The following is a 57,671-nucleotide window of genomic DNA, read 5'->3' as shown; positions in this document are numbered from 1 at the left end:
ATCAATCCATCTTTACCTAAGCCGGCGGATGCGTTGACCATCAATATCCACCAATTTCATTTATTCCAGACTTCTGTCTAAAATTTATGGTGCAAAATAAAAAAATCGCCCTTTTTATCCCCTGCTATGTGGATCAATTCTATCCTCAGGTAGCCATTTCGACTTTGGAACTATTGGAAAAACTGGGTTGCAACGTGACCTATCCCATGGGACAAACCTGTTGTGGGCAACCCATGGCCAATGCTGGTTTTGAAAGAGACACTTTGGGCACCACAGCCCATTTTATCCGCACGTTCAAAGATTATGATTATGTCGTGGCCCCTTCCGGCAGCTGCGTACTGCATGTCAAAGAACATTCTCCCCAGGTTCCTGGTTTGGAAAAGGAACAAAAGGAACTGCATGACAAGATTTTTGAGATAACCCAATTTATCGTGGACATACTAAAAATATCCAAAATAGAAGGGAAATATCCCCACAAGGTCGGCTACCATTCCAGTTGTCATGGACAAAGAGGACTGAGACTTTCCTCCTCCTCAGAACTCCACGAAGCTCCATTTGGAAAGGCAAAACAGCTGTTGACGCAACTTGAAGGCATCGAATGGGTGGAGCTGACCCGACCGGACGAGTGCTGTGGATTCGGCGGGACTTTTGCCGTCACCGAAGAGGCCTTGTCCATCCAAATGGGGAAGGACCGCATCGCCGATCACCTTGGGCATCGCGTCGAAATCATGGCTGGAGCGGACATGTCCTGCCTGATGCATTTGGAAGGAATTGCGAAAAGAAACAAACAAGATCTCCAATTCAAACACGTTTGTGAAATCCTAAACGAAGCCTTATCATGAGCCATCCCGTCGAAGCAGAAGCATTTCTCAAGGACAAAGCCACCTCCAAGTGGCATGACGAGACCCTTTGGTTTGTGAGAGACAAGCGCGACAAAGTCTCCAAAACCGTCCCTGAATGGGAGGAGCTGCGAGAATTGGCTTCCCAGATAAAAGACAATGTCCTTTCCCAACTGGAAGTATATTTGGAGGCATTTGAGAAAAATGCGGTGGCAAACGGCATCCAAGTACATTGGGCGAAGGATGCACAAGAGCATAACGAGATTGTCTTGGAAATCCTGAAGAATAAAAAATGCGAAGCAATCGTCAAGAGCAAATCGATTTTGACCGAAGAATGTCATTTGAATCCATTTTTGGAGAAAAACGGTATCGAGGTGGTGGACACCGATTTGGGAGAGCGGATCGTTCAGTTCCTCAACCAGCCGCCCAGCCATATTGTGCTGCCCGCCATTCACCTCAAAAAAGGCCAGATTTCGGACATTTTCCATGAAAAACTCCAAACGGAAAAAGGAAACGACGATCCGACTTACTTGACCCAAGCGGCGAGAGTCCATCTTCGGGGAAAATTTTTAGGCGCCAAAGTGGCGGTCACCGGGGTGAATTTCGGTGTCGCCGAGACAGGTGAATTCGTCGTCTGCACCAACGAAGGCAATGCAGATATGGGCGTACATCTGGCAGATGTCCATATCGCCTGCATGGGTATTGAGAAAATCATTCCGAAAAGGGAACATCTCGGCGTATTCCTGCGCTTATTGGCCAGATCGGCCACAGGACAGAGCATCACCAATTACAATTCCCATTTCAGAAGTCCTGCAGTGGGAAAGGAAATCCACCTCATCTTGGTGGACAATGGCCGGACGGCACAACTCGGCCGGGAAAAATTCAGGAATTCCCTGAAATGTATCCGCTGTGGCGCCTGTATGAATACCTGCCCCATTTACCGCCGAAGTGGCGGTTTCAGTTACAAAAGCACGGTTCCCGGACCGATAGGATCCATACTTTCCCCGGGCATCGACCTGCAAAAACACAGCTCACTGCCTTTTGCCTCGACACTTTGCGGCAGCTGTACCGATGTATGCCCCGTCAAGATCAACATCCACGAGCAACTCTATGAGTGGCGCCAGGAAATCACCAAATCCCAGTCTGCCTTAAATGGAAAGAGCATCGCGATGAAGATCGCCAACGGTATTTTTTCCGTCCCATTTGCTTATCACATTTCGGGGGCAATGATGCGGGGCGCCTTAAAGATCCTGCCCGAAAGCGTGACTTACAGTGGCCTGAACACTTGGGGAAAAGGAAGGGATTTACCCGAATTGCCAAAGGAATCCTTTAGGAATTGGTACGAAAAAAACAGAAAATGAACAGCTCCAAAGACAATATCCTTTCGAAAATCAGGGCCGTCAAAAGGACTGAAATCCCCTTGCCCACCATTGGTAAATTCGCACATCCGGCAGATTTGAAGAAAACTTTTTGCGAGGCCATCCTTTCCAACAAAGGTGAAATCCTGACGGAGGAAGGTTTTATGGAAATCATGGCATCGGCTGATTTCCCAAAAAGATATTCCCCGATCGAGGCTTACCGAAAATTCAACACCTTTGAGCTTCCACAAGATCCGCATGCGCTGAATGATTTGGACCTTGCGATAGTCCAGGGACAATTTGGCGTTGCCGAAAACGGAGCGATTTGGTTTGAGGAAGAGGATCTTATCCATCGGGTTTTGCCCTTTATCACCGATCACCTGATCGTGGTCTTGTCCCTAGACAACCTGCTGGGCAACATGCACGCCGCCTATGAACGGATGTATAACAACCACTCGGGATTTGGCGTCTTTATCGCAGGCCCTTCCAAAACGGCGGATATTGAGCAATCCCTGGTCATCGGTGCGCAGGGAGCGAGAAGCTTAAAGGTGGTATTGGTGTAAATCCTTTGAATCAAATTTTTGCTTATCTTGTACTTCGATCAAACCAACAAAGCCATGAGAGAGGTGACCTTGAGAATCCCTGATGACAAATATGATTTCTTTATGGAGTTTTTAACAGTTGAGATTGGAAAAATCAAATGATTTCGAAATCCCTGAGGCGCATAAAGAAATTGTAAGGGAGAGAATTAGAAATTCCAAACCTGAAAATCTTATCCCTTGGAAGGAGGCTAAAAAAATGTTGAAATACAACAACAAATAAAATGGCTTTTGAACTGGTCATTGAACCCCCTGTTTATCAATTTTTTTCAAAATCCGGACGTTTGGAAAAACAGATAACAGAAAATTCAGAAAAGAAAACCTTGATTGATACGGGGATTTCGCCCAGATTTATACATTTCAATTTGCCAGTAATACATACCCAAGCCCAAAACCCATGCATGCCTTCCCAAAATACTTCTTTATTTTTTGGACCCTGATATTCCTGCTCTTTGCCTACTTCCAACTCAATGATCCGGACCCCGAAATCTGGGTGAGCATTTATGTGGCGGCCATGGTATTTACAGGACTTGCTGTCCGTGGAAAGCATCCCCTCATTCCCCTTTCCATCGCTATCCTAGTCTGTATTATTGGTGCGCTTTACTATTTCCCGGAATCTGTTTCAGGATGGATCGGCCAGGAATTGGAACAGAAAGACCTGACCATGAAAACACCCCAAATGGAGGAAGCCCGGGAAACCTTCGGTCTTTTGATCATTGCGGTGGTACTTGGGTATTCCGCCTTTTTGGGATGGCGGGAAAAACGACATTTCTAATTAAACCATCTACTCAAACTAACCCCTATTAAATGAAAAAGCTTTCCCTATTGTTCCTATTTTGCCTTTTGGCCTTTGCCTTCACCGCAGAAGCCCAGCAATCGCGCTACTATGAAATGCGGACCTATCATTCCCCCGAGGGCAAAAGGCCGGACTTGATCAAACGCTTTCAGGACCACACCTTAAAGTTGTTCGAAAAAAACGGAATTGAAAATGTCGGTTATTTTATTCCTACGGACCAAAACAACTACACGCTAACCTTTATCCTGGCCTATCCCAACCAGGAATCCAGAGACGTTTTGTGGAACAAGTTTGCCAATGATCCCGAATGGCAAAAAGCCTACAAAGCCTCAGAAGCCAATGGTCCTTTGGTGACAAAAGTGGATCAAGTATTCATGTCGGATGCTTCGGAACTCTCCACTGAAATCAGCAAACTCTCCCCTCAGGCACCAAAAATATTTGAACTGAGAACCTACCATTGCTTGCCGGGAAAGTTGGACGCGATCAATGCCAGATTCAGGGACCATACCCGAGAGCTGTTCGAAAAACACGGGATGCTCAATGTGATCTACTGGTACACCGTGGAGAAGGATGGTACACAAGCCAAACTGGTCTATCTGCTTGCCCATAAAGATGAGGCTGCTGCCAAAGCATCCTTTACCGCCTTTGGTAGCGATCCGGAATGGATCAGGGTCAGGGATGCCTCTGAGGAAAACGGAAAGATCATCGAAAAAGTGGAATCGGTTTACCTGAAAGCACTTCCTTTCTCACCCCTTCGCTAGGAATTCTGCCGGTAAAACCGAGCTTAAAACCCAATTGTTTTCAGCTCGAAAAGTGCCAATCCTTTGGGCGTAAAGATTAGATCGGGCTTTCAAAATAGTCGCCACCTTCAGAGGCCAGCAGATTTTCAAATCCCCCGATCACCATTTCGGGAGTTACAACGATGAGAACCAAACACTCCAAAGCAGAAAAGCCCCACCGACATATAGGTGGGGCTTTTCTTATATACAATCTATTGATAAATTCCTGATAAATACTTCATTTGGAGGCATTTACCGGGGGAATCTTACTTTGCTTTCAGTTCCACTGACATCAGCGCTGCAGTTCCGGTTTCCTGCGCATTGGCAGGTCGGGTCACCACGAAAAGTTCATGCTTTTTCCCATCTGTTATCGGCTCAATGGCAATGGATGCCATTCCGCCAAAAAAGCCGCCAGCTCCTGGGCCACCAACTTTGAATAGAGATTCCCCGATTTTTTTGCCATCAGGCGTATCCAGTCTCAATTCGACCACAAAACCATGCTCGGTCGGCTTCTGACCTCCACAAATGATGTCTATTGAGGAAACCGAAGTCAAATCCATGGCAGGTAGGCCAAAATGCGCCTCTTGTGCCGGAACCAGCAACAAAGTCTGTCCATTGTAGGACATTGCGGAATATCCTTCCATCTTGCTGGCTTGGTCCATTCCCATCTTGCTGTTTCTCAGACCCAGGGAACTGTTTCCAGTCAGTGGCTTGATGTTTTCCCCACCTCGATCGGTAAAGCTGGCAGAAAGGATCAACACGCCATTGTCGCTTGGCGCTTTGTCCAGGGTTGGTTTTACGGTTCCTTTGGCTGGCAAAGATGGGAGAGTTTCTCCCCTTCTGCCCAAGGAAAGGATGTAAGCAGCGATCTTACGGCCGTCATCATTTTTCAATTCCGGGTTGGCTGGCATGACAGTTTCTCCCCAGATCCCTCCGCCTCCTTTTTGGATTTTATTGACGAGATAATCCACCGCATTTGGGTTTCTTCTGTATTTTCTGGCCACTTCTGTGAAGGAGGGCCCTATGGAAGCCTCGTCGTCTTTGTGGCAAGTCTTGCAGGTCAGTGCACCCATCAGACTTTTGCCTGTCATCGCTTCGGTCATGATGAGATGGCCTTGGGAAGCTTCTGCCATGTCCACTCCCGAGATGTAATCCGCAGATACAAACAAGGAGGAAAGATCTTTCCCAACCTCTGCATCATCAGGATCCGTGACCGTGATGGTGTAAGAAACTGGTTTGTTGGCGAAATAAAAGGTTTGGTTGCCTTCAACCTGGATATTGACAATTGGAGCAATGTTGCCCGCATAGACTGAAACCAGATTGCTCTTTGCAGATAGCTTTCCTGGATCGCTTACCTGCACCTGTACATCGTAATCCCCAAGTGCATTGAAGGTATGTTTCAATTCGGGTTCGGAAGTCGTGACCGTTTCGCCATTGCCCAAGTCCCAGACAAAAGTCAGGGGATCATTCTCAGGATCGCTGGCGTCCACCTTGAAGACCGCCGTAAAAGGCAAGGCACCTGAGGTTTTGTCCACGGTTATTTTCTGTACCACCGGAGTTCTGTTTCCATCGTTGAAATCAATTCTGGAGAGCCCGGAATCCGCATTTTTGGTAAACCAACCATTGCCATATTCCAAGACGTAGATTTTTCCGTCCGAGCCAACTTCCATGTCCATCAATGCATTGAATTTGGTGGTGGACATAAAGGGATCCATCTTGTCGAAATCGCCATTTGGCTGCATGGTGACTACTTTGATCCAACCCCTTATCCAATCATACATAAAGAATTTTCCATTGTAGTAGTCCGGATATCGGGTTTCTTTGGGAAACATATCGGTGTAATACACCGGACCTGCCATGGCGTTTCTTCCGCCTGTGCCCAGTTGTGGGAATTCTTCTGAAGCACCATAAGGATACCAGATAAATGCAGGTTCTGCCTTTGGCAAATCTTTGATACCGGTATTGTTCAGTGAGGTGTTGACAGGTTTTGCAGGATCGAAAGCCTTGGTGGATGTTCCGGTTTCATAATCGTAATCAAAATAACCGTAATTGTCTCCCACAAAGTACGGCCAGCCAAAATTCCCGGCTTTTCTTGCCTGGTTGACTTCATCGTAGCCACGTGGGCCCCTGTTGTCCAAACTGTCCATATTGGCATCCGGCCCAACTTCTCCCCAATAAAGGAATCCGTTTTTCTGATCTATACTAATCCTGTAAGGATTTCTGTTTCCTTGGACGTAGATTTCCGGTCGGGTGCCCTCCGTTCCTTTTGGATACAGATTGCCTTCGGGAATTTCATAAGTACCGTCCTCTTTGACTTTGAGCCGAAGGATTTTACCCCTCAGGTCATTGGAATTTCCTGAACTCCTTCTGGCATCAAATTGCTCATGACCTGGTCTGCCATCCACGGGCGCGTATCCTTTGGTTTGGAATTTTTGACCTGCCTCATCAAAAGGCGTCGAGTTATCTCCTGTAGACACATACAACAACCCATCCTTGTCAAAGGCAATGGAGCCGCCTGTATGGCAACAGATATTTCTTTGTGAATAGAATTCCAATACGATTTTTTCGGAAGCCATGTCCCAAGTGTCGTTTTTAAAGGTAAACCTGGACAACCTGTTGACTTCCTTGTCAATAGGGCTATAAAAAACGAAAACATGGCCGTTTTTGGCATAATTCGGGTCTTTTTGGATACCCATCAGGCCTTCCTCGGCATTCACGCCAGGGGTTTCTGTTTTCCAGTACACATCCAACTTGGCGATTTCATTTGCTGTGGAATCCCCGCTTTTATAAAACATCACTTCTCCTCTTCGCTGTGCGATCAAGATGTCAAGATTGGGAAGAACAGTCATTTCCGTAGGTTCGGTAAAGACGCCTTTCACCAGATCTGTTTTTTCAAAACGATTTTCCTCAGGAATCCTTTGGGTTTTGGCTTTGGAATAGTCCAGCTTCTTGTTGTCTCCAATGGCATATTGGATGCCTGCGAGTAGGTGCTGGAGGAAAAGATCTTCGGTATAGGATTCATTGGTATGGCCACCTGCGGTGTAAAAAGCCCTTCCCCCATCGTATTCATGGTACCAGGCGACAGGATGCTCTCCCATTTTGACACCACCTTGGTAGCTGCTTTCATCCAGATTCATGAGGACATTTACCTCAGGATTCAATTTTTTGAAACTGTACCATTCGTCTTTTCTGTTCCAGATTTCGGGAAGTAACTTGGTGGTGGAATGGCTGCGGTCGGTGACATTGATTGTTCCATCCTGCACATTTGGATGTGGATCATTGATCCCTGGGTGATCTAGGAAATAAGCGCCTACAAGTCGGTTGTACCAACCCCAGTGGTATTCCGTGTCGGTAGCGGCATGGACACCGACAAATCCTCCACCCGCTTGGATGTAGCGTTCAAAGTCGGCTTCCTGATAATGATTCAGTACTTCTCCTGTGGTGCTCAACCAAATGACCGTTGAATATTGGCTGAGATTTTCTTCGTTGAAATTATCCGAATTGGTGGTGGTGTCCACGGCAAAACCATTCTCGGCGCCCAATTTCTGGATGGCGGCAATGCCACTGGCGATGGATTCATGGTGAAATCCTGCCGTTTTGCTGAAGACAAGGACTTTGGGATCGCCCGATCGCTTGTTGCAGGAGGAAAAAAGGATAAGCGTACAAGCCAATAGCAATAGGCTTTTTTTCAAATAGGTTTGGGTTATCATAGGGTATTGTTTTGCAGGAAATATAAATATTTTTTACAGATCAACTCAAAGTTGATTTTTGAATGGGGAATAATGGGTTGAAGTGGAGAAAACGAAATGATAAATACATTTTGAATTGACAAAGCGTGAAATTTACAAATAATATTTAGATAAAAAACGCTTCAATGTGTACTTTTTACATGCTGGGCAAATCACGGTTTCCCAAGGCCATTGAACCAGAATTCTAAGACAGCGGAAAGGTAACGGAAAGCAGATAACTTGAGGTTAGTTAGATGGAAATATGCATTAGACTTCTTAAGGGTATCGAAATTGCAAGAAAATCAGATCATTGGGAGACTAATTTCTGATACCAATAGGGTGAAGTCAAAAATAGCCAACAGCTATTTGATCATCAGTGAATTACAATTCCGGATTGCAATTGTCATGCATCACAGGGGTTGAATTGAAAACCATAGGGCTAAAAAAGGATCCGGATCGGATTTTGGGCAACTACTTTTTTTCTGAATCTGGAAAAAACAATGCTTAATGGATCAAAAAACAACAAAACCCTTTGGGGAAGCAAATCCAAACGTACGGCTATTCAACTTTCTTTTTGTAAACACGGTTCACGCAAACCACACTGTCGATTTCACTTTGTTCGTTCTTGATGTCTAGCGACCACAACTTGCCTTCCTCATCCCGATAGGTGAAAACGCCTGTTTCTTTGCTTCTTCTGATATCCTCGATAATTTCAAAGGAGGTGCCGTCCTTGAGATAGACCATGCAGGGATCTTTGATTTCCTGAATATCCATACAAGCCAAGAGCCCCAACAATAAAAAACAGGAAGCCAAACCCTTTTTCATACTTCTAACAATTTCATACCCATTACCGACCAAAAGTAAAGTTTAAAACTTTACCAACCTTATATCCGGAAAGATATTGTTTTCAATGATATCTCCCTCATGGGAAAAAAGATACATCGGTAGCTAAGCGAGGGAATATACACCATTATCGGAAAAACACATAAGGTTAAACATCTTTAAAGCAAAAAAGACCGATTGGATCGGTCTTTTTTAAATTCAAATGCATCCAGTAAAAATGCTTTTTATTTTGGCTGCAAGGCCTCAACACCAGGAAGCACTCTGCCTTCCATGTGCTCTAGCAAAGCACCACCACCGGTGGACACGTAGGAAACCTTATCTCCGTAACCAAACTTATTCACCGCAGCTGCGGAATCTCCGCCACCGATCAGGGAGAATGCTCCGCTTTTGGTCGCCTCCACCACAGCATCTGCCACGGCTTTGGTTCCTTTGTCGAAACTGTCCATCTCAAATACGCCCATTGGACCATTCCAAAGAATGGTTTTGGAGGCTTTGATCACTTCTGCAAATATCTCCCGGCTCTTTGGTCCAATGTCCAATCCCATCCAGCCATCAGGGATTTCGCCCTTATTGGCCACGCCTTGCTCCGCATCATTTGCGAAAGCCTTGGACGTAATGGAATCTTCCGGAAGGATGATTTTCACACCTTTGGCCCTTGCCTTTTCCAGCAATTCCAATACAAAATCCAATTTATCTTCCTCGCAAAGTGAGTCCCCGATGGTGCCTCCTTGAGCCTTTGCGAAAGTATATGACATTCCGCCACCGATGATCAAGTTGTCCACTTTGTCCAACAAGCGCTCGATGATCATGATTTTATCCGAAATCTTGGCACCGCCCATGATGGCAGTATAAGGCCTTTCCGGATTTTCAAGGACTTTGTCTGCATTCTCCAACTCGGATTGCATCAAATACCCACTTACTTTGGTATCAAAAAACTTGGCAATCACAGCCGTGGAAGCATGTGCTCGATGAGCGGTTCCAAAGGCATCATTGACATAGACATCTCCAAGAGAAGCCAGTTTTTTCGCAAATTCCTCGTCTCCTTTTTCTTCTTCTTTGTAAAACCTTAGATTTTCCAATAAAAGGATCTCTCCTGGCTGCAGCCCCGCGGCCAACTGCTTCGCTTCTGAACCAATACAATCCGGAGCGAACTTCACGGAACGTCCTACCAATTTTTGAAGGTGGTTGATCACGTGTTTTAATGAATATTTATCCGTGGGGCCATCTTTAGGCCTTCCCAGATGCGACATCAAAATTACAGAACCCCCATCTTCGAGGATTTTCTCAATGGTTGGAATGGCCGCGCTGATCCTAGAATCGTCGGTAACATTCAAATGGTCATCCAAAGGGACATTGAAATCTACCCTGACCAAGGCTTTTTTACCTTTAAAGTCAAGGTTATCCATATTTTTAACTCTGTTTTTCATGTTTATTGTTGGTTAATGGTTGAAAGTCGGAAATCCGAAGCTTATTTAATTATTTTTTTACAGAACCGGAAAAAGACAAGATTTTAAATCCTCCCTCTTTTCAGCTAGAATGATGCAATCCCTGTATATTATCGGCCGCGGCTCTCCTGAGCCTGTCGTTGATTGCCCTGCCCAAACCTTCTTCGGGCAAAAGTTCTGCTAAAATTACAGAAACATCCATGCTATCCAAAGCCCTCATCGCGGCAAAAAGATTTTTTGCTGCCTCGTCCAAATCTCCCGTGGGACTTAAATCCAGTTGTAATGTCTCTGGGATTTCGGCAAAGTGCTTTTTGAAAGACAATACCGCGAAAGTTTTTTTCTCGCTTATACATGAATTGACCAACTCTTTTAGATTGCCTAAAACAAATGGTTTTTTCGGTGCGTAATGGCTTTTGAGCATTCCCGGAGATTTTGGATTGCTGCTGGAATGGGTCTTTACAACAACCCGGCCAACAACCGACTCGATGGCATCGACATCCAATCCACCCAAACGGTAGACAGTCACTTGGCCATTCTCCATGCCCACTATGGTACTTTCCAATCCTACTTTACAATCCCCACCATCCAAAATATAGGGTATTTTGTCACCCAGCTGGGCATTTACATGGCTCGCTTGGGTAGGACTGATGTATCCAAAAGGATTTGCACTCGGGGCAGCCAAGGGAAAATCCAAAGATGCCAGCAGAGAAAGTGTCAAAGGATGCTGGGGAACCCTCACCGCCACGGTGTCCAAACCACTCGTGACCAAGTCAGAAATATTGGGTTTTCTCTCCAATAAAAGCGTCAATGGTCCAGGCCAATATTTTTTTGCCAATAGAAAAAGTGAATCTGGAATATGGGTCGTGAAATCTGAAACTTGGTGCAAGGATGCAGTATGAATGATCAGTGGGTCAAAACTTGGCCTGTCTTTGACTGCGAAGATTTTGGCTACGGCATCGGGATCAAAGGCATTTCCCGCCAAACCATAGACGGTTTCCGTTGGAATCCCAACCAACTCGCCGGATTCCAGCAAACCCTTGGCTGTGGCAATATCCTTCCCTATCGCAGCCATTACTCTTGGCAAAAATCGTTGATCCAAGTTTTGGCTTCGGTATAACCCAAACTCAAGGACATCTTCAAGTTGGCGCAGCCCTCTTCTTTCATCCCCAAAGCACTCATTTGGGTCACTCCCAAAAGATAAAAAGCGGCTCCGTTTCGGTTATCGACCTCCACAGTGGCGGCCAAAGTCTCCAAGGCTCCAAGAGGATCATTGTTTCCCAATTGGGCTTTTGCTTTGTTGAACAAGGCCAAAGGTTGGTTTGGATTTGCCTGAAGCGCCATGTCAAAATCCAACAGGGCATCTTCGTAAGCTTCCATGCCCAGCAGCGCCAAACCTCTGTTGTAATAGACATCAACTTGCTGGAGGTCCAAACCATTGGCATAATTGTAATCAATCAAGGCTTCTTTGTAGGATTTTTTCTCCAAATGGGCATTGCCCCGGTTGAAGAATGACTTATAGGAAGTGGAATCCAATCGGATCGCCGCAGTAAAGGAGGCGATTGCACTGTCGTATGCTTCCTGTTGGAAGTAGGCGACTCCTTTCGCATTGTGCGCAGCGATAAATTCTGTATTTTTTTCAATTGCCCGGTCAAAAAACCCGATTGATTTATCCAATTGTCCGGACTCCATCAATTTGATTCCTTCGTCAAACAGCTCTTGTTCTGAGGGTGAGCACGAGAACATGAGAAATAGGGCACTCAGCAAAATAATTGATCTTTTCACGTGGTTGAATTTTGGGCAAAGATAGGGATTTATGCCTTGCCAAAAGTACCGACCAGCATTTTTGATACGTATTCGGAAGGAACCGGTGTTGGCCTCATGGATTTCATATCCACGGATACCATGGTGGTCATGGCTGAAGCAAAGACTTTTTCTTCCCCATTCGCCGTCAAACCCATCAGCACCTGTTCCAAAACAAAAGAAGATTTACCGACTTCCAGGCAGCGCACATAGGCAATGGGGAGATCCAGAACGTGCATGGGTCTGAAAAAATCAAGATTGATATTGGCGACAACGGTACCTATTTCCAAAATATCCCAATCACAGACCCGGAAAAGATATTGGGCACGGGCATGTTCAAAATAATTGAAATAGATCCCATTGTTCACATGCATGTACCCATCTATATCGGAGTACCTGATTTGGATGGGGATTGAAAAAACAAAGGAGGATTTTACCTCCTCTACGGTATATTTTTTTACCATCAGATCAATATTTCCGATTTGTTCGTCTTTTCCAACATTCTCACAATGGAGGGATTGAAACCAATCATGTCTTCTATAGAATCAAAATTGATCCATGCCAGGTCATTGCTTTCTTTGCTGATGATCAATGGCTCATCCAATTCCGCTTCGATCAGGTACCTGACATCAAAGTGAAAATGCTCCGGCACATCGCCCCTTTGGGGAATGATATGCTTGTCTATATCAAAAATCCGCCTGTCCACCAATCTCAGGGAGGTTAGGCCGCTTTCTTCGCGCGCTTCCGTCATGGCAACTTCCAATAGATTTTCATTGCCATCGGCATGTCCGCCCAACTGTAGCCAGCGGTTCAATTTGCCATGCAAAGTCAGAAGGGAATGTGTCCTCCTTTTGTTTACGATCCAGGCAGATGCGGTAAAGTGACCCTCGAGTCTTTCCCTTTTGAAGGCCAGGTCATCAAATGTCAATTCTAGAAATTCGGAAGTAAAATCTGCTTCCTCTTCATAAGGTGTGCGGTAATTTTGAAGGTTTTCTCTTAGGGAAATTCTATTCATAATATTTTAAATTTGAAACAAATCATCAATAAACAGGTCAAATGGACGTGCCTTTTGATATAGGTGATCCGAATATACGGTAACTAGTATTTTAAGAAAACTTGCTTTATCGTTGATGCTCGTTTTTTCTACGCTGATATTTCCATAGAGCTGATCGATTTTCTGCTCTATCAGATCCGCACTGCTTAGGGGCGGTTTGAAATATTGTTTCTCGATTGTGCGGACATCGTCATTGATTTCTTCGATTTTTCTATCCAGACTAACTTGATTATAACCCAAATCTAACATTCGCCTTCCAAATGCAAAGAAAAGCATCGAAAAAGTTTTCTCATCGAAGGGATGTTCATAACTGATCGCAAAACCATTCGCATAGGGGGATTTGAGAATGTGGATTTCCGGGGAATCGTTGATGCCTGCTGTTTTGTAATGGTAGTTTTTATGGACCAATGCCAAGATTTTCTTGCCTTCATCGGACCCAAACCATTTCTCAGTATCGGCTTTGGACGTTTCCGACTGCACAAAATTTTCTTTGATTGAAATCGGTGTCTTTTTTTGGGGAAATAATTTTCCAATTATTTCGTCGATAAATGAGGGCATCAGGCTTTGATTTTATAGTTTCCATTGGCTTCGGAGTGAATCAATCCCTCCTCTTCCATTTCTCTGAGCACACCAAGTGTCAAATTGTCATTTTTCAGGCCTGGTGTTTCTTGTAGCGTATGAATAGAAAACGCTTTTCCATCGGATAAAGTTTGAAGGATCTTTTGCCGAAGGTCTATATTTACCTTATCCAGCATCCCTGCCTTTTTATTGGCGATGCAGGTATCACAGATTCCGCAAAAGAAATCCCCCTCTTCCCCAAAGTATTGGGAAATCTGATTGGCCCGACAAAGTGTCTGGTTATGGATATAGGCTATCATCGAGGCCGCCTTTACCTTGGTGTTTTCCCTCCTTTCGTCAATCCTTCTGGCGTTCAGCGGGAGTTTTCCCGCATCATACCTGGGAGAGAGAAAAGTCACCTGAGGTTTGTCTTTCCTTTTGTTGTATGCCAATATCCCGAACTTGTCCAATTGTTCAAGTTGGTTGATCAATTCGGATTCGGGCAAATTGATGGATTTGGCGAGTTTGGATTCTTGGATTTTCAGATATTCGACAAAAAGCTCCCCTCCAAATGTCCGCAAAAGGGCTTTGACCAGGGGATCGAGTTTTGCATTGGAAATCTGGAATTCATAGAGCTTTCCTGGATCTACCAGCAAATGGATGGAAGAAGGGACAAAAAAACTCTCATTCAAATCCACCAAATCCTCTTCCTGAAGAACCTTAAGCGCATTGTAGGTGGAAAGTACATCCAGCCTATAGGTCTTTGCAAAATCCGCCAGGTCAAAATCATAACTCACAAACAAGCTGCTTCCCACCGCAATCCGGTACTGATTGGCCAGACTTTGGTACACTTTCTTGAGAAATTCAGTCGGAGGATAGGCAATTGCGGCCCTCTCCGTCAGCGCAATCATGTCCTGCGCATTGGTCAGCAAAATGCCAAATGCCTTGATTTCATCCCTTCCTGCCCGACCGGCTTCCTGATAATAGTTTTCCAGGTTTTCGGGCAAGTCCAAATGGATCACCGTCCTCACATCAGGCTTATCGATTCCCATCCCAAAAGCATTGGTGGCCACCATCACCCTGATTTTATTAGATTTCCAATCCTGCTGCCGGGATTCCCTGGATGCCCCATCCACACCTGCATGGTAGAATGTGGCGGAAATCCCCATTTGGTTGAGGACGTTGGCGATGTGCTTGGTCCCTTTTCGGTTTCGAATATACACAATGGAGGATCCCGGCACCCGCTTGAGGATGTCTATGGCTTTTTCCAGCTTGTTTTCCACTATTCTCACCGAATAACTGAGGTTTTTTCGGCTGAAAGAGCGCACAAATACCTCGGGCTTCTTCAACTCCAGCTTCTCGATGATGTCCTTTTTGACGACCAAAGTGGCCGAAGCCGTGAGCGCCATAAAAGGCACTTTCGGATGGAATTCCCGGATATTCGCGATTTCCAAGTAGGAAGGCCTGAAATCATATCCCCATTGGGAAATACAATGTGCCTCATCGACCGCGATCAGGTTGACTTTCATCTGCTTGAACCGCTCGATGAAAATCTCCGTTTTCAAGCGCTCGGGTGAAACGTAGAGGAATTTATAATTGCCATAAATACAATTGTCCAAAACCGTATCGATCTCCCGGAAGTGCATTCCGGAGTGAATCGCAGCTGCCAAAACCCCTTTTTTCCTGAGATTGTCCACCTGGTCTTTCATCAGGGCTATCAGTGGGCTCACGACCAGACAGATCCCTTCCTGCGCCAAAGCCGGCACTTGAAAACAGATGGATTTCCCTCCTCCCGTCGGCAGCAATGCCAAACAATCCTTCCCTTCCATCGCAGAAAGCACGATTTCCAACTGGATGGGACGAAAGTCTTCGAATCCAAAAATTGTCTGGAGAATATGTAGGGCCTGGGTTTTCAAATTACCAGGTAATGGGTTTTTTGTTCAAAAATGCATCAATCCCTTTTTTGCAATCACTGGTACCGCGGGCTTTGGCATTCATGGCCGCGGCATATTCCAACCCTTCCTCGAGTGTCCGTTCTTGGATTCTCGCAATCATTTCTTTGGTCAGGGCCATGGCACTACCTGAGTTTTGTTTGATCAATTTCTGGGCATAATCATAGACGATTTCGTCAAGTTGATCGGCATTCACCACCCAATTGATGAGTCCGATGTTTTTGGCTTCCTCCGCAGAAATCGGATCGGCATCCAAAAGCAATTGGCGGGCTTTTCCTTCCCCGATTTTGCGCAGCAGAAAAACCTTTACGATTGCCGGTATGAACCCAATCTTGACCTCCGTGTAGCCAAATTTGGCTTCGGGAACGGCAAAAGAAAAATCACAAACCGATGCCAGCCCACAACCTCCTGCCAATGCATGCCCCTGAACCTGGGAAATAATCACTTTGGGAGAAGTGTAAATCAGATGGAAAAGTGTTTTTAGATTTCTGCTGTCGGCAAGATTTTCTTCAAAGGTATTGGTTTGAAGGGATTGGAGGTATTCCAAATCCGCCCCGGAGCAAAACACCTTTCCGGCAGCCTTGATGACGATGATTTTCACATCAGGATTTATCCCCAAATCCGTCAAGGCCTCCTTCAGCGCCTCGACCATTTCGGCATTCAGCGCATTCCGCTTTTCGGGTCGGTTCAATTCCAAATATCCAATCCGGTCTTTTATGTTTACACTGAGATAATCGCTCATATTTTTTTAATTTTTTTGATCCCACCTTGATTCTGTGGGGAAAGGACTACAAAGGGAAATATAACCACAAGTTGCTCCCTTCCAAAATTCAAAACTAGTTTAGGTTGATCTTTATCGCATTTGTGCCTACCGGAATCGTGTCCTTGAAATCCAGCGGCATCCACTGCTCATTTTTCCAGTGGTGGACGGCTTTCACTGTTGCCTCAGGCGAAACTACCAAATGGGCACCCGTAAAGGTAACCGTTCCATTTCCTTTGGGAAGCCAAACCTTCAGATTGTTTTCCAAACCGAAGGCTGGAAGTTTCAAGGTTTCCCCGGAACTCCCCCTGTTGGGAAGTACTTTATAGGAGAGATCAGCTTCTTCCACACTCTCCTCCCAATAAAACACCGCTCCATTTTGTCGGTAATCCATCGCAAAACCATTCCCTGAGGCATAGAGGAGCAATTCCTTGTCATCGGAAGGAAAGACAAATTTGGAAAAATGAAAGGCTCCAAAAACCAAAAGCGCAAGCATTCCCGTGTATAACTGCCATTTCATGGGCATCACCCAAAGGAGGAGCAACATCGCCAAGACAAACCAATACATCCAAATGGAAACAGGATCGATATGGAGATTGGAGATTTTGGCCATGGGCAAACCCTGGACAGCAAAAATCAATTGGTTCAGCAGCAGAATCAATTTCTCCACCACCCAGCCCAGCCCTTCCGAAACATAGGGGACCTTGGCCAATACCATGAATGGCACCCCAACGGACATGATCAAAAAAGCGCCGGGAATCGCGATGAGATTGGACAGGATAAAATAAGTGGGGAACATGTGGAAATAATAAACTGAGATGGGGAAAGTGGCCAATTGGGCGGCAATACCCACCGAAGAAATCTGCCATGCATATTCCAAGAATCTATTTTTCGGCAACCAAATCCCCACGATCAAGGGTTGGAAAAGCAAGATCCCCAAAAGCGCCATGTAAGAAAGCTGAAACCCTACCGCATAGATCAGAAAGGGGTCAAAAGCCAACAGAATGAGTGCAGAAAGCGCTATGGCGTTGAAAATGGAGGGGCTTCTGGATTTCATTTGGGCGAGGGCCATCAAGGAAAACATCGTCGCCGCCCGCATCACCGATGGCGACATTCCCGTCAACAAGGCATAGCCCCAAATAATCAGGATAAGAAAGGAAAGGTATAGGATTCTTTTGCCTAGGGAAAGGCGAAAGGGTTTGACAAAAAGAAAGAAGAATCCATAAACGATCCCCACATGAAGCCCCGACACTGCCAAAATATGCATGGCACCCGTACTCGCATAGGCTTCGCTGAGGTCTTTCTGCATGTTTTTCTTTTGGCCAAGGAGCAGTGCTTTCGCGACCTGATTGGCTTGGTAATCGATGATTTTCAGATCCATTTCCCGAAGGATTCCCGATCGGATTTTCAGGAACAAATCTTCCACAGGTTGCTCATTGACAGTTCCCAACTTACGGAACCGATTGCCGATGAAGTGCTGATGTGAGATTTGTTGCCGCTGCAAAAACTTCCGATAGTTGAATTCCTTTGGGTTATCCGGTGGGGAAATCTCCTGCGGCATTCCCTTCACCCATAACAAATCGCCTGGCTGCAGTCCCGCATCTCCGCGATGGTAAATGAGGATTTCCCCCTGAAGGGGAAAATGATCCTTCCCCTCAAAGCCGGATTTAAGCAAAAGTCTGTTGGCAATCGAGTTGGGCTTTTGTTCATCATTGCCAAGGACCACAGCAACATATCCTGTCAGTGGTTTTTCCCGATGGAGTATATGCTGAGGATGGTTTTGGCTGTCTGTCAGATGGCTGAAAAAAGCGCCGGCGAAGAGCAATTGGGCATAGGCCAGAACCGACAGCCAAGGCCTGACCAAAAATCGATTCCATTTTTCCTGCACAACCAAAAGCAGCACATAGGCAAGAAACAAGGAAACCAAAAACCCCAAATAGAATTGTGGAGAAAAAGAATCCAGAAGGGGGTACAACAGAATCCCCAACACGAAAAAAAGAATATATCTTAAAAATGGAAACTCACTGAATCTCATCGGCAAGGAATTTTCCATTAATCTAGGCATTAAAACAAAAAAAGGAACCCCTTTGGGCTCCTTTCACTATAAATTAAACGACTAATTTCAAAATCGATATCCTACCGAAAATCCGGCTTTGAATTCCACTGCAGAAAAACGGTCATTGACCTCGGAACTGAATCCGCGGGCGATGTTGGCATAAGGCCCAAAGGCAAACTTGTCATTGAAAACCCATTTGTAACCTGCCCCAAGGCCAAGGTAACCAGAGTTCATATTGGTCACCGTGGTGATTCCGTCAATTGCTTCCGTAAAATCCCCAAATCTGTATTTGAAGAAAGGAAAGAGATAAAGTTTTGCATCCTGATTCCCATCGAAATAGAAATTATAGGAAACGAGCACCGAGCTGGCATCGAAATTCCTATTCCCCTCTTGAGAATTGTAACCAAATCGATCATTGAGGTGGAGCTCTACCCCGATGGATTGTTCACGGGAAAGAAACTGTTCATAGCCCAACTCAATGGATCCCAAAATAATGGTGTTGAGAAAATTCAGTTTTATCTCGCCGGTACTGTGGTCCTTTTCCATTTTGACAGCAGGCTGCATGTCAGTCTGTGCGTAGATGGAAAAACTGATCAGGAATATGGCCAAGAAGCCAAAAATGGATTTTTTCATTTTTATAAAATTAAATTATCAACAAAGTTAGGGAAAAACCCTTCTACAAATACAGTTCCATTTTGAAATGCTGGATATTACATTCCTCGAACATGGGGCCGGTTTTTTTGAAACCGAATTTTTCGTACAAAGGAATGGCGGTAAGTTGGGCGTGCATGTACAACAGTTTCCCTTTTGCCGATTCATGGGAAGCAATGTCTTCCACGACGGCCTTTACCAAAGCCTGTCCAACGGCCTTCCCCCGCATGGGTTTCAATACGGCAAATCTTTCCAATTTGACTCCGTTTTGGGTGAACCTCCAGCGGGCGGTTCCCGCAGGCTCCCCTTCTATTTTCGCCAGAAAATGCGTAGAAGTATTCTCGAATTCGTCGTATTCCTCAGCCGGATCCACTTCCTGCTCCACAACGAAAACATCCTCCCTGATTTTGAAAATGGTATTAAGCTGCTCCTCCGTCTGGACTTTTTCTACTGATATATTCATCTCTTTTTTGTTCTTTTTTGGCATCGTCTTTTTCATAAGCTTCAATGATGGATTTCACCAATCGGTGTCGAATCACATCCTTTCCGCTGAGTGTCACCACGCCGATTCCCTTGATGTCCTTGAGTACAGCCAATGCTTCGCGAAGCCCTGATTTTTGTTTGGTCGGGAGATCCACTTGGGTCTGATCTCCGGTGATGATCACCTTGGAGTTGGGGCCCATTCTTGTGAGAAACATTTTGATCTGTTCGTTGGTGGTGTTTTGTGCTTCGTCCAACAATACAAAAGCATCGTGCAAAGTTCTTCCCCTCATGTAAGCCAAAGGAGCAATCTCGATCACCCTGGTTTCCTGATAGAATTTGAGTTTTTCGGAAGGAACCATATCGCTCAGAGCATCATAAATGGGTCTCAGATAGGGATCGAGTTTCTCCTGCAAATCCCCTGGCAAAAACCCGAGGTTTTCTCCTGCCTCGACTGCGGGGCGGGTAATGATGATGCGTTTGACCTCCCGATTCTTCAATGCTCTGACAGCCAAAGCCACGGCGATGTAAGTTTTGCCCGTTCCAGCTGGACCCAGTGCAAAGACCAAGTCATTTTTGGAGGCGGATTCTACCAATTTGCGTTGATTTTCGGATTTGGGTTTGACCACGACGCCTTTGTTTCCGTAAAGGATGACATCGTTTTTGATGTTTTCTTCAAACGGAACCCCCTCCAGAGAGATATACTCCTTGACATTCTCGGCGGTGATCCGTCCGAATCTTTCGAAGTGCTGAAGGAGCATGTTGAGGACATCGTTGATTCTTAAAATCTCGGGTGCACGGCCCTGGATCCGAATTTCATTGCCTCGGGAAACAATTTTGCTTTCCGGAAATGCGGCGGCAATCTGACGGATATTCTCGTTTTCTGAGCCCAAAAAGTCCAGTAACGGAATGTTTTCTAAGGTAATTACTTTTTCTACCAATCGATTTGTTTTGATTTAAAGGATTCTGGTAAAGGTTAAAGAATAAAATTTCTACTTTTGTTTGACCTATCACAAAAATACAAAATTTTAATAGACTTGCTCATATGGCACTGATAACATTCACATCAGATTTTGGAGACGGGGATTATTATGTCCCGGCGGTTAAGGCGAAGATGTTATCGATCAATCCCCAATTGAACATTATTGATATTTCACACAGTGTAGACACCTACGACATTGCCCATGCGGCCTTCATTCTGCGGGCGGTTTACAAGGATTTCCCCAAAGGAACCATCCACTTGATGGCCCTGAATGGCACCAGCAACATGACCGATGGTTTTATTGGTATTAAACTGGAAGACCATATTTTTGTTGGCCCCAACAATGGAGTTTTGAGCTTATTGTCGGACCATGACCCCGGCATCATCGTACAGTTTGCGGATATCCACCTGAAGGACAGCACTTTTCCTGCCAAGGACATTTTGGCACCCATCGCCGCAAAAGTTGCCTCCGGCGCAGCCATCCATGATTTTGGAGGCCCTTTGATGCAGATGAAAAAAATGATCCCCAGGCAGTTCAAGGCCACCCGGAAACAAATCATCGGCCATGTCGTGCGGGTGGACAATTATGGCAATCTGCTGACCAACATCAGCAAGGAAATCTTCGACAAGCTCAATCCAGGGAAATTCACCATCGAATTTAGCCGGGAATCCCTGACCAAACTCAACAAGACCTACGACCATGTCGAGCCGGGCGATTGCTTTGCGATCTTCAACAGTTTGGAGCTATTGGAAATTGGCATCAACCATGGGCATGGTGCGGATTTGCTCGGCCTGAGGCTGGACAGTCCTGTTTTCATTAATTTTTTCCCCGAGGAGGCTTGATATGCTGATACGAGTAGTCAGGATGACCTTTAGGGAAAATGCGGTGGAAGAATTTCTTTCCAATTTCGACGCCATCAAGGAAAAAATCCGGGGATTCCGAGGTTGTCACCATCTGGAACTCTGGCAGGACGAAAACCAGAAAAATATTTTCATGACTTTTAGCCATTGGGAAAATGAGGAAGCCTTGGATCAATATCGTGATTCCGAGCTCTTTAAATCCGTCTGGGGTGCTACGAAGCCCCTTTTTTCGGAAAAGCCAATCGCTTTCAGCTCAAAAAAAATCCTGGAACTGCCCTAAAGGACTTGCATGGAATAAAATCTTTATTCATCTTTGCATCCCGATCAGAAAGGAACGGGTCAAGTTTCTTACCAAAATTTGAAATTGCATGCCCAGGTGGCGGAATTGGTAGACGCGTTGGTCTCAAACACCAATGAGGTTACACTCGTGCCGGTTCGACTCCGGCTCTGGGTACAAAAATGAACAAAAAAGGGCTTCTAGACATCTAGAAGGCCTTTTTTTGTGTCTAATTGTTCAGAACATTAAATACCTTTCAGAGGCGTAGAAGCGGTTTTTTTCTTGATAAGGTTTAAAAAATCCACTTTTGTTCAGAAGAAAATGAAGCGTATTAAGAAGATAAATAATTGTTAAATATTTTTTTTGGGATTTTACACTGTCGCGAAGAAACGTCTTATATGATTCACCAAGGGGAAATTTTGGAAAAAGTGCTTCGGCGTAAAAAAATAAATTTTGTCCAGTTGGCTAAGATGATTGGAGTGACCAAGCCTACGATATACAATTGGTTTGATACCGTCACACACCCAACCGACCGACTTGAAAAAATAGGAAAGTCAATCAATTATGATTTTTCGGCAGACATTCCTTCGATGAATAACCCATACCGTGAACCAAGCACAAGAATAAATCCCCAAAAAGTGGAGCCGGATATCTACCAAACAAATGAGGTCACGATCACGATCAAACTGACCGGTGATGAATCCCGACTTAACGCCATCATCCGTCAACTCAAAAAACTAAACGAAGCAATGAAATCAGAGTAAGTTTTCAGAGGTCAATCGCTAAGCAGTTGATTTGGAGGGAATTTACGAATCCGGCTCTGGGTACACAAAACCCCTTTAGAAGCGATTCTGAAGGGGTTTTTGATTTTTTATCTTCCCCCTTTTTATTATAGAATTGGCTTTCCTCCTGATTTAGATTTCATCTTTTCACTTTTCGCCAAAGCCGATTTACCTTGTTTCCTTTTATTTGGAATGCGCCAAAGCCAAAAACCCCCAATCTATCCGGAGCAAGCCTGTAGAACTGTCTCCTGCTTTAACCGGAAATATGCAATAGGTTTCCAAATGGGGTTGAAACTACAAGAAAATCAGACTATTGGGAGAATAATTCCCGACACCAATAGGGTGAAGTCAAGTATATTCAACACCTAATTTATTATCAGTAAATTACATTATTGCATTGAGTTCGTAATGCATAAAACGGGTTTAACTGATGTTACCTAATGATTTAGGAGGTGTTTTGATCTGTATCCAAAACCCTAAAAAACCATCCTCTACCCCTTATTTTCCCGCCTCTATCCTTTTTCTCCTTTCGAGGATTTCTTGCGCTTTCTCTTTGGAAACCCCAAAAACTTTCCCGTTCAAGGCGTCTTCCATAAATTCATCGATGTAGCGCTGACTGATCTGGGAATTGTCTTTGTACTTGTCCCTCATGGCGTCCAAACGGGAATGCAAATCGGCGGTGATGGCGGCATAGGCAGGGTTTTGGTATTCGTTTTTGAGCTCCATTGGGTCATTTTTGAGGTCGATCAACTCCCATTGGTCTTCCACAAAATAGTAATGGATCAACTTGTACTCCTTAGTCACAATGGCATAATGTCGGTTCACCATGTGCTCAGCGGGATATTCATAATAATGGTAATAAACGGCGTCCCTGGTCCATTTTTCTCCCTGATCGGTCAGCAGCGGAATCAGGCTTTCCCCTTGCATATCCTCAGGAGCTTCAATTCCGGCAGCTTCCAAAAATGTCTGGGCAAAATCCAGATTTTGGACCAGTTCCTCCGAACGTGTTCCCGCCTTCACTTTGTCGGGCCAAGAGATCAACAAAGGTGTCTTGAAAGACTCATCATAAATAAAACGCTTGTCGTACCAACCATGCTCGCCCAAATAAAAGCCCTGATCTGATGTATAGACAATGATGGTGTTGTCCATCAGGTCATTTGCTTCCAGATAATCGAGCAGCCTGCCCACATTTTCGTCCACTGCCTGAATGGTACCCAAATAATCCTGCATGTAGCGCTGGTATTTCCATTTCATCTTGTCCCCATCGGTCATTGTCGGGTAGCCTTTCTTAAATTCTCCGTTGACTTTTGAATATGCATCCATGAACTTTTCTTTCTGGGATGCATTTAACCGACTATATTCAAAAGCATAGCGCTGCTTGTCAAATCCAATCTCGGGAATCCCCAATTCATCCATGATCTCAGGAAAAACTTTATGGTCTCCGGCCCAGGACATGTGGTCCAGGATGTTCATTTCCGCCTCTCCCGCCGGAGTCGCCCTTCCGGAATAATCGTCGAATAGGGTGGCCGGCTCGGCGAAAGTCCTGTTGGTAAATTCATCCAAATGCCTTTCGGCCATCAACCATGACCTGTGAGGCGCTTTATGCAAATACATCAGCATAAAAGGTTGCTCTTCCTTCCGCTCATTTTGAAGCCAGTCCAATGTCATGTCCGTCACGATATCCGTCACATATCCCTCCACGGTGATGTTCCCATCATATTTGGTGATAAAATCCGGATTGTAATACGCTCCCTGCCCGGGAAGGATTTTGAACTGGTCAAAACCTTTTGGGCTGTTGCCAAAATGGAGCTTTCCGAACATGGCCGTCTGATATCCTGCTTCCTGGATGATCTGGGGAAATGTGATATTCGTAGTGTCAAAATGAAAATGGTTGTCCACTTTCCCGTTGAGATGCGAGTGCTTTCCGGTCAAAATAGTGGCCCGGCTCGGTGCGCAGATGGAATTGGTCACGCTGGCATTGGTAAACAACATGCCCATTTTGGCAATCCTGTCAATATTGGGGGTTTCAATCAATTTGTTGTCATAGGCAGAAATGGCCTGATAGGCATGGTCATCCGACATGATAAAAATGATGTTGGGCCGCTCCTTTGTGGCAGGATTGGCTCCGTCCTGTGCATAAACCGCGATCCCCATCAACAGGAGAAACGCGGTGGAAAATGTGGTTTTCAGGTTCATGGTGGATCTAGGTTTGGTTATATGGGTTTTTGCTCAAAAATACCCTCCCTTGGTTTTCATAAATCAGGAAAGAGTTGCTTCATGCATCCTCCTGCTCTTTGGAAACCTTAATGGAGCAATAAATGCCCCATCTGCTTCCCCGGGGAGTGATGAATGCTCAATAAATCACTTTAGATTGTATTATCCAACGATTTTTTTACCAACACAAAAATTCATTACAAATGGAGTTCGGAATCCAATCCATTGAAAATCTTCTTGTTGTTATCGATTGGATTTGACCTCCACTTGGAAAAAGTGGTTTGGCTGTATCAATCTCATGTAATCCCGAAATGGGCAACGGCTTGCTTTATGGTCTAAAAACTGCTGAAAAATCAGACTATCTGGAGAATGAGTCCTAATACCGATAGGATGAATTCAAAAATAGCAAACAACCGCCTGACGATTAAGTGTTTTGGAATGTGTTGAAATTAGTAAAGCCTAACACGGATTAAAAAAATGCTTGGGTTATAAAAAAAAATTGATCTGAGTGACTCCAGAACGAACAGGAAAAACAAATTCAAATATATGGACCTGTTTTCCGCTGACACAAAGGCTGCTGTTACGGACGCTAAAAAGCGGGCGTGGAATCGAAAAGAAAAGGAAAAACATCTACCTTATCATTTCGTTTTTCATAACCGTTATTAGGCTTTTCTGTTTGCCTTGTCTTCCCTCTTCTTCTTTTTTTTGACCCTATCCTCTTTCTGGAATTTTTTCCCTTCTCCATCAAAATAAACTCCATTCGATTCCATGTCGGACATCGTGCTTTGTAGGGTATTTTTAAACTTCACCCTATGTTTTTTAGGGATTTTATCGTCCTCAAAAAGGGCCCCCAACACCTTGAACAAAGCTGCCCTACTGTAACCGGATTCTTTTTCAGTTTGGTAGGGTTCATGCTTCATTTGGCTCAATTCTTTGACCGTAGAAATAATAAATATCACGAAAGCCACCACGACCACCAAGGTCAATATGAATATATCCAGATTCTCCATATTATTTCTTCATGTTGAATAAAATCAAAAAACCCAAAATGGTCGGGCACCATAGACCTATAAAAATCGCCTTAAGGGGTTCCTTTGCGATTACAAAATAATATTCTGATATCCCGATCAACACGACCACCAATATCATGATAACGATTTCGGATTTTTTAAATTTCTTCATGAATTTTGTTGTGAGGAGACATTGGTGTTTTCCAATGGATACTTGTAAAGGAATTACCCAATCTTCTAAACTTCCCTAAAGCTTGTTGATCAGGACTTGTATTTTGATAAACCCATACAACCCCATAAAGTTTTTTTCGGGGAAATAATATGCTGCTTGAGGGCTGTTTTTGCAATCGGTACAGGGGATTATTTTGAAAACCCGGTGACCAAACAAAAAAAATTTCAATTCTTTTTCAACCCGAATTCTAAGACATCGAAAAAGTGACGTAAAGCATCTGACTTGATTAAGTTAGATGGAAATGCGCATTGGATTTCCTAAAGGATATTGAAACGACAAGAAAATCAGGCTATTGGGAGAAAAAGACCCAGCGCCGATTTGACAAAGTCAAAAGAGCAAACAACTGACTGATGATCAACAAACTTCAATATGGAATACAAATGGCGATACACAACAAGGGTTCAATATTTATCGACTTTTGGTTTTGGGAGAATAAAGGGATGACATGGGTTGGAAATGGATGTATTGCCCGATCATTCCCCACTTGCTGAACGGGATTGAACGCTTTCTTTGCGCTTCCTTTTGCCTCAAAACAAAGGAAATATCAGCCAACGGCTAACCTTACCCCTTCAAAATGGCATTCCAAAACCCCCGGAATTTCAAGGCGATAACGCAAATTTTCGTATTTTCACGAATTGAAAATTAACGCACAATGAATACTTTTCCACATGACTCACAATGACTCCCGACAAACCGCAATAAGGCTCTATAGAAAACTCCGCTTGGGGTGGATTTTCAACACTTCCACTTTCACGGGCAACTTTCTCCTGGCATTGTTGATTGGCTACTTTTTCCGGAAATTGGGCTATGCGGACGATGTCAATTATGTGTTTTTCCTGAGTGTCTTGGCCATTGGGCTTTGGGTGACGGAAGCCATTCCTCCCTTTGCCGTAGGCATCTTCGTCATCGCGGGATTACTTTTTGGTTTTGGGACAGATTTTATTCTGGAAGGTCAAAAAACTCCCGTGGAAATGTACCTAGGCACTTGGACCAGCAATGTCATCTGGTTGCTCTTGGGAGGGTTCTTTCTGGCCGAAGCCATGGGCAAAGTCTCCTTGGACAAATCGCTTTTTCGCTTTACGGTCAAGCGATTTGGTGACAGTCCCGAAAAATTATTGTTGGGACTGATGTTCACCACCGCCGTGGCCAGCATGGTGATGTCCAATACCGCCACCACGGCCATGATGATTTCCTCGATCCTCCCACTGACCAAAATGTTGGGAAAACACTCTCCATTCACTAAGGCTTTGCTTGTGGGCATTCCCGCTGCCGCCACCTTGGGAGGTATGGGCACCATCATCGGAAGCACCCCAAATGCAATCGCGGTGGGTGCTCTTCATGAAAAGGGATTGAACATCACCTTCTTGGAATGGATGGCCTTTGGCTTGCCTACGGGCATGCTTGCCGTGTATCTTTTTTGGTTGTTTCTTACCAAAAAATCTGATCTCAACAAGATTGTGTTGGATATATCGGATCTGGTTTCCTATCCCAAGGACAGAAAACCATTTGAGCGAAACGCTGTGATTTTCACGCTCATCATCACCGTGGGCATGTGGCTCACAGAACCCTTGCATGGCATCCCCATCGCGGCTACCTCCGCGATCCCGATTGTGCTGCTTACGCTATTTCAAATCATCAAATCCGAAGATGTCCGGCGATTGCCTTGGGACACTTTGATGCTGGTAGCGGGCGGTCTTGCACTGGGAATCGCAATGGTGGACGTGGGATTGACAGATATCATCATGGAAAAAATCAGCGCTTTGCCCATACCGCTTGTGGGGGTGGCCATTGTCTTCAGCATCATCGCGGTATTGATCTCAAATGTCATGAGCAATACAGCGGCGGCGGCCATCTTGGTACCACTGGGATTGGCCTTGCCTGATCTCTATGGTTTTGCAGTTCCTTTGATAGTGGCCTTAAGTTGCTCCAGTGCCCTTTTGCTTCCCGTGTCCACACCTTCCAATGCCATCGCTTTTTCCACGGGAATGATTGAACAAAAGACCTTTAGGAGCGGGGGCATTCTTATGATTTTTCTCGGACCAGCCTTGGCATTTGCCTCTGTGATGATCTGGGCACTGCTATTTGTCAGGTAGGGGATTATCCTCTCTTTGGAAAGACCCGAATGGATCCTTGCCTATCGACCAATGCACGAAACATAAGCCAAAAAGGCAAAGCTTCAGACCGAATCCACCGCTGCTTTCATTTTTGCCAATCCTGTCTTGGCCACCTGCAAAGGATCCTCTTTCCAATAATTCGGGTTAAACAGTTCCAAAGAAAGGACTTTGTTTCCGCCCATATTTTTGAGCGTTGTAAGAATTTCCTGCATGGGCGCAGCCCCGTCTCCGGGATAGACACGGTCCTTGTCCTGCTGCTCCTCCCTTGGAATATCCGCGACAAAATCATTCATGTGAAAAACCTCGATCAGGTTTCCATCCAACATTTTCAATCCTTCAAAACCTGAATTGCCCCTAAAAAGATGGTAAACATCGGGCAATATCCTGGCATCCGGATCATTGGCCACCGCGGCAACCATCAGCACTTGTCCCAGATGGTGAAAAAATGGGAATGCTCCCCAAAACTCCAACTGCGGCATCACGCCCGTGCTTCTGCCCAAGTCCAAAAGGGCTTTGTATCTTTTCCCCGCCGCAAACAAATCCAGATTGGCTTTGACACCGGCTGCAGGGGCCGCCACCCGCTTGCAACCCAAAGCAGCCAGCATTTCCATTTCCTCCCGCATCTGTAAAAAACCTGCATTTCGCTGAGTTTCATCATCTACCATCCAGGGAGCAAAACCGATGGCATTTTCAAATTTCAACCCACTGTCTTGGATATACTTCTTCAATCCGGAAACCGTATTGCCAGCCTCCAAATACTCTTGAATGTCCCTTATCCAAAGCTCCACCCCATCATATCCTGCCTTGGCTGCGATATCCAAATAGGCTTTCAATCCTGGTTTCTGCCCACTGATGGTACTGGTATTCAAGCAGAAACTGAATTGACTCGCCTTTGGAGGGGTTTGTCCCTGAAGTTGGGTGGTCATCAGCGTTCCTGCGCCCAATCCCATGGTCTTGATCATATTTCGTCTGCTCAGCATATCGTTCTTTGTTTAAAATCCCCAAAAGCCCAAACTCCCATCTATTTCCCAAAGAAAACGGGAAGATTTATCCGCTCCTTTGGATTTATTTCATGTCCTTTAAAACACAAACATACAATGAGAATCAATGCATAATCCGCCATTGGTATAAAATCACCCCTTCTTTACTACCCCATCGACAATTAATTAATATATTGTTTTCCGAAATTGCTTTTCCCCAAAACAAACCCATGAAAGCTGTATTTTTTCTAATTTCATTCCACCTGACTTTTTGTTTTGCAGCCTTGAGCCAGACCAACTTGACTTTCCAGGACCTTTATCAAAAAAATATCCCCCTGTTTCAGGACATTATCAGTGGTGGTTATTATTTGGATCCCCCGAAGGAAATTGAAGGGCATCCCTATTTCATAAGCAGAAACCTTGAAACAAGCTCGCTCACCATCAATGGCCTCCGCTACCAGAAAGTCCCACTTTCTTACAACATCTTCACGGATGAGTTGATCACTTTTCAACCCATTCACAAACAAAAAATACTGATTCGCCCCGATAAAATCAATGCCTTTGAAATAGAAATCACGGGCAAGCACACCTTCGTCATCGTCCCCGAAAATCCTGGCTACCTGCATCACCGAAAAGGCATCTACGAAATCCTGGATGTCGGCAAAGTCAACTTGCTCCAAAAACACTACAAGCTGACCAAGCCAAAAAGGGAATTGAGTACCTACACCTCGGTTTTTTATGAAAAATCGGATTATTTCCTCCAAAAAAACAAAGAAATAAAACGCATCAGCAAACCCAAACAAGCTTTTGATTTTTTGGAACTTGACAAGAAGATCATCCGAAAACAACTTCGTGAAAAACAATTGATTTTTAGGGAAAACCCCGCAGCCTATCTTTCTTTTTTGACGCAACTGTACAACAAACAAGACCTCCTTCCATGATAAAAAAAATACTGCTGGTTTTGTTGGGATGGACACTGCTCATGGGACCTGCTTTTGCTCAGGTTAAATCTGCTGAAGAAGAGAAATTTTCAGGATTCTTTCCAGGGATTAATTTCGCCCGTTTTGCCAACCAAATCGAGTCCTCTACGGACTACCGCTTTTATTTTGATCTCTCCGAGGTCGAAAACATACAGGTGAACATCAATGCCAAAGACAATACGCTTTCCCAAATCCTTGAAGTGGTTTTTGAAAACAGCAATTTGAAATTTGTAATCGATGGCAAAAAAAGGGTTTTTATCACAAAGGGCTCAAAATTGGATTTCGCCTTGGCCAAGGATTTTTTTCAGATTGGTGAAAAAGGAGAACAAACTGACAGCCTTCAAGGCAATGATGAATTGAAAAGGGCTTTTACCCGAAACAAACTCTATGTCATCGGCAGCCCGGAAAAGAGCAATTCCGCGACTACCGCAACCCTGACAGGGAAAATCACGGGTCTGGAAACGGGAAACCCGGTGTTCGGCGCAGTAATCTTTGAAAAAGTGAATTATTCCCGGGCCATTGCCAACGAACAAGGGATATACAGTTTCACCCTTCCCAAAGGCCGGCATACCCTTTTTGTCCAGAACCTGGGTGGATTCGTGGAGCAGCGTCAAATCAATCTCCAAGGAGATGGGAGTTTGGATATGGCCATCGAGGAAAACATCATCTCACTTTCCGAAGTGGTCGTCAGTTCCGAGAAATTGACAAATGTTTCCAGACCGGAAATGGGTGTGCAATCCCTAAGCATGAATACCATGCGGAAACTCCCGGCAGTATTGGGTGAAGTGGACATTCTGAAGGGATTGCTCACGCTGCCCGGCGTCAACACGGTCGGAGAAGCCAGCGTGGGATTCAATGTCCGCGGTGGAGCAGCCGACCAAAATCTGATCTTGTACAACAACACGACGATTTATAACCCCGCCCACCTCTTTGGGCTTTTCTCGGCTTTCAATCCCGACATGATCGAAAGTGTGGACCTTTACAAAGCGGGTGTACCCGTCAAATATGGGGGAAGACTTTCCTCCGTGCTCAATGTAAATGCCAAATACGGAAGCAAAGAAAAACTGAAAGCAAGCGGAGGCATTGGCCTGATGACTGGCAGACTGACGCTTGAGGGGCCTATCGGGGACAAGACGACCTTCATCATCGGGGGAAGGTCCACGTATTCCAACTGGCTTTTTGATCTTTTGGAGGAGAAAACGGATTTCCGGGAAGGAAGGGCTTCCTTTTACGACTTGAATTTCAACATGGAGCACCGACTCAATGACAAAAACATCATCCGGTTGAACAGCTACATGAGCAAGGACAATTTCCGTTTTGACCAGGACACTTTATTCGGCTATCAAAACCAAAATATCAACCTTAGCTGGACGCATTATTTCAGTGAGAGACTAGAAGGTGAGTTTGTCATCGGACAGGACCGGTACAAATTCGGAATAGAAGGGAGAGACAATCCACTGAACGCCTATGATTTTGGATTTGACATCCAGCAGGATCATCTAAGGGCCGATTTTGTATTCGAAAAAGACCTCAAGCATACCCTGAATTTTGGATTCAGCAGCATTCGCTATGGCCTAAGACCTGGTTATATCGATCCTTTCGGTTCAGCATCCATCGTCAACCAGGAGAAGGTGAGCCCAGAGCAAGCTTTGGAAACTGCCCTTTATTTCGGCGATGACTTCGAGATCAACGACCGCATCTCCGTCAACTATGGTTTGCGCTACGTCATCTACAATTCCCTTGGACCAAATACGCTTAAAACCTACCAACCTGGACAAGCCATTTCTGAGTCCACCGTCATCGGAGAAAAATCCTACGACAAAGGTGAAATCATGAACACCTATCACGGGCCTGAATTTAGGATTTCGGGAAGGTACAATTTGGATAAATTCTCCTCGATCAAAGCCGGATACAACACCATGAGGCAGCATATCCATTTGCTGACCAATTCCTCTTCCATTTCCCCAACCGATACTTGGAAACTCAGTGACCCCAACATCAGGCCGCAATGGGGAGATCAGATTTCATTGGGCTACTACCGGAATTTGAAAGCCAACACTTATGAGTTTTCGCTCGAAGTCTATCATCGGTCGATGAAAAACCTGATCGACTACCGCTCGGGGGCTTCCTTGGTCCTGAACAATGACATCGAACAGGACATCCTGAGAACCGACGGAAGGGCTTATGGTGCGGAGATGATGCTCAAGAAAAACAGCGGTAAACTCAATGGCTGGATCAGCTATACCTATTCACGATCTCTTCTGCGAACAGCGGAGGATGAAACGGCCGAGAAAATCAACGGAGGAGAATATTATCCCAGCAATTTTGACCAGCCCCATAATATCGTCCTTGTCGGCAATTATGAATTGAGCAAAAGAGTCGGTGCCGCTGTCAATGCCAACTATTCGACCGGGAGACCCGTCACGCTTCCCGTGGCCAAATTCGTCTACGGCGGCTCAGAAAGAGTCTTCTTCTCGGATAGAAATGCCTATAGGATTCCCGATTATTTCCGGGTAGACCTTTCCATGAACCTAGAGGGCAACCATAAAGTCCGAAAACTGGCCCACTCCTCTTGGTCACTTGGCGTTTACAATGTTTTGGGCCGAAAAAATCCCTATTCGGTTTTCTTCACACCCGTCAACGGGGTATTGAAAGGCTACCAACTGTCGATATTTGCCCAACCGATTCCATTTGTGACCTATAATTTCCGCTTCTGATGCCGAACCATAACTGTCAAATCTCATTTTTCCTTTTGCTCATGGTCCTTTTTTTTGGCGGATGCAAAGACCCTTTTGAGCCTGAATTTGCGGAAACGGATATTTCTCAATTGGTCGTAGAGGGATTCGTGGAAACGAATGGGGCCGAATCAAAAATCCTCCTCAGCCGGACTACGCCCATCAGCAATCCCACAGACCAACTTATGGAATCCGGAGCACAAGTATCGCTTGAATCGGATTCGGGAACCCAATGGGATTTTAATGAAACGGCATTGGGTGTGTACACGCATACAGGTTTTTTTGATACCCAAAAAAAATATAGGCTGAAGATTGTCCTGAAAAACAACCAACAATATACTTCCGAGGAGCTCACGCCAATCGTCAGTCCGGAGATTGAAGAGGTAAACTTCAGGAAGAATGAGGAAGGAGTTGAAATCCTCCTCAGCACGAGAGGGACGTTAACCTCCGAATATTTTTTGTGGGAATATGCCGAACATTGGATTTTCAGGCCACGCATCCAAACCATCTACATCTACAATCCGGAAACAAAAGAAGTGGACTTCCGAAAACCCGAACAGTCCATCAGCCTTTGCTGGACCGACAATCTATTCCCCAAGATCGTCTTGGAGAATGCGGGAAGGTATTCAGGCAATTTCATCTTTCAGAAACCGATTGTCAAGATCCCCAACCTCTCCGAAAAATTGATGCAGCGCTACAGCATCAATGTCCGCCAAAGGGCCATCTCGAAAGAAGCTTTTGATTTTTGGGAAATTCAAAGGAAAAACTCCGACGATATCGGAGGCATCTTTAGTCCATTGCCATCACTAATAGGAGGCAATTTCAAGAATATATCCAATGCAGCAGAAAATGTCATCGGTTTTGTCAGCATGGGACAATCCAGCGAAAAAAGGTTGTACATCAATGTCGCGGATGTATTTCCCTGGCCGGTTTTCATTCCGGAATACGAATTCTGTCAGGTAGAAACAACACCTACCTTTATGGCAAATTACGAATTTAAATTTGGTTCTGGTGTGTTTATTCCAGCCGTTCCGGAAATTGCAGGCACCACCACCATAGGTTACAAGGCTGCATCCACAGCATGTACCGATTGCACATTGAGAGGCTACAATGTCAAACCTGTCTTTTGGGAAGATTGAATGCCGATTTTATTGAAAAAAACGATTTAAGACCAAATCCAAAATGATTTCTTCACTACTGAAACACATTTCTTTTTTCATTCTGCTAATCCAGGCTTTCCCACTTTTTGCCCAGGAGATCCAAGAAGAAAAGGTGTATGTGCACCTGAACAAAACCATCGCCATCACGGGAGAATCGATTTGGTTTGACCTTCGGGTGGCAACTTCCTCCGGGGAATGCCATTCCAGAATCGTCTATGGAGAATTGGTCAATCGGGAAGGAAAGGGCGTTCAACAATCTATTTTTACCTTGGAAAATGGAAAAGCAGAAGGAAGTTTAGAAATCCCGGGCAACCTTGTTTCCGACCATTATATCTTGCGATTTTATACCCGCATCAGCCCAATGATGGGAAATGAAGGAATTGACAATCAGTTTATCACCGTCATCAACCCCAAGAACCCACCAAAAACCGGCACAAATAAGACCAGTGGATTGCTCCATTATTCACCAAAAAAAGCAAGCCTCCAAGAAAACCTGATCTCCGAAAGTAATGCCAAAAAACGATCCATGTTGACACCTGATCTCGGGGGAATGGAAGGGAAAAACATGACGATTTCCGTCTCAATAAAGAATCCTTTTCTGCTGGATCGTTTTCAGGGGAGGTTTGATAACAAGATTTACCAGGCGCAACAAGGGGATAAAAAATGGATCCCGGAACCTTTCGGCCATGTGGTCTTCGGCAAAAACCTCGTTCCCGAAATAGACACCACGGAGACATTTTTTCTCTCTTCCCATGGCAGCCAATCCGTTTTGAACACCGCCAAACCCAAGCCCAACGGTGATCTTTTCTTTGATTTGGGAGCGTTGAAGCAATATGATTACTTTATCATCCAATCCTCCAAATGGGAGCAACAGTTGAATTTCTCCATACAATCCCCTTTTTGCACTTTGAAATTCAAAGAGGACTTTGTTTTCCCAGAACTCATCTTGGAAGAAAAAGACAGGCCTTTTTTACTGGATCTGATCGCTGCGGGGAAAGTCTCCCCCTATTTCTATCAGCCAAAATCAACTGATTTTCAGTCAATTGTCACGGGATTCGTAGCGGATAAAACGTATTTGCTGGATGATTATACCAGATTTGACAAGTTGGAAACCGTGTTGCGGGAATATGTGCCGGAGGTGGCCGTAAGAAGCCAGTCCAAAAAAACAGTCTTCAAATTACTGAACTCACCCATCAGTGGCATTTTTGAGCAAAACCCATTGATGCTGATCGATGCCATGCCGGTGTTTGACAGCGATGTGATGGCCACATTCAACCCGGAAAAAATCCAAAAACTAGAAGTGCTTTCAAGGGAGTTTTTTCTAAATGCCGATAGATTTGCCGGAGTGCTTAGCTTCACCTCTTATGAAAATGATTTTGGGGGATATGAGCTTCCTGCCACTGCTTTGTATTTGAACTACCCCCTGATTCAGCCAAAAAAAGTGCTCCAATCTCCACATTTCAATGCCAAAAGAGACCAAAGCAATTTCCCGGATTTCAGGAATGCTTTGTTTTGGAAATCAGAGATCATTTCCACTGCTGACTTTGACAAGATTTTCACCTCAGAAATTGAAGGGGAATTTGAAATCACCATCAGCTTTTATGATGAAAAGGGTGATTTCAAGATGCTTCGGGATGGATTTGAAGTAAGAAATTGACTAGGTTTTTTTCCTTAGTTCAAATCCTTTTTATTGAATTCGGTCTTCATGAATTCCTGAAGTTTCAATTGGTAACCAGCCGCATCATGGGAATATTCGGGAACCATTGACTTCTTCTCCGGGAAAGTTTCCATATGCAACGTCTGCGTTGGGAAGGCAAACCTTACCCCAAGTTCATTGGCCAATTTCAAAATCCTGATCAACAATTCATGCCTTGCCTGCAATTCGGCGGCCCAATCCGGGACACGGAAAAACACATAAAACATCACATCGAGGCTATAAGCTGACAAATTATTGAAGTAAATGTTGAAGTTTTCCTTCCGTGTATCCGGATGGGCGATCACGATTTCCCTCAGTCCATTCACAAAAGCCTCCACCAATTCCGGCGGTGTATCATAGGTAATGGTGAGGGTCGTGTAGAAACGCCTGTACTGGCGAAGACCGTGATTGTCAATGGTGGCATCCGCGATTTTTCCATTGGGAATATAGGTAACCGAATTCCTGAATGTCCTTACCCTGGTGGACCGAAATCCGACTTCTTCCACAGTCCCATCCACATCGCCACTGGTGATCCAATCCCCCACCTGAAAGGGCTTGTCGATAAAGATCATAATGGACCCAAAGAAGTTTTTGATCGTATCCTGGGCGGCCAAGGCAAAAGCCAAACCCCCGATGGAAAGACCGGTCAAAAATGGCAATATGTCAATCTCCAGGCCTTCCTTTAAAATATAGAGTGTTCCTACGATGAGCACAAAGGCTTTCATCGTTTTTCTTACCAGAGGAACCAATTGGTCATCCAGTGTAGAATCTGTTTTACTGGCAAGCCTGGCGAAATAAACTGCCACGATTCCCACGATTTTGTAAAACACAAGGGTAATGATGAACGGTTTTGCGGCACTGATCAGCATGGTAATCCAAGAGACCACCTCTATCGGCAACTGCAGCAGCCTGATAAAAAGCGAGAGCAGCATGACAACAAAGTAAATACTTGTGATCCTGGCCAAGGGAAGCAAATATTTCTCTCCGGTTTCACCATAATTGAAGCGCTCGAGGAAATGCAATAGCCCTCTGTCCACCAAAAAAGTAATCACTTTATGGAAAACAAAAAGCATCAATATCAGAATCAAAATACCCGCCAGTTGCCAGAATTGAAGGCCAAAGTAAACCTGATTGCCCAGCTTGGGCAATAGATTCAATAATTTTCCCGTACCGAAAGGATAGGTTTCCTGATGCAGTTCGTTGATTTGTGAAACGGAGAAAGCACTGAATTTCCATTCTCTACCTTTTTTCTCCAAATAAATGCTGGGAAGGCGCTTGGCATCAAAAAAATATCTTGCCTGATTGTTCTTGAGAGAGTCTAGGTAATTCGGCTCATTGGGAACCTCGTTCAGCCTGACATAAATCCCCTTTCCGTCAAAAATCTGTTTCAATTTAATGGTTAATTTTACCGCTTCCGCCTTTTCTTTGGAAGAGAGGGAAAGCGACTTTGAAGCCGCCTCCGGCTCGTAATTGTCTGGCCTTAGGTTGTAAAAAAAGGTAAGTGTTGTATTATAGGGCGAACTTAAATTGTGGTATTCTTTTGGATCAACCGGGATCTGGTTTTCATCCAGAATGACTTGCCCCATCCCAGGAAAGGCAACCATAAAAAAAAAAAGAATTGAAAAAAGAATTGAATTACTATTAAGCATCATAAACGTTTTTGTATTTCGAACACAAAAATAGATATACTAGCCGGATACAAAAAATTTTATCAGAAACATATCCCATAAAGGACGCGACTTGGACTCTTGTGATTTCTAAAAAAAACAGACTGCCTTCCTAAGGAAGGGCAGCCTGTTTGATATGTACATTGATTTATTTGTTGTAAAGCAGGGATTTGTTGAGGTTTTCACCGTTGTTTTCAAACCAATCTTGATTTGTCAAACCACCTGAAACTGCCCAATTCCTGAATTTTAGATAGCCTTTTGAAAAGTCAACCCCTTCCACAACGTGACTAATCGTTTTAGGCACGTACAGCCCCCAATTGAGTCCGTCAACGCTTTTGTAATAGACACCCCTATTGGGATCCGTTCTATCTTTGTTGCTTCGGAATATTTTTATATCAGCCAAATCGGTAGGTTTTCCACCTAAGAGATGGACTTCTTTTCCCCTCTCCCCATTCCCAATAATCATAAAGGGGTTGTACGGAAATGATCCCAGTTCTTTTCTGCTCAATGCGTTTTTAAATATCATTTTCACAACTAGGGTATCTTCCTTATCATGGTTCCTTTCACTAAGAAAAACATTCGCCATTCCAGGCATTTTGAAGTTGGCATTGTCAAAAACAATCAATGAAGAAGTTCTTTGGCCCGATTCCAGACCGTTTGACAGTGTTTTGATATATCCTTCTGAATGTCTGTATCCAGTTACTTTTTCCACACTCTCAGGCGAAATAGGGAATTCAATCCCAAATCCGTTTTTATTGTTCGCACCAGTAGCCCTGATGACCACTTTCAGTTCCAGCTCCTTTATCAGATTATTTGAATTGGTTATTTCCTTTACATTGTACCCCAACACCAAATCATTCATGTCAAAATCTCCATAACTTGGCCATAGATCCTCAAACATCAATGTGCCAAAAACACCCTTTCCTGGTGAGAAGTTATCAAATGCGCGATCCTTGTCATTTGGATAAAGGTCCAAGATATCATCCACACCATCAAGATCTGAATCCTTTGAATTATTATTGCCAACTGGTGCATAATCAGCAATACTGACACCTGTTATTGGATTCCACTTGGCATAAAAAACAACATCATTGAAATCATGATCACAACTGCTTTTGTCCCTTAAGAGGTCTTCCCAACCCATAAGCAGCACCCTTTCGGTTTGGTCATATAAGAACACCATGTGCTCTCTCAAGTTTGGGTCTTTGACAATGGAATTCAATTCAGCTTGTGAATAAATGACTGCATTCCCCTTTGTCAAAACCCCTTTCCAGCCATCTGCAATGAGAAACCAACCCACATTGGTGTCTTTGGAAAAACCACCACCAGGCAGATCCCCTTTTAATTTAACCTTGTCTCCAGATTTCAAAGCAGAAATATTGGGATAGATAATTGTTAGGTTTTTGATGTCTGCAGGTATTTTTGGTTCCTGGCCATTCTTATAATAATAGTATCCAACAGCATTCTTGTACCCTGCCCCATTGTGGACGAAGGTGATCCAAACTTCTGCATCCTCATTTAAAAAAAGTTGTCTCTTATATTTATTGCTGAGAATTTCGGGATTGTGCTTTCTGACGTCTGATCTTTCCGGCAAATTTGCGGTTACACGACGAAGAAATTCTGCGTTTATCAGATCACTTTGGCTAAAGTATTCGGGTCTCCCATTTTTGTCCCAAGTCCCCAATGTGGAAAAGTCTTCTGTAACGGATGAAAGCCGCAAGTAACTGGAATTTAAATTCGCTTCCTGGGCAGCAATTGCCTCAGGATTCGAAGCATCTATTTTGTGGATGATTTTGGAACCCACGACAGGAACCACGACAAGCGGCACTGCTCCGATGAAATCGGTTGCCAGCCATATTTTCTCCAGACTGGAAGGCAAGCTCAAAGTTGTGGTTCCTACGCCATTGTTGTCCAAATAAATGGATTGAATAAAATTTCCATTGTCAAAGGGGTTGCCGTCATAAATAGAATAGGTTATTTTTCCCAGTGGGACATTCACCCTTAAAAAGGACCGGATTTCCAAATCCACATTCTTCGAGGTCGAAAAGTCAAATCCATCGGGTGGTTTGATCCCCGAGTAGCCTTCTAACACTTCGTTTGGATTTGTGTCCGATTGGTTTTCATGTATTTGACAGGACGTCATTGCCATCAATACCATCAAAACAAGTAGATAACCTTTTCTAAGTACCATAATATTCTTTTAAATTCAAGTCACAAAAATAGTGCGTTCAAACTAATTCATTTATTTTTCTCGATAAACACCCCATTTTATTCGATCAAATGAATTTTGATGAATTCACTCTTCAGAAATCAACCCAATTAGGGTTTTTTTATAGGTGTTGCTCATCGGTAATTCTTTGTTGTTCACAAAAACACTTTTCCTGCCTATTTTTTGAATTTTATTAAGCTTGACTGCATAGCTCCTGTGTATTCTGCTAAAATCCTTCCGAGGCAATTTATCCAGCAGGGATTTCATTGTGATATGTACAATGTGTTTCTTTTCCAATGTATGCACAATCATATAATCTGCAGAGGCTTCTATGATCAAAACATCTTCAATTTTGATCTTGACAACCCCTCCATCTTCTTTTGAAAACAAATGTGTGGATTCATTGACGTTTGGTTTTTCTGCAGCATACATTCCGATTGCCTTTTGAACCCCTTTTTTTAACTTAAGTTTATCAATGGGTTTGACAATATAATGAACGGCATCTTGTTCAAAGGCCTCAAAAGCATATTGTGGTTTAGAAGTTACAAAAATGGTAAGCGGCTTAACCTTCAGCTCCTGTAAAAACTCTATCCCACTCTTTTCAGGCATTTCCACATCCAAAAAAATCAAATCAACTTTTTGATTGCGGGTTAGGTCCAAGCCTTCCATGGGACTTCCACAAACACCTACCAAATCCAATTCTGGGATTTCGGAAATATATTTTCTTAGGAGCTCACGTGACAATAAATCGTCATCTATTATTATACAATTCATTGAATAATTTTAGTTGGCGTAAATTAAACCCGGGATAGGCATTAGATTTCCCAATGGGGCTTGAAACTGCAAGAAAACCTGACTAATTGAAAAGCAATGCATATTATTAATAGGGTGAAGTCAAAAATTGTAAACAAAGACTGATTTTTGGGCAATTTCAGGCTGAATTAGAATTGCTGATGCATCACACGGGCAATAAAGTAATCATGGAGGATGGCCTATGATCTGGGTGAATTTTAGGTTTTAATCCGATTTACTCATTTTTTTCTAAATCGGGAGTTTATACTCTTTAAATCGGAATTCTTCCACATTGTAGATGATGTATTCATTTGTGGCTGGAGAATATTTCACTTCTATTTTTCCAGTACCGCCGATGGGTTGTGCGTTGAGCAACTCTCCCTTGAGATCATATAAATATATAAACTCCTGTGTTTTATCAATCAATACAAAGAGATTTTTGTCCCCGCCAAAGGAGAAAAATTGAAATGCCATCTCTTCTGCGGAAATATCCTTGGTAAACAATACTTTGTATTCCGAATCCATGATGGTCACCTTGTTGTATTCCTGCACCACAAAGAGGTATCGGTCATTGTTTTGATCCTTTACCAAATTGAACTTGCTTTCGCGATCAGGCCGCAACAATTGATTTCTGTAAGTGAGTTCTCCCCTGAAATTTACCTGGACGACTTCTCCATCTTTGGTGATGGTGACGATTCTAGTGTCTTTTGCACTCCCTCTCTCGAGAAGGATATAATCCGTGGTGAGGGCATCGCCAAGTCGAATGGGACTGCCTATTTGTGCTTCTCCCCTTCGGTTGAAAAGATAAAGTTCACCTTTGCTGCTGAGCGCAAGCATTTGGTCCCCAACTCCTGCAATTCGGTGATGTGCCGGGACGGTGGCAAGCGGACCATTCACTTTTTTGGGATTCCATCCGTCCAAAGCCTTCCCTTGGTTATCCAACAGGAATAGGTTTCCCGCTTCGGTTGCCACGAAATAGCGGTAGTCCTTATTGTTGCTGTAATCCACCAGATTGAGGTGCGTAATGGCTTCTTCGGCTGGATTCACAGGGAATCCAGGAATGGAAACGCCGAAGCGATCAATGGCGTAAATATTTCCACTGGTGGCAAAAAGCAGTTGGAGCTTGCCGTTTTTGTAATAATCGATCTGGAAAACTTCCGAAACGACGGGCCCGTCCAATTCCTGAGAAAACACCACCTCTCCCTCAGAGGTGATTAGGTAGAGCTTGTTCAATTCGTCTTGGATGACAAACTCCACACTTTTGTCATTGAAATTCTGGATGCTTTTTGGTCCATAGAGCAGTCGGTCACTGAATTGAACCGATTTATTTTCGGTGAGCACCACACTCTGCACAGATTTAATGGGATCCAAATTGTAGCCAAACGCCAAATTGACTTCGTTTTTACCGTCCTTGCCGCTGACATTCATGGCCACCATATCCATGGATTTTAGCTGTGGGGCATATTTTTGGAAAAACACTTTCCAATTGGGAAGGCTCATTTCGACGACGCTGTTCCAGATCCGTGGCACATTGATCACGAAATTAAACCATGCAGCACCCGAAACCCCTTGGACAAATCGCCGCTGGGCGATGGATTTCCCCCAGGTATTGTCGCTGTACACATCATCGATGAATATTTTCAGGGATTTACTGCTGTTGGCAAAGACGAGCATATTTTCCATCCCTGTGATGTAGGTGTCTCCAAAGCCCATGAATTTGCCGTCAAACAAATGTGCGGGGAAATCTGACTCAGAAATCATGAAAATTTCTTGGTTTTGGTAATAATCCACGGGGATCAGGGACAAATCAATTTTCTCCAGACCCAGATTAAATTCCTTCAGCAGCTGAATCTGCTTTTCCACCTGATCGGACTGGATCAAAAGTACCCGATCCTGGGGCTCGTTGCCGACAGTTTCCAACATCAAGTAGGCCAATTGTCCCTTCAAATTTTCCATAAACCCCTTTTCAATCAGGTTTTTCTCAATATCACCAGTCAAGGTACTTCTTGGCTGAAACCCATGATTTTCAATTTGTTGGAGTTGATCTACATTTTGGACTTGGTACTGGAAATATGCTGCGGTTCTATTGGAAATGTAATTGCTAAAAAACTGTCCCTGAGTGGACGCCAAAGGCTTAAAATCGATCTTTTGACCATCCAAAAACACCGCTATCCCGTCAAGGACAATTTTATTATCGGCAAACTTAAGCTCCAGATTTGCCGCCAGTTTGTTCTTTGAAAAATTCTGGATCAAGGGCATTTGGGCCTCGCTGCTGATTCCCGCGACCAAATTGGACAGTCCCTTGCTGCTCAGTCGAAAGACGCCTAGTCCTTTTGGAGAGGGGAGTTCGGAAAACAATTCCTTGTACTCGTCCTTGAAATTGCTCAGGGGGTTGTCTTGTGAAAAACGGATGGCTTCTTCCACCAAAAATGAGGTATAACTTGCGACCAGGACATTCCCGATTTTGGAATATGTCAGGTTTCTTTCAAGGTTTGTGCTTTGAAATTCGAAAATCTCAATGTTGCTGTAATTTCTTTTGACAATCTTGGATAAATCAGGAAGATTTTCTTCCAATTCTTTGATAAAGGATTCGTCTGCCCCTTTTTTGAATGCGATGGTGAACAAAAAATCAAACTCGTCCCTACCGACGGCATGTAAGGAAATCGCCATTTGGTTGCCCTTTAAGGACCGATCCAAACTGCCGGACCTTCCTACCAAACTGTCCAGCGAGACCAATTGGTCTTGAATATTTTTGATCGAGGGCAATTCGGAAAGTCTCTGCCAAATCGGCTGGGTGACCAATTGGTTCCAAGCCTTGATGGGTTCCTCTGTTTCAAACACAAAAATAGCTTCGGACGAAATGAGCTCCAATGCATTTGTTTCTTTTGTAAAAAAACCCCCTTTGTACAGGAAGTAGGAAGCAGCTCCTAGGCTCAATACTAAAACGATGACTAAGATTTGCTTTATTATGCTCACTGCTGTCCTTTTATTTTTTGGGAAGTTAATTCAATCGGGGGCTAAAAAAATAAGAAAACCTGAAATCCCCTATAAATAACCGGGGATTTCAGGTTGGATGCCGTTTGCAATTAGGCTTTTGCCAAATTGTCCAACACAGCCATTACTTCTTTGACGTGTCCTCTGGATACTTCCAAAAGGGCTTTTTCGTCAGCATTCAAATCCAGTTCAAGCACTTTTTCAACACCGTTTTTGCCCAAAATTACCGGTACTCCCAAGTAACAATCGTCGATGCCGTACTCTCCTTCAAGTTTGATACATACTGGAAAAACCCTTCTTTGGTTTTTCAAAATGGCTTCCACCATCTGCGCTGCCGCTGCTCCTGGAGCATACCATGCGGAAGTTCCCATCAGTTTCACCAATTCTCCTCCTCCGGATTTTGTTCTTTCGATGATCGCATCCAATTTTGACTTTTCGATCAATTCAGTCACGGGAATCCCCGCTACTGTGGTATATCTTGGCAATGGTACCATGGTATCACCATGTCCACCCAAAAGGATGGCTTGAATTTCTTTGGGAGAAATATTCAACTCCTCTGCGATAAAAGCCCTGTATCGGGCTGTATCCAATATTCCAGCCATTCCAATCACCTTGTTTCTAGGCAGTTTGGAAGTAATGTGTGCCTGATATGTCATGACATCCAAAGGATTGGACACCACGATGATGATGGCATTGGGAGAGTGTTTTACGACACTTTCTGTGACGATTTTCACGATTCCTGCATTGGTTTGAATCAAATCGTCTCTGGTCATTCCTGGCTTTCTTGGAAGACCAGAGGTGATCACGATGACATCCGAATTCGCAGTTTTGGAATAATCGTTTGTACTTCCTACAGTTCTGCTGTCATACTGGTTGATGGGGGCTTTCTGCCAAATGTCCAAAGCTTTGCCTTCCGCTACACCTTCTTTGATGTCCAACAAAACAATTTCTTGAGCAATCTCTCTGTAAGCCAAAACATCGGCGCAAGTCGCTCCAACATTTCCTGCTCCAACTACGGTTACTTTTGTCATAATCTATGATTTATATTTAAAATTTTAACTGTTTTATAAAAGCGATGCTAAGTTATTAAACAAAGGACATTTAATAAAGCAATCCTTTGATAACTTGCCAAAAGGTAAAAAGATGTGACGGCAAGGGTAATTTTTAGACCAATCGATGGAAAGTTTCCCCTTTCTTTGCCTTTGGTCCAAATTCTTTTTTTAATTTCCGCCAGTTTTTTTTCTTTTCCCGATTTGTCGAAATCCCCGATGCTGCGATCAGCCAAAAGTACTGAACAGCAAGTTGCCTGAAGCTTTCGGCTTTGTCAGTTGCCAAATCTACCCTTCAATTTTATTCGATTTCCGCCATGACATTCCACGGACAAACTGTTTGACCGATCATCCAATTTGATCTCCAGGCAAGGCCATTGTGCAGATACGATTTGAGGATAAAAACTTCCTTATCCTTTGTCAAACATCTCTCCCAGATTAAAGAACCCGAAAGAGTTCTGGTAGGATTTAAAGAGCCTTTGGTTGTTTTGGTCATAAAACTCAGACAGGGAAGTCATCATTTTTGCCTTGATTTTTGGATTTGTATTGAAAATCTCTTGGATGGAAAAATGGGGAATGACCATAAAATCCGCCTCTTCCGAACTCACCATTGCGGTATAGATCCGTTTGGAATTTTCCAAGAGTGAATTCTCGCCAAATGCTTCCCCCTTTCTGACTTTCTGGATGATTTCAAAATTGCCTTTGATGTCTAGAGTGAGGTTTACCGTCCCGGATTTGATCAGGTACAGTGCTTGGCTGGGATCATTCCTAAAAAAGACAATCTCATCCTTCAAATATTTACGGTTATGGATGGCTGGGAAAAAACTCGCCATTTCAACGTCTTTCAACTTCTCAAAAAACCTGATTTGACACAAAAATTGAAATACTCCCAATTCTTCCGAGCTGAAAGTTTTAGAAAATGGATTGATCATGTTATGTTTTTTTGAAATATAAAGTGCGTTTGGTATTGGCATCACATTTAAACCTGTCACTGATCCTGTATCCCATCACCCAGGCGATTTGATCTCCTGAACACAAAACCGTTACGGTTTTTTTGTGGATGAGCGGGATCTTCAAATCTATCAATAAATCGCTGATTTTTTTTTCGTTTTTCATCCCTAAGGGAACAAACTTATCCCCCAAGGTCCATTTCCTTACCGTGAGGGGGAATTCCAAGCGGTCCATGTCCAGCATTGCATTTTCCCTGGCCCTGTCCAACTCATGTTCCCCACTGAGGTGGATCAATTCATAATGATGGTTTTTGATTCGGATTTGGATGTCCGTCGCTTGGATATCGATTGGTTCCAATTCAAAATCATCCGAGCCCACGATCAGCATTTCCCTATCCAAGTTGATGACGTGGGTCTGGGAAAAATAGGTTTTGCCAGGCTCCTTTTTTTGGATCCCCTCCATAATCGAAACCACATCCGAATAGTTGAAGCCGTATTCCCTGAGCCAGTAATAAAGCATCGAATTCTTGCCTGGGAGGAATTCGATCGCATCCAAAGGGAGATAAAAGTGGTCTCCTTCCTGACGGACCGCATTTTTCTTCCATTCCCCGAAAAAATAAAAAAAGGCCCTTCCTGTGTCCTTAAGTCTCTGAAAGCTGAGATCAATGGCCGACAAGCCGTCCGGAAACCCTTCAGCAAGCAAAGGGATCACCTGGTTTCTCAGGAAATTTCGTTTGTATTCATTCTTGAGGTTGCTGCTGTCATTCCGCCAAACCTTCCCGTTTTCCTCGAGATATTTCTGGATTTCCACCCGGCGAAAAGGCAGCAGTGGTCGGATGATATTGCCCCTTCTATCGGCCATTCCATAAAGCCCTTCGATACCTGTCCCCCTCAATAAATTGAGCAGCTTGGTCTCAATCTGATCTTCAAAATGGTGGGCAACAAGCACTCCCTCAAAATGATGCTCCTTGATCAACTCCTCAAACCATTGGTACCGGAAATCCCTGGCACCCATTTGGACGGATTGGTTTCTCTCTTTGAAATCATCTTCTTTTGTTTTATTGACAAAAACAGGAACCCCCCACTCTTCCGCCAGCTCCCGGACAAAAGCCTCATCTCCCTGACTTTCCTGACCCCTGAGCTGAAAATTGACATGGGCGAGGGAAAAATCAATTCCGGCAGCCTTCAGCAAATTCCCCAGACAGACACTGTCCATTCCACCGCTGATGGCAAGGAGATAAGGTTTGTGGGCATCCAAAAGATTTTTTGAACGTATATGTCGGATAAAGTCGTCAACCATGAACCAAAAATACCATTTTTGGTTAATTTTGCCGCTGACAAATAGCCAAATGATCAAAAACACCCTTATTCTTTTATTTATCCTCCTTTCCTATTCTCCCCAAGGGCTCTTTGCCCAAGCTGGAAACATGTTGGAAATACAGCAGGCGGAAGTACTTCTTGGGGCCAGAGGGTTTGAAAGATTGATAGGGGATGTCAAAATGAAACACCAAAATTCCCTTATCTATTGTGATTCCGCACATTTTTATCGGGCAGAAAACATGGCAAAGCTTTTTGGAAACGTCAGGATCATCGATCAAAAAGACCCGGTCACCACCACCAGCAGGTATGCCGAATATGATGGAAACACACGCGTTGCCAAATTGAGAAACAAGGTGGTTTTCAAAAATGAAAGCACTACGCTTTACACTGATTTCTTGGACTACAACCGGGCAACCGGTATTGCCAATTATTTCAATGATGGCAAAGTCGTGGACAGCACCAATGTCCTGACCAGCGAAAATGGGGAATATGAAACTGCTCTCGAAAAAATCACCTTTACCGACAAGGTCGATTTGGTCAACCCGGATTACACCTTGAAAACGGATTTCCTGATTTATAGAACCATCCCGAAAACTGCAGAGACGGTCTCCATCACCAATATCATTTCCAAAGATGGAAACAAATTGAATGCCCAAAAAGGGAGTTTTTACGATACCGAAAACAAAATCTTCACCTTCTACGAAGGGGATGCAGAAAGTGAAACCAGCAGGGTTTCGGCGGAAACACTCTATTATGATGAGGGCAAAAACTATTATGAAGGAAAGGTAAACGTCAGCGTTTACAACAAGGAAAGGGAAGTGGAGATTTTTGGGGAAGAAGGAAAATACTGGGAAGAGCGCAAATACAGCGAGGTCTATGGCAATGCATTGGTTCGGAAGTACTTTGAATCGGACACCTTGTACATGATCGCCGACACCCTGATCTCCCAAGACCATGAATTGGCAGAACAAAGGCATTTACTGGCTTTCAACAAGGTCCAATTGATGAAGGCCGACCTGTACGGAGTGGCCGATTCGATGGCCTATATTTATGCGGATTCCACCATACATCTTTATCAGGACCCTGTACTTTGGAACAACAAAAGCCAAATCACGGCAGACAGCATCCATTTTGTCATCGCAAACGAGAATATTGAAACCGCCTTTTTGAAGCAAAAAGCATTTGTCATCACCAAAGACACCCTCAATAATTTCAACCAGATAAAAGGGAGAAGGATGACCGGGAATTTCCTTGACGGAAAAATGAGCAAGCTGGATGTAGAAGGAAACGGGGAATCCCTCTATTTCGACCTTCTTAATGACAGCACCCTCAGGGGAGTAAACAAATTGCTCTGCGCCAGGATCCTGATGTATTTCACGGATGGCAATATCAGCAAGATCAATCACCTGATCAAACCAGAAGGGTCGTTCACTCCACCCCATATAATGAAGGAAGAACTGAAGAAATTAGAAGGTTTTGTGTGGAGAGAAGAAGAAAAACCCACCATGGAGATCATCAATGCCTGGAGAAAGCCAAAAGAAAGAGACCCAGATCGCTTCGATTTTTTCAACGAACCTAATGTGGTCATTCCTGCCCCAACGGATGAGGAAATACAGAAAGCATTGCTGGAAAAACAAAAAAAATAATCTGTAAGAATCCAATCGGCCGCTTTTTTGATCGATGGGAAAAGCCAAACGAAAGGCTTGTGAAAAAATTTTACATTGATTAACAAAATTTAACCCATAACCCTTCCAAAGTACAAACCTAATCGGTAAATTTATTCGTATTAATAAATAATTTCCTACACGAACATTCCCAGCTTATTGACAAAATTTTACATGAAAGCCCTCTTTCTCTTCTGTGCATTTCTGCTAATGCTCGCTCCGTTTTTGGAGGCCAGGCAGATACGTGTGCTTTCTGAAAACATTGAGTTTACGGGAAAGATCGGTTCCTCCCAAAGAAAATCCATCATTCTCCAAAACGAAAGCAATCAGGCCAAGGAATATGTGCTCAAATTCCTTCGTGGAAATATCGGTTCTACCCAAAACATCAAACTTTGTATCGGGGACGAATGCTTTGATCCAAGAAAGGATCTGGCGAAGATAAAATTGACCCTTCAGCCAGGGGAAATATTCACGGACATGTATCTTGAGTTCTTCTTGGGCATCACCGAAACAAGAGGGAATTTTGACCTGCATTTCACCAATACCGCAAACCTTCGGGATGTATTCATCATTGAAGCCGTTTACAACACCGTAAATCCCAATGCCAACGGCAATGACACTTTCCACAGAGACATCTCCATCGGTGAAGTCTATCCCAATCCGAGCAATAGAGTAGCCTATATCGATTATGAATTCAAAAATCCTGCGGCCTTGGCCAAAATAAGCATCAATAGTTTTATTGGAAACCCTATCGGAGAGTTCAGACTGGACCCCATGCAAAAAACCTTGGTGATCAACGTCAGTGAGTTAAATCCTGGGGTTTATTTTTACACTTTATTTGTGGACAACAAAAATATCGTCACCAAAAAGCTCGTTGTCAAGAAGTAGCTTCTGCAAAGCACTCCATTCTAGGTTTGATACAAATTAATAAAACCTTATATTTGCGATTCCAAAAATCATGAAAAAACTTTCTCTCTATATAATTCCCATTCTCCTTGTTTTGTCTTTGACCTCTTGTGGCAAATTCTACAAGCTGGAAAAAAGCACCAACTGGGAAGAATTGTATACCGCAGCCAATGATTACTATGCCGCTGGCGAATACAACAAAGCCATGATCCTGTATGACAAGGTCCTTCCGGTGATCCGGGGCAGTGAGCGTTCGGAATTGGCGGATTTCAATTATGCCTATTGTCATTACCGCACCAAAAGGTACATAGAGGCCGCTGGTTACTTCAATACTTTTTATCAGACGTATAACAGAAGCCCCTTGGCAGAAGAGGCCATGTTTATGAATGCCTATTCCCTTTATCTGGATTCACCGGATTTCAACCTGGACCAAAAAAGCAGCAGGGATGCCGTAAATGCCATTCAGCTTTTCATCAACAGGTTCCCCGAATCGGATTCCTACGAAAGAGCTACTGCCATGATCAATGATCTGCAAAAGAGATTTGAGGAAAAAGCCTATCAGGAATCTTCACTTTATTTCAAAATGACCGCTGGATTGTATCCAGGTGATTTTTATAGGGCTTGTATCATCAATTTCCAGAATTTTGCAAAATCCTATCCTGACAGCCAGTACAATGAAGAACTGGCTTACAAATTGGTGGAAGTATCTTCCGCATACGGAGAAAGAAGTGTTTTTGACAAAAAAGAAGAAAGACTAAAAAATGCATTGGGCTTTGCAGACCAATTCAGAAGAAAATATCCCCAAAGTAAATACCTGGGAAAAATTGACGGTCTGGTCATCACAACCACCAAAGAGCTCACCACGCACCAGAAATTGAAACTAGATTACAATGAGCAACTGGCGAAAGCCAAAAAGGAAGCTGAGGAAAAGGCGGCAACGCCCGAAAGCGAAAAAAAAGAAAACAAATCTGAAATCAATCAATAAAATAAATATGGCAATCAATCCCTCCATCATCACAAGAGACTTGGATAAGATAGCGGCTCCTACAGACAATCTGTACGAATCCATTTTTGTTGTGTCCCAAAGAGCAAAACAAATCGCTTCCACCATGAAGGAAGAGCTCAACAACAAACTTTCAGAATTTGCCTCCACTGTGGATAACCTTGAAGAGGTTTTCGAAAACAAAGAGCAAATTGAAATCTCCAAGTTTTACGAAAGAATGCCAAAACCTACCAACCTTGCGATGGAAGAGTTCTTGGAAAAAAAGATCTATTTCAGATATCCAGTAGAGGAAACTCCAGATAAATGAGACTCAAAGGTAGGCGAATCCTTTTGGGCGTAACCGGCAGTATTGCTGCTTACAAATCCGCCTATCTCACCAGGTTACTGGTCAAAGAAGGGGCAGAAGTACGCATCGTCATGAGTACTTCTGCCCTTGATTTTATTACACCCCTTACCTTGTCCACGCTTTCCAAAAATCCGGTTCTCCACCAATTCCATGTGGAAGAAACGGGGGTATGGACAAACCATGTGGAATTGGGCCTCTGGGCCAATCTTTTTTTGATAGCACCCATCAGTGCAAATACACTCGCAAAATGCGCCAATGGCATTTGTGACAACCTGCTCTCCGCAACTTATCTTTCCGCCAGGTGCCCAGTGATGGTCGCTCCGGCAATGGATCTGGACATGTACCAACATCCTTCCGTAAAGGCAAACTTGGATAAATTGATTTCCTTCGGCAATATCGTGCTGGAAGCAGAAGACGGTGAGTTGGCCAGTGGGCTTTCCGGACAGGGAAGACTTATGGAGCCCGAGCATATTCTTGATCAGGTCATTGCCCATTTCTCTGCCGAAAAAAGCTTCGCTGGGCAAAAAGTAATGATCACCTCAGGACCAACACAAGAGGCCATCGATCCTGTGCGGTTCATCAGTAATCATTCCAGTGGAAAAATGGGCGCTGCACTCGCATTGGCATTTGCCAAAAAAGGAGCGGAAGTGCATGTGATATTAGGCGAGGGAGCGGTGAAACCCGCCCACCAAAACATTCAGATCCATCCCGTCAGAAGTGCAAGCGACATGTTCCAGAAGGCTGAAAATCTTCATTCCCAGATGGACATCAGTGTCTTTGCCGCGGCCGTCGCCGATTATTCCCCAAAAATTGCAGCCGTCGAAAAAATCAAGAAACAAGGTGAAACCCTTACCTTGGAATTGGTCAAGAACATAGACATTGCCCTCAATCTGGGGAACAAAAAACTTCCGCATCAGATCCACGTCGGTTTTGCGCTGGAGACCGAAAACGAGGCTTTTCATGCCAAGGAAAAATTGGCCAAAAAGAATTTTGACATGATCGTGCTCAATTCCATGAAGGATGCAGGCGCCGGATTCAAACACGACACCAATAAGGTAACCTTATTTTTCAAAACCGGGAACCCTCAAACCTCCGAAGTATTGCCAAAAGACCAGATTGCCGAATTGATCCTTTCGGGTATCAAAAGCCTTCCGGTCCTGATCTAAACTCAAATTTATGGTTATCTTTAAATTCCAAAAGATAAGTATGCGCGTTTTAGGAATCTCCTTTTTATTGCTTTTTTATTGCTTCAGTAGCTCTGCCCAAGAGTTGAATTTTACCGTCATCATCAACAGCGACCGCGCCAGAACGCAGGAAAAAGATGTTTTTGAAGACATGAAAGTGAGTTTCGAGCAATTTTTGAACGGGCGAAACTGGACAGGAGATGATTTTCAGTCCTTGGAAAGAATCAAAGGCAACATGCTCATCACCATCAATGACATGCCTCAAGTTGGCTTCTACAATGCCACGGTGCAAGTGCAGACGGTAAGACCCATCTTTGGCACCAATTACGAAAGTATGGTCTTTAATTTCATTGACAGAAATTGGTCCTTTGAGTTTTTACAATCGCAACCCCTGGAATTCAACCGGTTTTCTTTTCTCAACAATATCAGTTCCCTCCTTGCCTATTATGCATACATGGCCATTGGAATCGATTATGACTCCTTCGCTTTGCGCGGTGGGGATTCCTATTTTGAGATCGCGAATGCTATCGTAAACAATGCACAACAAACCCCTCGTCCGGGTTGGAGCCAAAATCCGAGTGACAGGAGAAATCGCTACTGGCTAATCAATGACATTTATATCTCTTCCGTTTTCGCACCCATCAGGGAAGCGTATTACCTCTACCACCGAAGAGGAATGGACATCATTCTCAGAGAACCTGAAGAGGCTTATAAAAACATATTGGCCGCGATCAAGTTGGTTTCCGATGCCAATCAAGCGCAACCCAACAGTATTTTCACCATTGCCTTTATCGATGCAAAAAGCGATGAAATCACCAAAGTCCTAAAAAAGGCATCAGCAGAAATCCGGACCGAAGCAGTAGGGTATTTGCTGAAAGTTGATCCCAATAATGCCAGAAAATACAATGACCTTCTGAAAGGTTGAGTTCAAATTGTTAGCTTTGCCTTGTAAAAAACAAACTCAATGCTCAAATCCCTCAGCATTACCAATTATGCCCTAATCCACTCCTTGGAAATGGAGCCCAGCAAATCCCTCAACATGATCACGGGAGAAACCGGTGCAGGAAAATCCATCATGTTGGGAGCAGTGGGGCTCTTGTTGGGAAACAGGGCCGATACCAAAACACTTTTTGATTCCGGCAAAAAATGCATTGTCGAAGGCCAATTCTCCATCGAGGATTATGGCTTGGAAAGTTTCTTTGCTATGGAGGAATTGGATTTTGAGATTTCCTGTATCATCCGAAGGGAAATCAGCCCCACGGGGAAATCCCGGGCATTCATCAACGACACGCCTGTCAAACTGGAGACACTGAAAGAATTGGGAAAGGCCTTGATGGACATCCATTCACAGCATGACAATTTACTTTTGGGCGAAGGGGATTATCAATTGGACTTGATCGACGCATTTTCCCAATGCCAAGCAGAACTATCCGAATACCAATCGGCATACAAGGCTTACCAGCAAAACAAAAAAGCCTACGAAAAACTGTCACAGTCCGCCTTGGAACTGAACAAAGAGGCTGATTTCAATAAATTCCAATTGGAAGAACTTTCTAGCCTGAAACTCCAGGAAGGTGAGCAGGCCGACTTGGAAAGCATGCAGGAAATCCTGGAAAATGCCGAAGAAATCAAGACCAAGATCAATGAGATTTTGGCTGCCATCAATGACGATCAATTCGGTGCCATTCAGATGCTTGGGACGGCCAACCAGGGATTGCAACAATTGAGGAGGTATGCGCAGAAATTTGACGCTTTCAATGAACGCTTTCAAAGTGTACTCATCGAGCTCAAGGATATCGCCGAAAGCCTCGAAGATGAAGACCAAAATATCGAAGTAGACTTCGAAAAACTCGAAACCGTCAGAGATCGGTTGAGCAAAATCTATCACTTGCAGAAGAAGCATGGACTGGATTCTGTGGAAGCCCTGATCGTGTTGGAGCAAGAACTGGCGGACAAGGCATTTCGGGTAGATCACTTGGAAGAAGCCTTGGCCAAGCTCAAAAAAGAAATGCTGCTTTCTGAAAAATCAGTCCTTTCCAAAGCCGAAGCCTTGAGCAAGAAAAGAAAGTCGGGTTTCAAGCCCTTTGGCGATCAGCTCAGAGAATTGCTGGAACAATTGGGAATGGAAAATGCGCGGGTGGAATTTTCCGCCCAAACCATCGTACCTACAAAAAGAGGAATTGACCAAATCGACATCCTTTTTTCCTCAAACAAGGGAATCAAGCCCCAAGCCCTGAAACAGGTAGCTTCAGGCGGTGAATTTTCAAGATTGATTTTTGCCATCAAATACATCATGGCGGATAAAATGGCATTGCCTACGCTGATTTTCGATGAAATAGATACGGGCGTTTCCGGAGAAGTCGCCCTGCAAATGGTCAGAATGATGCAGGATATCGCACGAAAACACCAGGTCATCTGCATCAGCCACCTCCCACAGGTCGCCGCCAAAGGGGATCAACATTATTTTGTTTACAAAGACAACAGTGCCGAAAAAACCATCAGCAAGATCAAATTGCTCAATCCGGTAGACCGCATCACGGAAATCGCAAAAATGATCGCAGGCGCAAATCCCTCTGCCACCGCTTTTGAAAGTGCAAGAGAACTTCTGGAAAAATAGCCATTGATCAATCAAAAAAAACAGGGCTAAGGAATCACTTTCTTTGGCTACAGGTAGGGTAAAGGATGATTTTTGCGGACAAAAAACCGATCATTCATGGCCTAGGGGTTTTGGGTTATGCACTCCTCATAAATTTCCTTATTTTTACCGATTCAATTTGAACCAACCAAAAAAGAAATATCATGTCTGAGAATTTACTGAAAGGAAAACTGGGAATCATCACTGGCGCTTTGGACGAAAATTCCATCGCCTGGAAAGCAGCCCTAAAAGCAAAGGAACAAGGTGCCAAGTTCGTTTTGACCAATGCCCCGATCGCCATGAGAATGGGCGCCATCAATGAACTTGCGCAGGAATGCAATACCATTGTGATCCCGGCAGATGCGACTTCCCTCGAAGACATTGAAAAACTCTATACCGAAGCCAAGGAATATCTTGGAGGCGATTTTGACTTTTTGCTTCATTCCATCGGCATGTCCCCAAACATCAGAAAAGGCCGCTCTTATGGTGACCTGAATTATGATTGGGCGATGAAATCCTATGATGTCTCCGCAGTTTCTTTCCACAAGATGATGCAAGTAGCCGAAAAAATGGATGTGATGAAAGAATGGGGTTCCATTATCGGATTGTCCTACATTGCTGCACAGCGCGTGTATCCTTTTTATACCGATATGGCAGATGCCAAAGCCTTGTTGGAAAGCATTGCCAGGGGATACGGCTATCGCTATGGAAAACTGAAAAAAGTAAGGGTGAACACCATTTCCCAATCACCGACCAAAACCACTGCCGGAACAGGAATCGGAGGATTTGATTCTTTCTATAATTTTGCAGAGACCATGTCCCCCTTGGGAAATGCATCCGCGGAATCCTGTGCAGATTATATCATCACGATGTTTTCTGATCTTACCAGAATGGTGACCATGCAAAATCTTTTCCATGACGGAGGCTATTCCAACACCGGGATTTCGGAAGAAATGATGGATAAATTGAAAGAAGTTTAATTTTCAGAAGCCTCTTTTGAGAGGCTTCTTCTTTTTTTGAATAGAACCCGCTTACAACAAAACGCCCTTACTAAAATGAACAACATTTTAAAAATTTCAACCTGCGCGTTGGCAGGACTTCTTATTGCTTGTAATCCTGAGAAAAAAGAAGTCGAAACCACTGCGCCGACAACAGAAATCTCTCAACTCGAAAAAGAGCACCTTTTGGAAATGGTCGGCTATGCGGACAGCGTAAACCTTGGTCTTGTGGACGACACCATCAAGGGTAGCGCAAGAAGGGAAGCCAAAGGTAGCATTGGAGGGACTGAGGTCACCATAAACTATGGCTCTCCTGGAAAAAGGGGAAGAACGATTTGGAACGGATTGGTCGCTTATGACCAAGTTTGGGTAAGTGGCTCACACTGGGCAACTGCAGTCACCTTTTCGAAAGATGTGGTAATCGATGGCACCGAGGTAAAGGCTGGAACCTACGCTTTCTTCACTATACCGGGAGTTTCGGAATGGACGGTGATCCTGAACAAAAACTTTGATCAACATTTGGCGGATGAATATGATGAAGTGGAGGATTTAGTAAGAATCATTGTGCAACCAAAAGAGCTTGATCATGAAGTTCAACGATTGACTTACGAAGTAGAAAAGACCTCAGATGCCGATGGGCTTATCTCCCTCAGTTGGGATCAAATCAAAGTTAGCATGCCATTCAGCATCAAATAATCACAAAGCTGTCCGAAAGGGCAGCTTTTATTTTTTGTCGCAAGTGGAGTTGCCCGCCAGCCTGTTTTTCCGTTTTGAAATATATTTCGCACGACCCTAAAGATGACAGGAGCCTGTAAATTAGACCTCTAAATCATGCTATTAAACATCAAAAATGAGTTTTCATAGCGATTAATCAATTACCAGGAATAAATTAAGAAGTAAAATGCTACCCAATTTGCCTCAAGAATTTAAACTTTATTCGATTTGTTCGTTTACCCATCCATCACCATCATGATAAACACGAATGGCTTGACTGACAAAAAACCCCATCTTTTTATTGATTTCTAATGAATCTAAATAGAATCTTTTTTCTAAAATGGTCTCATGAAATCTGTCTTCAAGAACTGCTTTATTTCTTAGCGCAAGGATGATATAAACATCTTGAGAAGATTTATCTTCTATCTCCTGATAAATAGCCTCCCTACAGGGCAAACAACTATAATCGGATAAAATGATGTAGCGCTGGGAAATCAGGGGTGGTTTCTTAAGTATTGACTCCAAATAAACCAGCGTAAGGTCATCTTTTGATGATCTTTCAGTGCACGACACTGCCAAAAACCCCTGTAAAATAAGTAAAAACACGATATTTTTCATTCTACCAAAAATGTCTTGAAGTACAACTTATCCTCATTTTCGAGGTCCACATACGTAATATTAAAACCCTTTTCATTGACAAAACACCTGTCCAGGTAAATGCCCTTTTCTGATTTTTTCAGACGCATCTCCGCCACCTTTCGATAATCTTGCTTTGTGTCAAAAGCCATCACCACCATATTCCTCGCTCTTTCAAGAGGATCTCGAAGCATGTCCTTGTTGTAGCTCACATTGGGCTCTTCCATGATCCTGTAGATCAGTTTCCTGTAAGGATCCCAGTGGACAGATCCGAATAAATCATTGTCCTGCCAATGAGATAAAAGAGCATCAGAGTTTTCAATTTCTTTTACTGTTAGTGGTGGTACTTTTTTGTGGCCCTCCGGAAAGGCTTCAAAATCATGGATGAGATTCATCACTCGATCCGTGATGTAAACCCGCTCATCCGCCGCATAGCTGTGCACAAAAAAATCCTCTTGGCTATAATCTGAAGAAATCATTTTAAAAAACTCCCCCCATATCTTGCCTTGCATCTTCTCAGGATAACCAAGCAAGGGTGTGATCTCTTCTGTCCCGAAAGAATAGGAATTGAGCGAGGTCTTAGTGTTGAATGCATCTACAGAAGATGCTATTATATTAGGTGCGCCCGAAACAAAAATCTTGTCTCCGATCTTCCTAAAAAAACGGTTTCTGCTCCACACTGGCATAAATGTTTCCTTGGACTTAGGCCAACCCGTGTTTTTGTCTATTTCATCGTTTTTCCCCATGAAATCCATTGCCTTGACTATTTCAAACTCCTGATTGATCAGATAGACCTTATAAGCGCGTCGCCTGTTTAAAAAAATACTGTCCTCATTTAAAATATAAAAATCATGGATTCCAGATTGCAAATTAGGCTGGTTGT

The 57,671-nt window shown here is 43.9% G+C and carries 49 protein-coding genes and 1 tRNA gene; 23 read left to right on the top strand and 27 right to left on the bottom strand.

Going from position 1 to position 57,671, the window contains the following annotated elements; translation table 11 throughout:
- Nucleotides 1–86: 86 nt before the first annotated feature.
- The 5 genes from Q7J63_RS04555 to Q7J63_RS04535 all read left to right on the top strand — a co-directional run bounded on the left by Q7J63_RS04555 (nucleotide 87) and on the right by Q7J63_RS04535 (nucleotide 4,353).
- A complete protein-coding gene (locus tag Q7J63_RS04555) occupies nucleotides 87–842 on the top strand; it encodes a (Fe-S)-binding protein (protein WP_304884309.1) in 756 nt (251 codons plus the stop codon).
- Nucleotides 839–2,200, top strand: coding sequence for a lactate utilization protein B (locus Q7J63_RS04550; RefSeq protein ID WP_304884307.1), 1,362 nt, complete (start codon nucleotides 839–841; stop codon nucleotides 2,198–2,200). The genes Q7J63_RS04555 and Q7J63_RS04550 overlap by 4 nt, the downstream gene beginning before the upstream one ends.
- The gene (locus Q7J63_RS04545) at nucleotides 2,197–2,760 is read left to right on the top strand and encodes an LUD domain-containing protein (protein ID WP_304884305.1); all 564 of its coding nucleotides are present in this window, start codon (nucleotides 2,197–2,199) and stop codon (nucleotides 2,758–2,760) included. The genes Q7J63_RS04550 and Q7J63_RS04545 overlap by 4 nt, the downstream gene beginning before the upstream one ends.
- 433 nt (nucleotides 2,761–3,193) lie before the next feature.
- Entirely contained in the window at nucleotides 3,194–3,571 is a 378-nt protein-coding gene (locus Q7J63_RS04540) for a transmembrane 220 family protein (protein WP_304884303.1), read from the top strand.
- 32 nt (nucleotides 3,572–3,603) lie between these two features.
- The gene (locus Q7J63_RS04535) at nucleotides 3,604–4,353 is read left to right on the top strand and encodes an NIPSNAP family protein (RefSeq protein WP_304884301.1); all 750 of its coding nucleotides are present in this window, start codon (nucleotides 3,604–3,606) and stop codon (nucleotides 4,351–4,353) included.
- A 284-nt stretch (nucleotides 4,354–4,637) separates the two neighbouring features.
- Here Q7J63_RS04535 and Q7J63_RS04530 read toward each other — a convergent pair whose 3' ends face one another.
- The 14 genes from Q7J63_RS04530 to Q7J63_RS04465 all read right to left on the bottom strand — a co-directional run bounded on the left by Q7J63_RS04530 (nucleotide 4,638) and on the right by Q7J63_RS04465 (nucleotide 20,639).
- On the bottom strand, nucleotides 4,638–8,081 hold the full coding sequence (locus Q7J63_RS04530; protein ID WP_304884299.1) for a ThuA domain-containing protein: 3,444 nt from the start codon (nucleotides 8,079–8,081) through the stop codon (nucleotides 4,638–4,640).
- A gap of 576 nt (nucleotides 8,082–8,657) precedes the next feature.
- The gene (locus Q7J63_RS04525) at nucleotides 8,658–8,924 is read right to left on the bottom strand and encodes a hypothetical protein (RefSeq protein WP_304884297.1); all 267 of its coding nucleotides are present in this window, start codon (nucleotides 8,922–8,924) and stop codon (nucleotides 8,658–8,660) included.
- 242 nt (nucleotides 8,925–9,166) lie between these two features.
- Nucleotides 9,167–10,369: a phosphoglycerate kinase gene (gene pgk / locus Q7J63_RS04520; RefSeq protein WP_019597377.1), complete on the bottom strand. Its 1,203-nt coding sequence runs from the start codon at nucleotides 10,367–10,369 to the stop codon at nucleotides 9,167–9,169.
- Nucleotides 10,370–10,469: 100 nt separating this feature from the next.
- On the bottom strand, nucleotides 10,470–11,459 hold the full coding sequence (locus tag Q7J63_RS04515; RefSeq protein WP_304884348.1) for an L-threonylcarbamoyladenylate synthase: 990 nt from the start codon (nucleotides 11,457–11,459) through the stop codon (nucleotides 10,470–10,472).
- Complete coding sequence (locus tag Q7J63_RS04510; RefSeq protein ID WP_019597375.1) at nucleotides 11,459–12,130, bottom strand: tetratricopeptide repeat protein; 672 nt, start codon at nucleotides 12,128–12,130, stop codon at nucleotides 11,459–11,461. Before Q7J63_RS04510 ends, Q7J63_RS04515 begins: the two co-directional genes overlap by 1 nt.
- Nucleotides 12,131–12,198: 68 nt before the next feature.
- Nucleotides 12,199–12,651, bottom strand: coding sequence for a thioesterase family protein (locus Q7J63_RS04505; RefSeq protein ID WP_019597374.1), 453 nt, complete (start codon nucleotides 12,649–12,651; stop codon nucleotides 12,199–12,201).
- Nucleotides 12,651–13,202, bottom strand: a complete 552-nt coding sequence (locus Q7J63_RS04500) for an NUDIX hydrolase (RefSeq protein WP_019597373.1) — start codon at nucleotides 13,200–13,202, stop codon at nucleotides 12,651–12,653. The genes Q7J63_RS04505 and Q7J63_RS04500 overlap by 1 nt, the downstream gene beginning before the upstream one ends.
- Nucleotides 13,203–13,208: 6 nt before the next feature.
- Complete coding sequence (locus tag Q7J63_RS04495) at nucleotides 13,209–13,799, bottom strand: hypothetical protein (protein ID WP_019597372.1); 591 nt, start codon at nucleotides 13,797–13,799, stop codon at nucleotides 13,209–13,211.
- Nucleotides 13,799–15,715, bottom strand: a complete 1,917-nt coding sequence (locus Q7J63_RS04490; protein WP_019597371.1) for an ATP-dependent DNA helicase RecQ — start codon at nucleotides 15,713–15,715, stop codon at nucleotides 13,799–13,801. The genes Q7J63_RS04495 and Q7J63_RS04490 overlap by 1 nt, the downstream gene beginning before the upstream one ends.
- Before the next feature lies 1 nt (nucleotide 15,716).
- Nucleotides 15,717–16,493, bottom strand: coding sequence for an enoyl-CoA hydratase/isomerase family protein (locus tag Q7J63_RS04485; RefSeq protein WP_304884293.1), 777 nt, complete (start codon nucleotides 16,491–16,493; stop codon nucleotides 15,717–15,719).
- A gap of 94 nt (nucleotides 16,494–16,587) precedes the next feature.
- Nucleotides 16,588–18,564 carry a ComEC/Rec2 family competence protein gene (locus Q7J63_RS04480; RefSeq protein ID WP_304884291.1) on the bottom strand — a complete coding sequence of 659 codons (1,977 nt, stop codon included), beginning with the start codon at nucleotides 18,562–18,564 and terminating at the stop codon, nucleotides 16,588–16,590.
- Between the two features lie 69 nt (nucleotides 18,565–18,633).
- Nucleotides 18,634–19,200, bottom strand: a complete 567-nt coding sequence (locus tag Q7J63_RS04475) for a DUF3575 domain-containing protein (RefSeq protein WP_304884290.1) — start codon at nucleotides 19,198–19,200, stop codon at nucleotides 18,634–18,636.
- A 43-nt stretch (nucleotides 19,201–19,243) separates the two neighbouring features.
- On the bottom strand, nucleotides 19,244–19,681 hold the full coding sequence (locus tag Q7J63_RS04470; RefSeq protein ID WP_033405225.1) for a GNAT family N-acetyltransferase: 438 nt from the start codon (nucleotides 19,679–19,681) through the stop codon (nucleotides 19,244–19,246).
- Nucleotides 19,638–20,639 carry a PhoH family protein gene (locus tag Q7J63_RS04465; protein WP_304884289.1) on the bottom strand — a complete coding sequence of 334 codons (1,002 nt, stop codon included), beginning with the start codon at nucleotides 20,637–20,639 and terminating at the stop codon, nucleotides 19,638–19,640. Before Q7J63_RS04465 ends, Q7J63_RS04470 begins: the two co-directional genes overlap by 44 nt.
- A gap of 104 nt (nucleotides 20,640–20,743) precedes the next feature.
- Here Q7J63_RS04465 and Q7J63_RS04460 point away from each other — a divergent pair, with 104 nt between their 5' ends.
- From Q7J63_RS04460 to Q7J63_RS04445, 4 genes are all read left to right on the top strand, one after another.
- Nucleotides 20,744–21,523: an S-adenosyl-l-methionine hydroxide adenosyltransferase family protein gene (locus Q7J63_RS04460; protein ID WP_304884287.1), complete on the top strand. Its 780-nt coding sequence runs from the start codon at nucleotides 20,744–20,746 to the stop codon at nucleotides 21,521–21,523.
- 1 nt (nucleotide 21,524) lies between these two features.
- Nucleotides 21,525–21,821: a putative quinol monooxygenase gene (locus Q7J63_RS04455; RefSeq protein WP_304884285.1), complete on the top strand. Its 297-nt coding sequence runs from the start codon at nucleotides 21,525–21,527 to the stop codon at nucleotides 21,819–21,821.
- 90 nt (nucleotides 21,822–21,911) lie between these two features.
- Nucleotides 21,912–21,995 (top strand) — tRNA-Leu (locus Q7J63_RS04450).
- A gap of 284 nt (nucleotides 21,996–22,279) precedes the next feature.
- Nucleotides 22,280–22,582, top strand: coding sequence for a hypothetical protein (locus Q7J63_RS04445; RefSeq protein WP_304884283.1), 303 nt, complete (start codon nucleotides 22,280–22,282; stop codon nucleotides 22,580–22,582).
- Nucleotides 22,583–23,098: 516 nt separating this feature from the next.
- Here Q7J63_RS04445 and Q7J63_RS04440 read toward each other — a convergent pair.
- The 3 genes from Q7J63_RS04440 to Q7J63_RS04430 form a co-directional block, all read right to left on the bottom strand.
- On the bottom strand, nucleotides 23,099–24,754 hold the full coding sequence (locus Q7J63_RS04440; RefSeq protein WP_304884346.1) for a sulfatase: 1,656 nt from the start codon (nucleotides 24,752–24,754) through the stop codon (nucleotides 23,099–23,101).
- Between the two features lie 722 nt (nucleotides 24,755–25,476).
- On the bottom strand, nucleotides 25,477–25,824 hold the full coding sequence (locus Q7J63_RS04435) for a hypothetical protein (RefSeq protein WP_019600483.1): 348 nt from the start codon (nucleotides 25,822–25,824) through the stop codon (nucleotides 25,477–25,479).
- A gap of 1 nt (nucleotide 25,825) precedes the next feature.
- On the bottom strand, nucleotides 25,826–25,996 hold the full coding sequence (locus Q7J63_RS04430) for a hypothetical protein (RefSeq protein WP_019600484.1): 171 nt from the start codon (nucleotides 25,994–25,996) through the stop codon (nucleotides 25,826–25,828).
- Nucleotides 25,997–26,724: 728 nt separating this feature from the next.
- Between Q7J63_RS04430 and Q7J63_RS04425 the strand changes: the two genes are divergently transcribed.
- On the top strand, nucleotides 26,725–28,149 hold the full coding sequence (locus Q7J63_RS04425) for a DASS family sodium-coupled anion symporter (protein ID WP_304884279.1): 1,425 nt from the start codon (nucleotides 26,725–26,727) through the stop codon (nucleotides 28,147–28,149).
- An 83-nt stretch (nucleotides 28,150–28,232) separates the two neighbouring features.
- Here the strand turns inward: Q7J63_RS04425 and Q7J63_RS04420 are convergent, their stop codons facing one another.
- On the bottom strand, nucleotides 28,233–29,150 hold the full coding sequence (locus tag Q7J63_RS04420; RefSeq protein WP_304884277.1) for a sugar phosphate isomerase/epimerase: 918 nt from the start codon (nucleotides 29,148–29,150) through the stop codon (nucleotides 28,233–28,235).
- A 230-nt stretch (nucleotides 29,151–29,380) separates the two neighbouring features.
- On the opposite strand from Q7J63_RS04420, the gene Q7J63_RS04415 reads away from it, so the two are divergent.
- From Q7J63_RS04415 to Q7J63_RS04400, 4 genes are read left to right on the top strand one after another with little or no spacing between them, the layout of a single operon-like run.
- Nucleotides 29,381–30,091: a hypothetical protein gene (locus Q7J63_RS04415; RefSeq protein ID WP_304884275.1), complete on the top strand. Its 711-nt coding sequence runs from the start codon at nucleotides 29,381–29,383 to the stop codon at nucleotides 30,089–30,091.
- A complete protein-coding gene (locus tag Q7J63_RS04410) occupies nucleotides 30,088–32,847 on the top strand; it encodes a TonB-dependent receptor (protein ID WP_304884273.1) in 2,760 nt (919 codons plus the stop codon). The genes Q7J63_RS04415 and Q7J63_RS04410 overlap by 4 nt, the downstream gene beginning before the upstream one ends.
- Nucleotides 32,847–34,004, top strand: a complete 1,158-nt coding sequence (locus Q7J63_RS04405) for a DUF4249 domain-containing protein (protein WP_304884271.1) — start codon at nucleotides 32,847–32,849, stop codon at nucleotides 34,002–34,004. The genes Q7J63_RS04410 and Q7J63_RS04405 overlap by 1 nt, the downstream gene beginning before the upstream one ends.
- A gap of 43 nt (nucleotides 34,005–34,047) precedes the next feature.
- Complete coding sequence (locus Q7J63_RS04400) at nucleotides 34,048–35,682, top strand: hypothetical protein (protein ID WP_304884269.1); 1,635 nt, start codon at nucleotides 34,048–34,050, stop codon at nucleotides 35,680–35,682.
- A 14-nt stretch (nucleotides 35,683–35,696) separates the two neighbouring features.
- Here the strand turns inward: Q7J63_RS04400 and Q7J63_RS04395 are convergent, their stop codons facing one another.
- The 7 genes from Q7J63_RS04395 to tilS all read right to left on the bottom strand — a co-directional run bounded on the left by Q7J63_RS04395 (nucleotide 35,697) and on the right by tilS (nucleotide 46,682).
- Nucleotides 35,697–37,325: a mechanosensitive ion channel family protein gene (locus tag Q7J63_RS04395; RefSeq protein WP_304884267.1), complete on the bottom strand. Its 1,629-nt coding sequence runs from the start codon at nucleotides 37,323–37,325 to the stop codon at nucleotides 35,697–35,699.
- 211 nt (nucleotides 37,326–37,536) lie between these two features.
- The gene (locus Q7J63_RS04390) at nucleotides 37,537–39,579 is read right to left on the bottom strand and encodes an LruC domain-containing protein (RefSeq protein WP_304884265.1); all 2,043 of its coding nucleotides are present in this window, start codon (nucleotides 39,577–39,579) and stop codon (nucleotides 37,537–37,539) included.
- A gap of 105 nt (nucleotides 39,580–39,684) precedes the next feature.
- On the bottom strand, nucleotides 39,685–40,371 hold the full coding sequence (locus tag Q7J63_RS04385; protein ID WP_304884263.1) for a LytTR family DNA-binding domain-containing protein: 687 nt from the start codon (nucleotides 40,369–40,371) through the stop codon (nucleotides 39,685–39,687).
- A 267-nt stretch (nucleotides 40,372–40,638) separates the two neighbouring features.
- A complete protein-coding gene (locus Q7J63_RS04380; protein ID WP_304884262.1) occupies nucleotides 40,639–43,365 on the bottom strand; it encodes a hypothetical protein in 2,727 nt (908 codons plus the stop codon).
- A 110-nt stretch (nucleotides 43,366–43,475) separates the two neighbouring features.
- Entirely contained in the window at nucleotides 43,476–44,414 is a 939-nt protein-coding gene (gene mdh, locus Q7J63_RS04375) for a malate dehydrogenase (protein ID WP_019600497.1), read from the bottom strand.
- A gap of 428 nt (nucleotides 44,415–44,842) precedes the next feature.
- Nucleotides 44,843–45,364, bottom strand: a complete 522-nt coding sequence (locus Q7J63_RS04370) for a Crp/Fnr family transcriptional regulator (RefSeq protein WP_019600499.1) — start codon at nucleotides 45,362–45,364, stop codon at nucleotides 44,843–44,845.
- Between the two features lies 1 nt (nucleotide 45,365).
- A complete protein-coding gene (tilS, locus tag Q7J63_RS04365; protein ID WP_304884258.1) occupies nucleotides 45,366–46,682 on the bottom strand; it encodes a tRNA lysidine(34) synthetase TilS in 1,317 nt (438 codons plus the stop codon).
- Nucleotides 46,683–46,731: 49 nt separating this feature from the next.
- Between tilS and Q7J63_RS04360 the strand changes: the two genes are divergently transcribed.
- The 9 genes from Q7J63_RS04360 to Q7J63_RS04320 all read left to right on the top strand — a co-directional run bounded on the left by Q7J63_RS04360 (nucleotide 46,732) and on the right by Q7J63_RS04320 (nucleotide 56,134).
- Nucleotides 46,732–48,348, top strand: a complete 1,617-nt coding sequence (locus Q7J63_RS04360) for an OstA-like protein (protein WP_304884256.1) — start codon at nucleotides 46,732–46,734, stop codon at nucleotides 48,346–48,348.
- Between the two features lie 192 nt (nucleotides 48,349–48,540).
- The gene (locus tag Q7J63_RS04355) at nucleotides 48,541–49,254 is read left to right on the top strand and encodes a T9SS type A sorting domain-containing protein (RefSeq protein ID WP_304884254.1); all 714 of its coding nucleotides are present in this window, start codon (nucleotides 48,541–48,543) and stop codon (nucleotides 49,252–49,254) included.
- 70 nt (nucleotides 49,255–49,324) lie between these two features.
- Complete coding sequence (locus Q7J63_RS04350; RefSeq protein WP_304884252.1) at nucleotides 49,325–50,257, top strand: outer membrane protein assembly factor BamD; 933 nt, start codon at nucleotides 49,325–49,327, stop codon at nucleotides 50,255–50,257.
- Between the two features lie 7 nt (nucleotides 50,258–50,264).
- Nucleotides 50,265–50,582, top strand: a complete 318-nt coding sequence (locus tag Q7J63_RS04345; RefSeq protein WP_019600504.1) for a DNA-directed RNA polymerase subunit omega — start codon at nucleotides 50,265–50,267, stop codon at nucleotides 50,580–50,582.
- Nucleotides 50,579–51,787 (top strand): bifunctional phosphopantothenoylcysteine decarboxylase/phosphopantothenate--cysteine ligase CoaBC, encoded by a 1,209-nt coding sequence (coaBC, locus tag Q7J63_RS04340; protein WP_304884250.1) that lies wholly within the window; start codon nucleotides 50,579–50,581, stop codon nucleotides 51,785–51,787. The genes Q7J63_RS04345 and coaBC overlap by 4 nt, the downstream gene beginning before the upstream one ends.
- Before the next feature lie 40 nt (nucleotides 51,788–51,827).
- On the top strand, nucleotides 51,828–52,730 hold the full coding sequence (locus Q7J63_RS04335; RefSeq protein WP_304884248.1) for a DUF4835 family protein: 903 nt from the start codon (nucleotides 51,828–51,830) through the stop codon (nucleotides 52,728–52,730).
- Nucleotides 52,731–52,769: 39 nt separating this feature from the next.
- The gene (gene recN, locus Q7J63_RS04330; protein ID WP_304884246.1) at nucleotides 52,770–54,422 is read left to right on the top strand and encodes a DNA repair protein RecN; all 1,653 of its coding nucleotides are present in this window, start codon (nucleotides 52,770–52,772) and stop codon (nucleotides 54,420–54,422) included.
- Nucleotides 54,423–54,604: 182 nt separating this feature from the next.
- Entirely contained in the window at nucleotides 54,605–55,420 is an 816-nt protein-coding gene (locus Q7J63_RS04325) for an enoyl-ACP reductase (protein WP_019600509.1), read from the top strand.
- Between the two features lie 75 nt (nucleotides 55,421–55,495).
- Nucleotides 55,496–56,134, top strand: a complete 639-nt coding sequence (locus tag Q7J63_RS04320) for a DUF2911 domain-containing protein (RefSeq protein ID WP_304884243.1) — start codon at nucleotides 55,496–55,498, stop codon at nucleotides 56,132–56,134.
- Between the two features lie 237 nt (nucleotides 56,135–56,371).
- On the opposite strand, the gene Q7J63_RS04315 is transcribed toward Q7J63_RS04320, so the two are convergent.
- Both Q7J63_RS04315 and Q7J63_RS04310 read right to left on the bottom strand, forming a co-directional pair.
- Nucleotides 56,372–56,770, bottom strand: a complete 399-nt coding sequence (locus Q7J63_RS04315; protein WP_019600511.1) for a hypothetical protein — start codon at nucleotides 56,768–56,770, stop codon at nucleotides 56,372–56,374.
- Nucleotides 56,767–57,671 (bottom strand): DUF4221 family protein (locus Q7J63_RS04310; protein ID WP_304884240.1); only part of this gene is annotated, 905 nt, incomplete at its 5' end. The genes Q7J63_RS04315 and Q7J63_RS04310, both read right to left, overlap by 4 nt.

It is taken from the genome of Rhodonellum sp. (assembly GCF_030656585.1).
Classification (GTDB): Bacteria; Bacteroidota; Bacteroidia; order Cytophagales; family Cyclobacteriaceae; genus Rhodonellum; species Rhodonellum psychrophilum.
The sequence above is the reverse complement of the archived record's forward strand: the minus strand, read 5'-3'. Positions and strand labels throughout refer to the sequence as shown.

What these genes read in the sequence shown, in the direction of transcription:
- Q7J63_RS04555 (WP_304884309.1), top strand. Translation starts at nt 87, where the DNA reads ATGGTGCAAAATAAAAAAATCGCCCTTTTTATCCCCTGCTATGTGGAT.
- Q7J63_RS04550 (WP_304884307.1), top strand. Translation starts at nt 839, where the DNA reads ATGAGCCATCCCGTCGAAGCAGAAGCATTTCTCAAGGACAAAGCCACC.
- Q7J63_RS04545 (WP_304884305.1), top strand. Translation starts at nt 2,197, where the DNA reads ATGAACAGCTCCAAAGACAATATCCTTTCGAAAATCAGGGCCGTCAAA.
- Q7J63_RS04540 (WP_304884303.1), top strand. Translation starts at nt 3,194, where the DNA reads ATGCATGCCTTCCCAAAATACTTCTTTATTTTTTGGACCCTGATATTC.
- Q7J63_RS04535 (WP_304884301.1), top strand. Translation starts at nt 3,604, where the DNA reads ATGAAAAAGCTTTCCCTATTGTTCCTATTTTGCCTTTTGGCCTTTGCC.
- Q7J63_RS04530 (WP_304884299.1), bottom strand. Translation starts at nt 8,081, where the DNA reads ATGATAACCCAAACCTATTTGAAAAAAAGCCTATTGCTATTGGCTTGT.
- Q7J63_RS04525 (WP_304884297.1), bottom strand. Translation starts at nt 8,924, where the DNA reads ATGAAAAAGGGTTTGGCTTCCTGTTTTTTATTGTTGGGGCTCTTGGCT.
- pgk (WP_019597377.1), bottom strand. Translation starts at nt 10,369, where the DNA reads ATGAAAAACAGAGTTAAAAATATGGATAACCTTGACTTTAAAGGTAAA.
- Q7J63_RS04515 (WP_304884348.1), bottom strand. Translation starts at nt 11,459, where the DNA reads ATGGCTGCGATAGGGAAGGATATTGCCACAGCCAAGGGTTTGCTGGAA.
- Q7J63_RS04510 (WP_019597375.1), bottom strand. Translation starts at nt 12,130, where the DNA reads ATGTTCTCGTGCTCACCCTCAGAACAAGAGCTGTTTGACGAAGGAATC.
- Q7J63_RS04505 (WP_019597374.1), bottom strand. Translation starts at nt 12,651, where the DNA reads ATGGTAAAAAAATATACCGTAGAGGAGGTAAAATCCTCCTTTGTTTTT.
- Q7J63_RS04500 (WP_019597373.1), bottom strand. Translation starts at nt 13,202, where the DNA reads ATGAATAGAATTTCCCTAAGAGAAAACCTTCAAAATTACCGCACACCT.
- Q7J63_RS04495 (WP_019597372.1), bottom strand. Translation starts at nt 13,799, where the DNA reads ATGCCCTCATTTATCGACGAAATAATTGGAAAATTATTTCCCCAAAAA.
- Q7J63_RS04485 (WP_304884293.1), bottom strand. Translation starts at nt 16,493, where the DNA reads ATGAGCGATTATCTCAGTGTAAACATAAAAGACCGGATTGGATATTTG.
- Q7J63_RS04480 (WP_304884291.1), bottom strand. Translation starts at nt 18,564, where the DNA reads ATGGAAAATTCCTTGCCGATGAGATTCAGTGAGTTTCCATTTTTAAGA.
- Q7J63_RS04475 (WP_304884290.1), bottom strand. Translation starts at nt 19,200, where the DNA reads ATGAAAAAATCCATTTTTGGCTTCTTGGCCATATTCCTGATCAGTTTT.
- Q7J63_RS04470 (WP_033405225.1), bottom strand. Translation starts at nt 19,681, where the DNA reads ATGAATATATCAGTAGAAAAAGTCCAGACGGAGGAGCAGCTTAATACC.
- Q7J63_RS04460 (WP_304884287.1), top strand. Translation starts at nt 20,744, where the DNA reads ATGGCACTGATAACATTCACATCAGATTTTGGAGACGGGGATTATTAT.
- Q7J63_RS04455 (WP_304884285.1), top strand. Translation starts at nt 21,525, where the DNA reads ATGCTGATACGAGTAGTCAGGATGACCTTTAGGGAAAATGCGGTGGAA.
- Q7J63_RS04440 (WP_304884346.1), bottom strand. Translation starts at nt 24,754, where the DNA reads ATGGGGATCGCGGTTTATGCACAGGACGGAGCCAATCCTGCCACAAAG.
- Q7J63_RS04435 (WP_019600483.1), bottom strand. Translation starts at nt 25,824, where the DNA reads ATGGAGAATCTGGATATATTCATATTGACCTTGGTGGTCGTGGTGGCT.
- Q7J63_RS04430 (WP_019600484.1), bottom strand. Translation starts at nt 25,996, where the DNA reads ATGAAGAAATTTAAAAAATCCGAAATCGTTATCATGATATTGGTGGTC.
- Q7J63_RS04425 (WP_304884279.1), top strand. Translation starts at nt 26,725, where the DNA reads ATGACTCACAATGACTCCCGACAAACCGCAATAAGGCTCTATAGAAAA.
- Q7J63_RS04420 (WP_304884277.1), bottom strand. Translation starts at nt 29,150, where the DNA reads ATGCTGAGCAGACGAAATATGATCAAGACCATGGGATTGGGCGCAGGA.
- Q7J63_RS04415 (WP_304884275.1), top strand. Translation starts at nt 29,381, where the DNA reads ATGAAAGCTGTATTTTTTCTAATTTCATTCCACCTGACTTTTTGTTTT.
- Q7J63_RS04410 (WP_304884273.1), top strand. Translation starts at nt 30,088, where the DNA reads ATGATAAAAAAAATACTGCTGGTTTTGTTGGGATGGACACTGCTCATG.
- Q7J63_RS04405 (WP_304884271.1), top strand. Translation starts at nt 32,847, where the DNA reads ATGCCGAACCATAACTGTCAAATCTCATTTTTCCTTTTGCTCATGGTC.
- Q7J63_RS04400 (WP_304884269.1), top strand. Translation starts at nt 34,048, where the DNA reads ATGATTTCTTCACTACTGAAACACATTTCTTTTTTCATTCTGCTAATC.
- Q7J63_RS04395 (WP_304884267.1), bottom strand. Translation starts at nt 37,325, where the DNA reads ATGGTTGCCTTTCCTGGGATGGGGCAAGTCATTCTGGATGAAAACCAG.
- Q7J63_RS04390 (WP_304884265.1), bottom strand. Translation starts at nt 39,579, where the DNA reads ATGGTACTTAGAAAAGGTTATCTACTTGTTTTGATGGTATTGATGGCA.
- Q7J63_RS04385 (WP_304884263.1), bottom strand. Translation starts at nt 40,371, where the DNA reads ATGAATTGTATAATAATAGATGACGATTTATTGTCACGTGAGCTCCTA.
- mdh (WP_019600497.1), bottom strand. Translation starts at nt 44,414, where the DNA reads ATGACAAAAGTAACCGTAGTTGGAGCAGGAAATGTTGGAGCGACTTGC.
- Q7J63_RS04370 (WP_019600499.1), bottom strand. Translation starts at nt 45,364, where the DNA reads ATGATCAATCCATTTTCTAAAACTTTCAGCTCGGAAGAATTGGGAGTA.
- tilS (WP_304884258.1), bottom strand. Translation starts at nt 46,682, where the DNA reads ATGGTTGACGACTTTATCCGACATATACGTTCAAAAAATCTTTTGGAT.
- Q7J63_RS04360 (WP_304884256.1), top strand. Translation starts at nt 46,732, where the DNA reads ATGATCAAAAACACCCTTATTCTTTTATTTATCCTCCTTTCCTATTCT.
- Q7J63_RS04355 (WP_304884254.1), top strand. Translation starts at nt 48,541, where the DNA reads ATGAAAGCCCTCTTTCTCTTCTGTGCATTTCTGCTAATGCTCGCTCCG.
- Q7J63_RS04350 (WP_304884252.1), top strand. Translation starts at nt 49,325, where the DNA reads ATGAAAAAACTTTCTCTCTATATAATTCCCATTCTCCTTGTTTTGTCT.
- Q7J63_RS04345 (WP_019600504.1), top strand. Translation starts at nt 50,265, where the DNA reads ATGGCAATCAATCCCTCCATCATCACAAGAGACTTGGATAAGATAGCG.
- coaBC (WP_304884250.1), top strand. Translation starts at nt 50,579, where the DNA reads ATGAGACTCAAAGGTAGGCGAATCCTTTTGGGCGTAACCGGCAGTATT.
- Q7J63_RS04335 (WP_304884248.1), top strand. Translation starts at nt 51,828, where the DNA reads ATGCGCGTTTTAGGAATCTCCTTTTTATTGCTTTTTTATTGCTTCAGT.
- recN (WP_304884246.1), top strand. Translation starts at nt 52,770, where the DNA reads ATGCTCAAATCCCTCAGCATTACCAATTATGCCCTAATCCACTCCTTG.
- Q7J63_RS04325 (WP_019600509.1), top strand. Translation starts at nt 54,605, where the DNA reads ATGTCTGAGAATTTACTGAAAGGAAAACTGGGAATCATCACTGGCGCT.
- Q7J63_RS04320 (WP_304884243.1), top strand. Translation starts at nt 55,496, where the DNA reads ATGAACAACATTTTAAAAATTTCAACCTGCGCGTTGGCAGGACTTCTT.
- Q7J63_RS04315 (WP_019600511.1), bottom strand. Translation starts at nt 56,770, where the DNA reads ATGAAAAATATCGTGTTTTTACTTATTTTACAGGGGTTTTTGGCAGTG.